A 55,969-nucleotide genomic window follows, 5' to 3' on the forward strand; every position below is an offset into this window, starting at 1 on the left:
CTGGAAGAGAAGAAAGACCAGCTAAGGGGAAAGATCGTTTTTTATAACTATAAATTTAACCCCGCTTTATCCGCACTTTTGAAGCCTATGGGGATGCTGCCAAATACCGTTCGCAGGGACCTTCCCGTGCGGCTAAATACGGCGCTATAGGTGTAGTAGTGCGTAGCATGAGCCATAGCGTAGATAATATACCGCATACGGGCGGCACGCGCTATGATTCGATGTATGCTAAAATTCCGGCAGTGGCAGTAGGCCTGCGTGATGCTGACTGGCTGGCGGCTGAATTAGGGAAAAATACGCCGGTAAAAATCTCGTTAAAAACCAATGGACATTTTCTGCCTGATGCGGAAGGCCATAATATTATTGGCGAATTGAAAGGGACCGAATTCCCGGATCAATACATCACTATTGGCGGTCACCTGGATAGCTGGGATAATTGTGAGGGCGCGCATGACGATGGCGCGGGCATTACCCAAACTATAGAAGTTTTAAGAACCTTGAAGGCATTGGGTTATAAACCCCGGCATACCATAAGATTTGTATTATTTGCTAACGAAGAAAATGGAGCAAGAGGCGGAGATCAGTATGCCGAAGTAGCGAAAGCCCGTAATGAAAAACATGTACTGGCTATAGAAAGTGATGCCGGCGGCTTTACACCAAGAGCATTCAGCTTTAATAGCAGTGATGCGGTATTTGAAAAAGTAAAAAGCTGGTTGCCGCTTATTGCTCCCTATGGTTGTAGCGAATTTACCCGTGGTGGCGGTGGTACCGATATTGCACCATTGAAGGAACAACTGGGTACACCTTTATGTGGCTTTTTGCCAGATTCCCAGCGATACTTTGATATTCACCACGCCAGCACCGATACTTTTGAATCGGTTAATAAAAGAGAGCTGGAACTGGGCGCTGTAAACATGGCTGCATTAGTATACCTCGTAGATAAATATGGATTGTAAACGAATTGGATTATGAGCTTAAATGTTTTAATGAAAAAGGTGTTCAAAAGTCGAAGACAATCTTTTTATTTTGGAAGGTATGAAGTGTGTTATCAAATAATCGATTCTCAGAGCCTTCAAGAATCTTTGACACGCTCTCTTTTGGTTTACGGCCTAATTTCAGGGATACAAAAAATTCCAGCCTAAACTCGAGACCTGCTACATTTTTGGCAAAATAACTATTAAACAAATATTTAATTAAATATTTGTTTAATGTATTAAATATGCCTATTTTTAACTAAACGACCTTATTTTAAAACACGCGCACAAATTTACTGTCAGAAAAAAATGTGAAACACCTGTTAGTACTTACACTGCGCCTTAAATTAATTTATGAGAAAGAACACTAAAGGCACAACTGCTATTGCGATTTTTCTTTTATTTCTTATAACTATTTTTCATTCCTGCAAAAGGCAAGATAGCCTTATTAAGTCTGAGCCCATTAACCAGTTTGAAGCTAAAGCCTGGCTTCAAAAAAACGGTTTGGCTTACAAAAATGAAACAATCTCGATAAAGGGCAAGTTAACAGGCAAACTCAATTGGGAAAAGTCTAGTCAATATAATTGGCGAGGGAGAGATTATATAGATATACCGTATGACTTTTATGGCCAACCTTTCATTGGAGGTAACACTGACCTTCTAACAAATTCTTTCAATCTTGTTATTAGAAAAATGCCGATAATAACTATGAAGCAGCCTTAAGAACTACAACTTATGGAGTCTCCATTAACAATGAAAGTGACGATAGTGAGGTGCTTCAGAGTTATATGCTAATAAACGGAACTAAGTCAAATGCCTGGTATAGCGATATGCAGCTCCAAAATCCAAAACTCTCCAAAGACATTACTAAGGATGAACTTCTCCAAATAACGTCAAATCAAAAAACGATCAGTAGATATGTAGAGGGAGATGACTGTAGTTATACCCCTGTCTATACTTATACAAATTGTAATTATTCTATGGGTGACACGGTAGTTGTAGTGCTGTGTCCGACAATTACATATTTAAAAATTTGTTCTGACCTTCCTCCAAGCACTGTACCTGGCACAGTATTCCCTCCAATAGGAGTAGGTGGAACTCCTTCTGGAACTATCCCACCAGGTACAAATACCTCAACTGATCCATGTGCAAGCGCAGCAGTTGCAATGGCAAAGCTTAACAACACTTACCAAACAGCAGGCATTCATGATTCAATTAAAAACTTCAATAATTTATATACTAATGCTTTTGAACAAGGATTCTATATAATTGAAAAACGAACATACGATTCGCAAGATAATACTAAATATACTTCTATCTATTACACTTCGCCAGTAGAGCAATCACCATTTACAAATTCTATTACTTTAGGGTATGCTACAAAAATAAATGAATATATTGTTGGTTTTGTACATACGCATCCTCTAGCTGGAGCTGCTGGTCCATCTGCTGTCGATATATATACCTTGGCTAAGAAAGGTGTCGATTTTATAAATAGTGCATGGGATCCCAAAAGAATAAATTATTTAGGGAACTTTATAATGGCAGCAGATAGCAGTATATATGGTTTAGCTGTAACCAATAATGCATTCGCATTAAATTTTTATAATAATACAAAAAGTACTTATTTAGATGAAAGTACAGCATCTTGGAAAAAAGGTTCTCAAGCTGAAAGTATATTTAGTGAGGCCTTTAACACATTTTATAAAGCTTATGAAGGCAACAGTAACAGACACAATCTCGCCTTTGAGGCAGCCCAAGTTGAAACATTAAACAAGCTTAATACGGGTGTGACGATGGTCAAATACAATAAAAACACAGGCAATTTTGAGCCTGCTGTTCAAAACATTGTCCCCAGAAGGAAGGACAATGGGCACATTGTTGTAGAGACTCAACTGGAGCTCCGATGACCACGACCTCTAAACGTTGTTAAATTCTTATTACCTTTAAAAAATTCATCATGAAAAAAATATCATACTAATTATTATAAGTCTAAGCTTTTTTAATTTCATAAATGCTCAACCCTCCCGCGTTGTTCAGGACACGGTTGGTCATTTGAAAAAAATCGAAGCTTTAAAAGCCAACTATATAGGTCAGCCATTTTCCAAGTTACTAAGTGAAATGCCAATGACTTTTGTAACTTTTGGTCCTATAATGTCCAATTCTAGTGATGTGTCACAAGAACCTACAACTATTTTCATGTTTTTAAACCCCACTACGGCTGAAGATTATCGATACCCTTATATGAGAATTATTTGGCAGACACCTTTAGATTTTAATGCATCTGACGCAGTTGCAAGGTTATCCAGCCCTTTTGGAAGCTGGAACAGTACAGCAATAGCACACTATCAGAATGCTATCGTAGAAAATATACTTATTGGCGGCCGGGGATCCAACAGACCTGCACCTCCAGGCGGATGGGCTAATTGGACGGGAGGATGGTATGCTGCTGGTAAAAAGGTGATTAAAACTAAAAGTAATGGAAAATAAAGATTGGTATTGTTGAATACATGATGTACCTTTTTCTCTCAAAACCAATTTTTTTAAATCGAAGCCAATGCGAACCTTTACACATTTGTATGGGAAAGAACTAATAATAAAATAGCTCTGGTAAATTGCTTACACAAAGACGCAAAACAATAAAGCCGCTTCAAATACTTTTGAGACGGCTTTATTGAGAAGGCAAAGTTTAAGGTGTCGGCACCCTTACTGCATCCGGCAATTGATACTCTATTATAAATGTTCCCTCCATTTTAATAGTAAACGCAAACCGAAGATTCGCATTCAAAAGCCCGACAGTTGACCCGTCAAACACAATATTTTTTCGGGGATACGATAATAGATCAGGTGCCCCCAATCGGTGCCGCCTGCAATATATTTGGCTAAAGGAAAAGGAGCCACTTCGAAGTCGCATACCAAAGCCGTGTCGGTAAATACAACCGGGTTGAATTTGGCGTAGCTCAAAAATGTAGGCCGGTCGCCTCTTGCAATTACCTCTCCCTTGCTTGGATTAAACGGTGATCCATTTTTATCTGAAATCTTTAAGATGATTCTTGCACCGTCTGCCGACACTCTTGTAAACTTTAGTATGGGATTTCTTTTGGCGAAAGTAGTGCCCGCCAGGTCAAATGCATTGTCTACATTATCCTCAATCAGGAACATATCTTCCTGTGTAGGGTCTACTACATGAATTCTTCCAAATGAGGGATAGAGTCTTGAGCCGGCGCTATTGGTTGCCTTGATATCGAAATTATAAATTCCCAGGGGAAGATTTAAAGCGGCTTTGTTAAACGATAGCTGCCCGCTTGCTGTATTAAAATCCATGGGAAGAACCGAAACGGTTTCTCTTTTAGCATTCAACAAAGCAACGGTGGTATCCGTTTCTGCATTAAATGACATGCCGGGTTTAAAAACGGTTACGTCGTATTTAGTGTTAAATGCTTCCGATAAAGGTTTCCCCGAGCTGTCTCTCAGGTTGAGGAGTTCGAAGGTAATGGGAGGGGTCGATCCATCGGCAAATATTTTTGCCGATTGAACGAGCGCCAGCCCTCGCTGTGCGTAAAGATCGGGGGATGTATATCTGAGCGTTTCGCTTAAAAACCCTGTTGAATCTTTTTACAATTGATAGCGCCAAAAACAAGCAGGGTAAAAGCGGGTATTAAATATTTTCTCATTATTTACCTGTTTAAAATTTGATTTGAAAATAAATGCGTCTAATTCGCATTGTTGGCATTAAAAAATAACCGGTGAAAGCCGTCTAACACATGTACCACGCCATTGGTTGTCATGATGCCGGACGATTGTACCCATACTACTTTATCCACCTCGGGAGTTGGAATAGTGGAGGGGTCAAGCACTTCGCTGTCATCTCCACCAATAACCTTAGTATAGGTTATGTAGTCCACGTAATCAACATAAGCGCCATAATTGTAGGTTCTGGCAAGACCCAGTTTAATACGGGTATTGGTCATGCTTCCGAAATTAGATTGGTAGAAATTGCCCTTGGTCGTCAATACGGTTCTGCCCAATTTCTCCGGGAATATATAGGTCTTTAAAGAATCGAGCCGCCATAAAGGAATACTATCAAGCGTGTAGGTGATGTTCTCATCGCCCAGTTCTATGGCCCTGATATTCTTCATGGCTTTTAAATACTCATCCACTCCATAATTGGTGGTAGCAAAAAAGTGGTTTGCTGGTTTACCGCATCTTTCAAGCCGGCACGGTCAATGAGGCGTACCAGCGACGAAAATACAGGCTTTGACTTCAGGTAGTCATAAGTGGTCATATTTACATTTTCGTCAGACTTACCGCCATCCACCGCATAGTCTTTTTACAGGACGCGGCTATGAAAACAACGCCGATCATAATGACTGTCAGAATTTTATTTTTCATGTGTATATTTTTTATTGATTCTGGCCACATGGAATTCCACATAAAAATTTTTACCGCATCGGGTATAAAGTTTATTCGAAAATTTTTACGCTTCATTTCATTATTACAGTTTATGTGAATGAATGATAATTATACTTTACCGCGCCAGTATAGTGTTTGGGTAAGGAATTTGTTATCGTTGAACAGGAGCGGGTAAATGGGCCAGTAAAAACCTTCGCCTCTAAACCGGGCAGTGCTCATCCAGCCAATAAACTCCGTATACATCCTGGTGCGTAAGAGGTCGAAGTAAACATGCCCCTCCATATATAATTCCTTACCTCTTTCGAGCATATACTCCCTGGTCAGGTCGAACTTAGTATCGGTTGCGCTAACCCTTATCGATCCGGAATGGTTCCTGTCCCGGAAGAAGTTAATGATCTGGGCAGCAGTGCTGAGGTCATTTTTGTATAAGGCCACTTCGGCTTGCAATAGGCGCATATCACTTAATCTGAAAACAGGGATATTATTGCTCAGGTAGCCATTGGTTCTGTTGCCCGGGTTGCGGTAAATAATATTCCTGTATTTAATAAGATTGGTTCCCTGTGTGCCCGATTTGGCAAAATTGTTTCGATACCTTACTTCTCCCTCGTCCGGACCGTTGCCTCCAACGAGTACCAGGTCGTCACCAACATAAGCGTAACCCGGACCCATTCCTGCATCGACAACACTGGTAACATCTGTCTCCACGCCACCTAAGGTGGTATAATACCTTGTGCCAATTACTTTTAAAGGAAGGAACTGCCAGTTTCCGGAAAGATAAACAAAGCCTTCCCCATACCCGGTTCTTTCCACACCGTAGTGGTTATCGATGTATTGGTCGGGTACCCAGAATCTCGGAGTAGAGCTATAGCCTTGCACATAAGTTCCTGTTAGAAAGCCCAGGCCAATATGATAATAAGCGCCTTCCTGGTTATTCTCGCTCATGGCAACTTCAAAAATGCTTTCAGTGGAAGGGTTGATAAACTGGTCGCCATACTTAGCCGTATCTACCAGTGAATAGCCGCCACGTGCAATTAATGTATTTAGCGTGGTATCGGCGCTGTTAACGTCGCTCATGATGGGATTATCGGTGTTGACATTGGTCATCGTAGCCCGCCACAGGTATAAGTGAGCCAAAAGTGCATAAACAGAACCCCTGTTCGCAATCACCCCTTTTTCCTGTATGGCTTCATTACCCCAGTTAAGCATATTGATAGCGGCATGGCAGTCGTTTTCAATTTGTTTCATAACGTCTGCCTTTGGAGAACGTGGTAATTGCGGTGCGCTCAAAACATCATCGTACGCTTCGGTAACCAGAGGCACATCTCCCCAAACCTTAACCAGCTGAAAGTAGCTTAAGGCCCTTATGAAAAGGGCTTGACCCATAATTTTGTTTTTAAAGGATGCTACATTAATCACGTCTTTAGCCAGTTTATCATCTGCTATCAGTGGGATCTTTTTAAGGATGATATTACTGTAGGCAATGGTTTTGTAAAAAACGGTCCAGTCGCCCAATGTTTGTATATTATACTGGAATGTAAAATCGCCTCCCTGTATGCCTTCCAGCCCATCGCCATTGTAATTGATAGTAAGATAGCTGGTCGATGTAGTTTGCGCGTCGCCATACATATTGTAGCGGAAGGCATTTTCTTCGTAAGATGAGGTGGCTGTAAAAGATGCCCTGAGCAAGGAGTAGTTGCCTGCAATAGCAAACTCGCAATCCCTGGCAGTTTGCCAGAATACCTCGTCATAGGTAGAGTTTTGCGGCTGTTGTTCTAATATTTTTTGCAGGAGCTCATGCTGATAAGCCAGCATAGCGTTAGCAGGAGTAAAAGATATCGGTATTTAATATTGTATTGCATTTTTTTAATTATTTGGAATTAAAAAATCTGATTGAAAATGCCTGTACTAAAACAGCACCTGCAGACCTAATGTGTATTTTTAGGAATGGGGTATCCATCTCCCGCATACTCTCCATAAGAGTTTACATTCTCTGCATCGGGTAGTAGTTTTGAAGCCTGCCAACGGGCTGCGTTATCAAGTGTTCGAATATTTTGAAACTGCCCAGTCCCCATTTTTTTATTATAGGTGCGGGTATATTGTATTGGAGGTTAATATTTTTAAGCCTCACAAAATCACCTTTGGTTAAGAAAAAGCTTTGAGCGGACGTATAGTAATACAGGTAAGTACCCAGATCATATTTAGCGTAGGTGGCATTGTCTCCCGGCTGTCGCCAGATATTGATCGCATCCAGGTTAGGTGTTGAGTATTGTGCAAAATTGTTTTGCGGGTCTCCGGAAGTAGAATTGCTGAATTGATCTGCCAGGAACAGGTTCAGGATATCGCGTTTAAATACAAAATTGAAGAACAGCCCAACCGTGAAATTATTCCAGGTAAAATTATTCGTCCAGCCTCCTGTGATCCTGGGGTTCGGGTCACCCATCGGGATTTTGTCGGGGTTGATCCCGCTGTTAAATACATCGGTAAAGTAATCGCCGTCTACATCCTGGATGTAAAAGGAACCAGCAGTAAAGGTCCCGTTTGAGTTCCTGTATTTAGCACCTGTGAAGGGATTTACAGGTATATCATCTTCTGTGGCAAAAACACCTAATGTGCGATACAGGTAGAAAGCATTGATAGGACTTCCTACTGAAAGAATATGGGATTTGTCAAAACGATCTCCATCCATTACAAGATCCCTGTTGCCATTAGGCAGGTTCATGATCGCATTTTTATTGTAGCTGATGTTTAGCCGGCTAAACCATTTAACCGGGCTGCTTTGTGGTAAAGGATTTGCAGCCAGCGTTAATTCCACCCCCGCGTTTCTAACACCAATGGCATTGGTTAAAGCTTTGGAGTAGCCGGTGGTTACCGGCAGGTTTACGGAGAACAATTGTAAAGAGCTTTCTTTATTATAAACATCAATGGAGCCGGAATACTTTCCTTTTTCTACTTCAAAGTCCAACCCAATATTCCATTGTTTTGATTTTTCCCAGGACAGGCTGGACTGTGCTGCACCATCTCTCAGGTTGGGGGTAATGGCGGTTACGCCGTTGTAAGAGCTGGAGCCCTCATTCCCGGGGTAAGCTCCTGCGTTAACCGTGTAAAGATTGTATTGCAGGTAGTTCCTTGAAGGCAGGCTTCCCGAGGTGCCCAGCGAACCTCTTATTTTAAAAAGATTGATGGCCGAAGAAAAATCCTGGAAGAACTTTTCTTCAGACAAGATCCAGGCGGCAGAAGCTGAAGGGAAGAAGCCCCATTTATTACCGGCACCAAACCTCGACGAGCCGTCCCATCTTCCCGCAAACGAGAACAGGTAACGATCTTTGAAATCATAAGACAGGCGACTGTAGTAAGATAATAATCCATAGGCCTGGTAGTCAGAATAAGCTCCCAGGTTTTTAAGTAAAACACCCTGCACCACTTTTATATTATCAGATGCTCCAAAGGATCCTGAAGCAGAAGTGTTTTCAAAAACATTGAACTGGATATCCTGGCCTACAACGCCGCTAAAATTATGTTCGCCCCATTTATTGGTATAGGATAAATAATTAGAAGTAAGCATATCCTCGATCTGGTCGCTATAGGTATAAGAATAGTTACCCAGGAAACTTTCCATGGCACTGGTACGGTTATAGTTTCTTCTCGATGTGGAATATTTATATGAACTAAGCGAATTGAGTTTCAAATGCTCATTAAAAGCATAAGAGAGGTTCAGGTTCATATTAAAAACATTGGAAAGGTTTTTATCGAGGCTTTCATCATAAGATGCCAGTATCGATTCCTTTTTGGCTTCACTTAAATTAAAAAGAGAAGATGGCATATTGCCTGCGCCTAAACTAAACGGGTTGATATTCAGATTTTCCAATCTTGGATCAGCGCCTAGTCCCCGGCTCCTGGTGGTACGGGTGAAAAACAGTATAGGATTTATTTCCAGCTTGCCCTTCATTGCTTTGGACAGCATGTTGAGCCTGGCAGAATATCTTTTAAATCCGGTAGCCTTAATAATGCCCTGCTCGTCATAGTACCCTGTACTAAAGCGGTAGGTAGACCCGTTTTCACTTCCACCTGAAATACCCAGGTCTACATTATTGATAGAACCTGATTGGTAAAAAGGTCTTGCCAGTCTGTATTACCGTTAAATGCCGGATTTAAACTGTCTGTTAAGAGGTAGGGCAACTGTTGCTGCTGTGCATAGGTAAGCTGATCCTGGAGTACTCTCAACTTCTGTTGTCTTTCTGTGGTTCCAAGGGTAACTTCACGAAGCTTTGGGCGTTCGGTGTACCCGGTGAATCCCGACAAGGTGACTCTGGGAGCGCCGCTTCTGCCTTTCCTGGTAGTTATGAGTATTACGCCATTGGCTGCTCTGGATCCGTAAATGGCGGCGGCAGATGCATCTTTCAGAACATCTATCGATTCAATATCATTGGGATTGATGCCGGCCAGGTAGTTGATGCCTGTGCCCGATCCGGGTGTTACATATTCCTCATTAGATTGTGGTACACCGTCCACTACATACAGGGGTGAACTTATTACATTGTTTTGATCCCACTGGGAACTGACTAATGAACTACCCCGAACGCTTACGGCTGCTCTTGCTCCGGGGTCACCACTAAAGTTCTGAACGTTTACCCCGGAGAGGCGTCCCTGCATTAACTGGTCAAAACTCGACATAGGCAGATTTTCTATTTCCTTACCGGAAATGCTGGCAATAGATGCAGTAGACTTTTTACGGGTTACTTTTTGATAACCAATAAGCACTACTTCCTCCATATTGCCCTGGTCAGCATCTAGCGGGATATCTACCTGAGTTTTACTCTCAATAGGAATGACTTTCCTGGAAAAGCCAACTGCAGAAACTTCCAGAACGGGCTTGGCTCCCGTGACGTTCATTGAAAATGAACCATCTTCGCCGGTTGGTACACCCTGGCTGGTTCCTTGTTGCATAACTGTAGCGCCGGGAATTGGATTTCCTTTTGCCATCATGTACCTTTCCGGTAATGGGCGTGGTTTGCGCTAAAACCGCGTGCATGCTCGCAAACAGGCATAACATGCACAGAAAAAATTGCTTTTTTTTCATTCGCAGGTTTTTGTGTTTAGTAAATTGAAATGTTACAAGTGTGGCAGATATCTCTCTGTAAAACGTTTTCTCTCTACCAAAATATTAACATTATTTTAATAAAGCAACACACATTTTAATTATTTTAAAAAGTGGGTAAGATCGTGCTACTGGAAGTTAAAATGCGGTTAACCCTTAGTTAGAATTGGATTAGAAAACCGCGAAAACATACAGAAGTTGGAGCTTGTTGCTGGTTTTACACGGAAAAAAGCCGAAAGCAAACACTCAATGGTTGAAAAGGATCAAGGGCATTAAAGAAAGAGGAGGTGAGTTTGGTTGGAATTGTTGGGGTTAGCAAAGGTGTAAAGAACAGAAAGGGTGGAGGTTCAAAGGAGCTATCTTAAAAAATCAGGCTTCATGTCATGAAGTGCATAAAGCCTGAATCATATTTTTGTATCCTGCGCAGGGCCGGAATGAATGCTAATGAGCGGTTACATTTTCACATCTACCGAACCTCCTGATGTAGAGGCTTCTACAACAAGATTGCCTTTACCCAGCGAGCCTTTTACACGATCTTTTTAACAGTACCGCTAAAATTACGGAGCTCCGAAATGCGCACCTTATCCCCTTTTAAGTCCAGCTGCGCATCTTTTGTTTCCGGCATATTCAAGTGAATGCTGCCGCCGGAGGTATGCAGCTTAACAAAATCGCGGGTAGCTTTAAGATCTGCCGTAATTTGGCCGCCGCTGGTTCTGGCATTAAGGTTACCATCTATTTCTTTTAGATGAATACTGCCCCCAGAAGTTGCCGTGCTGAAGTCACCATTAACATTCCTGGCTGAGATGGAGCCGCCGCTTGTATGGGCGCTTACTGTTCCGGAGAGATTAGACAAATGCAGGGAACCTCCTGATGTATTGAGTTTAACGGTACCGGCTAAATCGTCAGCAGTGATCTGGCCTCCACTAGTGGTAAGATCTATATTCTTTGAAAGATTTTTACGGTAATACTGCCTCCGCTGGTTCTGCCGGTTACCTCACCTTCAATATTCTGTACGTTCAGGCTGCCTCCACTGGTCCGGATATCGGCATTAACCTGGTTGCTGCTGTAAACAATAAAAGAAATGCTTAGTGAGGTTTTATTCGACCATTTTACATTTTTTCTTTTGGCGGTTGCGGTTAAAATACCCGCCTGCGAACGAAGATCTATATCGTAATATTCGTTGAGTATCTGCTGAATTTCAGATTTTGTTTTGCGATCCCCCCAATTATTAGGAGTAACGTACATTTCTACCTTGCCCTCATGCTCACCACCTTTTACCTGTATCGATCCCCGCTGGTTTCTACTTTCAGGGTTTTAATAGTGGCAACATTAAATGACTCGGTTCGATAGGGAGATTCTCTATCGGACTTCTGGGCTATAAGCGCCATTCCAAAACAAAGAAAGATCGCAAGCAGGAGGGTTCTCTTCATAAAACAATTTTTTTAATTTGATAGATGATGGCTAATCAGTATCCTGACGACCAATACCTATTAATCGTATAAAGCTTTAAAATGTTACACTTGTTTTGTACCGCCGCTGATTACTCCTCTTCTTCCTCAGTTATTTCGTCCAGCTTCACGTATAAATAATTGTCTTTTACAAAATTACACCAGTGGCAATCGGCCTTGCCGCAACCTTTGTAAAAATCTTTCGCCTGTATTTTGTCCCATACCGTCTTTATCTGGCCTTTTACGGTAGCCACATCTGTCGGTTCAATAACTACCTTCAGTTTCTGGAAATTATTGTTACTGTCGGGTTCAATAAAATCAAACTCGGTGCTCACTACCCGCCAGTCTTTTAGTTCATAGTTGTCCAGCAAAATTTTATAGAATACTGCCTGTCTCCAGTAGTCGCCGCCATCCGGGTTCTTTTCTCCCGGCGCTTTTAGTTTCGGCAATGCATTATCTACATTACCGGTTTTATAATCCACCACATTTACTTCTTTGCCGTTAAATTCAAGCTTATCCAGCTTTCCTTTAAGCGGCACCCCATCTACCACTACACCTTTAATATTGGTTTCCACCGACACCACTTTATTCCAGCTATTGACATACTTTTTGTAGTAGGCCGGAATGATGATGGAACCCTGTTCCATTCGCCTGGCATAGGCTTCCCGGGTGAAGTTCTGGCGATGGCGCATCATATACCAGCTGAAATCATCGATCATGGTTTCTACAGGTGGGAAGCTTTCCGTTTCCCGCAACTTGCGGAATAATCTTTCCAGCGCAAAGTGTATGGCGCTCCCGAATTCCGTTGCTTCATTTTTACCGGAAGGTATTCGTAATAGATTCTGGTAATAAAATCTTAAAGGACAATTGAGATAGGCGCTTAATGCTGTTACATTCATTACAAACCTCGATAGCAATCCATCGATAAAATCATCTTCCAGGCTATCTATAACCGGTTGTTGCCCGGTGAAAAGGAGGTGCTGAAACTCGATCATTTGTTCGGCGCTGATCTGCGGCTTCTGAACGGTTAAAGCATGCTGCTCCATAATCTCGGCGATAAACATCGATGGTTCCAACTCTTTACCATCAGCATTCAACCGGGCATAAGAGATATATAAATACTTTTCGGCGCGGGTAAGCGCTACATAAAAACCCGGCGTAATTCTTCTTCATCGCTTGAACCGGATTGGGAAGAGAAGATGGTAGCAGGCAGCTTGTAGCCCCGGTTCATTTTTCTTTTCTTTTCCCAGAAGGAGGCGTTAGCGCCTGCCAGGAATACATATTCGAATTCCAGCCCTTTACTTCCGTGCGAGGTAAGCAGGTTAACACCTTTGTCATTCCCGGTTGTTTTAACCAATGGCAGCGGAATTTTTTCATGCTCCATTAACTGCAATAGTTGCACCAGGCTTGCCAGGTTCATAGCTGGTTTACGGCGATGTTCCTCTTTAATGAAATCGTAAAATGCCGAGAGCGATTGCATCAGCTCTACCTTGAACGGGCTGTTCATAACATAGGTAAGCACACCACCATTGCGAATAATATTGTCGATCAATTGCTGAATGGTAAGATTAGGAACATCGGCAATTAATTGCTCTATTACCATGGAGCTGCGCTTTAAGCTGGCATTCAAACCTTCATCAAACAGATCCTTTGCAGGTGCATTGGCTTTCTCAGATAGCAGCTGCCTGAGTGATGTGCTTTCTCCCTTAAATCGTTTCTGGTTAACTTCTACGTTAATCTTCGCAATTTCCAGCGGCGGATTTTTATAGAAATCAAAATGCAGTATTTCAAATAACAGCTCATCACCCCCAAAAGAAATATCATGTTCAGCTTCCAGGTAATATAATAAGGTAATGATCTTCCTGATGAACGGACTTTGTAAAAGATTTGTACTGCGTTTGCTGTAAAAGGGAATGGCTTTTTGCCTTAGGTAGTCGGATAACTCTTCCCCGTATTTATTTTCTTTATAAATGATAGCGATTCGCCCCGGTTGTACCCCTTGCCCCATCAGGGCTTCTATTTTAAAAACAATACCGGCCATCTCATCGGCCATGGTATTATACTCCCATATTTCAGGTGCATGCTGCAACTGATTGATAGATGTGTTGGCTGCCAGCAGCTCTTTACTGAGTCCGGGTATTTGTTTAATAAGCCGTTCTTCGTTGCGATTGATCAATGTTTTGGAAACATCCAGTATAGGCTGAATGCTACGATAGTTGTTAGTGAGTACGATCTTTTTAATGTCATTCTCATACTGTTTTGCAAAGTCCAGCATGTTCTGCACATTCGCGCCCTGGAAGCGATAGATACTCTGGTCATCGTCACCTACAACAAAAACGTTAGGCTGTTGCCAGTAACTGATCAGCAACTGAACAATTTTATTTTGTGTACCGCTGGTATCCTGAATTCATCGACCAGTATATACTGGTATTTTTCCTGGTAATCGAGCAGCAGGTTTTCGTTTTCTTCAAATGCGTTGATCACCCAGTTGATCATGTCATCAAAATCATATCGCTTGTTCGCGCGCATGATCTCCTGGTAGTTTTCAAACTCGCCAATGGCGGCACGTAGTTTATCCATGCGCTTCAGCTCATCGAAATAAGCCGGTTTTCGGTCTCCTTTCTGCCATTTTCCTGCGCGGGATGTTTTATATACATAGGCTTCATCTTCTGCCATTTCCTGAATATAGGCGTCGATACGGTCTCCGATATACGCGGGTGTCCATCCTTCGCGCTTCATAGCGGAAAATAAATTGCTTAAGGGATCGGCTTCAAAGTAAACATCGCCCCGGTATCTTTTAAGCGGGTGTTCTTTAGAAAATTTATCAATTAACTGCTTAAAATATTCTACCTTCTCCAGGTCAGAAACGGGGTCCAGGGAAGTTTTTTCAAACAGCGAAAGATTATCCTGTATTACATCATTACAAAAGGCATGGAAAGTGTAAATGTTTACCTTGTAAGCATCGGCGCCTATAAACTGCTGCAGCCTTTTGCGCATGGCTACCACACCCGCGTCGGTATAAGTTAAACAAAGAATATTTTCAGGTAATGCATCCGAATCCAGCAATATTTTCCCGATACGTGCTGCCAGTATCTGTGTTTTACCGGTGCCTGGTCCGGCAATTACCATTACCGGTCCTTCCAGCGCATCCACCGCTGTTTTTTGTTCTGCATTCAGGTTTTTGTAAACTTCGTTAAACTGCTTTTCCAGTTTTTCTTTAATGATAGGCATGCGGCAATTTAGTGGAAAAGCCGGAGAATTAAGGCAGGGTATCCTCAATAGGGAGAAATAGGGTTGCCGATAATCAGCAATGGGAAAATGAGTGCTTTTAAAAAAGTGCCTCTTACCCGGTATAGCAGATGAGAGGCATTTTTAAAATGAAATGGTTTTAATATTGAGGCGCTTTATCCGTAAGCGTGTGAATAAATGCGATCAACAATTTTTTTCTTGCGGGGTTAAGTTGAGCGGTTCATCAGAGAGGGTTTGGTTATCTACCTGCAATCCAAGACCAATGCCACCGCCACGGTCGTAGAAATCAATCACTTCGTCCAGTGTTTTATAAACGCCATTGTGCATATAGGGACCCGTTTTGCCTGTATTTCGAACCGTCGTGGTTTTAAAAGCGTACAGGTAAGGTGCTACATTAATGATCTTGTATCTGCCCGTATCCGTGTCTATGTTTTTACCATCTGCAGTTAAGGGAACACCCAGCACTTCACTTTCGGTTTTGGTAAAGGCAGGAGGCACAACGCCATTGAACAGGGGAATAAAATGACAGCTGGCGCATTTGGCTTTTCCTGCGAATAAATTAAAGCCGGCAATTTCTTCCTTGTTCATAGCTTCATTATTACCCCTCATATATTCATCAAACCGGCTGTTGAGGCCGATAAGGCTCTTAACATAGCTGGCTATAGCAGCCAGGATATTTTCTTTAGTGATCGTATTGGCATCGTAGGCGCCTTCGAACAGTTGAACATAAGCTGTATCGGTTGACAGCTGTTGTATAGCCAGTTCAAAGTCACCATGCATTTCGTCACTGTTGCTGATTACATCACTTGCCTGGTGTTCTAAAGAGGGTGAGCGAAGATCATAAAACATGGATGTTTGTAAGGCTGCATTTAGTAGCGTAGGAGTGTTTCTCAGAAGCGTTCTACTAACATCTAGTGCTGTGTTTTTGGCTAACCCGTCAGTAAAATACAGGCCTGGGTTATGGCAGGTAGCGCAGCTCCTTTTTTAGATGCTGATAATATATTGTCGTAGAATAGTTTTTTGCCGAGTAGTACCTTTTCACTCAGTTGGGGATCTGCGGAATCTGATTCCTGGAAATTGGGATCAAAAATGTCTTTATCAAATAAAGTAGCCGCATTGGTTTTTAAAAGACCCTGCAAACGTATTGGCGCAATACCTGCCTGTTCCTGCTGAGCTGTAAGGGTACGCGTTACTGGATTAGCATAGTCTTTTATAAACACCATTCTATCGAAAGCATCAAAATCGCTGTTCGTATCCAGGTAGCTGACCGCGGCATTTATTTTTTCGTTCAGATCACTTTTTCCTTCCAGGAAGGGGATGATTGCCGCCAGTTCATTGAGTGATACCGCAGCTTCTGCGAGGCCTGTTTTAACAGCAGGGGCATCGAAGCCGGTAATGCCGAGAGTAATGATCCTGAACACCTGCTTTTTAATAGCATCATATAATTGCTCCTGGGTAAAAGCCGTGGCTTCGATATTTTCTTTTATAGAAATACAGTAGCTTTTTAGTAATACCGTTTCATGTTTCAAAGTGGCATAGTCAATAGAGTCTGCCAGGATTAATTCTTCCATTACCTGTAAGCCATGTGGCTCTCGCACCACTACTTCCGGTTGTTCTATTTCGGGTAGGGGGCACCGTTTACAAAGCGTGCGATTGATGGCATATAGTACTCAACGGCCCATTCGAATTTTTTATATTGAGCTCTAAGGGTTTTAAAAGCCATTACCAGTTTTTGCTTTTCAGCGGGATGCTCCAACAAGGTTTGTATACTGTCGGTCAGATGGCTTTCAAAATCATCAACCTGGCGGGTAAGATGTTTTCGGAGTTCGGCTACAGAATGCTCTTTTGTACCACAGCTCAAAAACTGGATAGACAGCAGCGCGGAAATACCAGCAATTACAAAAAAATCTTCTTCATTATAAATACATAAACCTTGCCCGGTTAAGGGCAAGGTTTATTCTATTGATTCAATAAATTTTATCTCGGAACGTTGGTCAGAATCACTGTTTGGCCGCCTTCTTTATTGGTGCTGCCACCACCATCAGGATTCACAAACTTATCTTTCTGCCAGGTGTGCGGGTGAATATTCAGGATGAAGGTATTCGGTACGCCGATTTCGTTAGAAATATCTACCATCGCCCCAAACTCCCAGCATCCCAGTCTTCTTTCTGTATTTTGTAAAAACGGCTTACCCATGCTGCATCCTCTCTTTTATGATCCATGTTAAGGAAAGGCTTATAGGTTTTATTGGCAATGCTGTACTGCCAGATATAAGAGTCGTGCTTAGCTGCAGTATAATAAGAGTCACCATCTTCCTGTATGTAAACATAATTTTCTGTTACACAAAGATTATCCGGGTTGATCAGGTCATTGCCTGGGTTAGAGTCGCCTTCAGCAATTACTTCTATTTTGCCTTTGGTAGGGTCAGCGCTGTCCAAAGAAATTTTATAAACCCGTCCCCACATGGTATAACCCGCCTGCGGATTGATCTTATCCGGAGATTGACCAGTGGCAGTGAAATATACCTCGCGGTTATTTTGAGCATTTCCTTTTCTGTAATCTATGTCTTCTACGCGGGAAAAGCGAATGGCTTTTAAATCATTTACGGTAGTGTTGATTTGTGCGCCGGTTAAGCCTACTGCATTCGGTATTTCAACAAACTCCACATCGTAGCTTTGGCCTTTTACTATATCCGTTTCTACCTGGTTGTTGTCTTTTCTTTTAACGGCATACAGTTTACCATTTTTCAGGTCTCCAACAGTGTTAGAAACATACATCACCAGCTGTCCTGCGCTAACATGGCCGGTTTCCCAGCTTTGATCTTCTCCCATGAAAATAACCGTTTTGCCAGGATAGGCGCCTTTAGGTAAGGGGACTGCATTTTCCATCGATGCTTTTCCCAGGGCTGGTAAAGTTCTGTCTGTTCTTCCTTTTTCGGCTGCAGAGCCTAATGGGTTAATCCCTATGATCATACTTTCAACACCAGACTCCTGTGCTGTTAAGAACATCGGGCCAAAACCATGCTCTTCTGTTGTAGCCAGTGTTGCTGAGCAAAGTCTTTTGGCGCCGCCGGTATAATCGATGATATAATCACCTTTTACAGGTTTTAAGTTTCTGTCGAGGTAAACTCTCGAAACGGATTGATTGATCTCATGGTTATTCAACATGATATAACCTTCGCCATCAGGGTTTCTCATAAAACCAGCACCATCGGGCTGCGCACCATAAATGAAACTTGGACTTTGTTCCAGTACGTCCTCACTGCTAATCAAAGGAAATATGTTCACGCTTTTGAAAGCATCCTGCATATAAACCAGGGAAGGTGTGATGGATTGAGCTTTGATGGTTTCGGGTGGTGTAACAACAGGTGTATCATTTTTGTCTTTCCTGCACGCCACAAATGCCGTAATAGCAGCGGCTGTTACCGCAGTAGGCATAATAAATTTTTTCATTTTCGAGTTGTTTTGACAAAAAAATGACATTAAAAACCGAAAACGATTAAGGCAATTTGAACAAAAGGTTAGGTAATTGTTAAGGAGGGTAATGCAGGCAAGGAGATACAACTAAATGTAGTTCCTGTTTTTGAGTTCGAGATACTTATTAATGGTGTTTACGGTTAATTGCTCCGGAGTTGTTAGAATACTCAATATGCCATTTTGATGAAGCTCTTTTACCATTTGCTTTTTTCAAATGCAAATTTTTCTGCAATGGTTTTTACATACACTTGTTCCAGGTCTTCCGCATTGGAGTGAATCAACTCCTTAATAGCCGTGTTTTCAAAAAAACAACCAGGAGCAAGTGATAATGCGAGATCTTTTTAAATGCCGGCATTTCGCGTTTCAGTCCTTCCAGCGATTCAAAATTAGTAAACAGCACTACAAGGCCGCGGTTAGTAACCCTGTTACGAATGGCCGCGTATAATTTTTCGTAATCAGCTTCCAGGAACTGTGTCTGTTGTTTGTACAGAGATTCCAGGATCAGGTTCATGTGGCCTGGCTTTTTATCCGCTGTAATAAAGCTATCCACTTTTTCAGCAAAAGTGACCAGCCCGGCTTTGTCCTGCTTTACCATTGCTACATTAGACAGTACCAGGGAGGCATTAATGGCATAGTCCAGCAGGGTCATACCGTCAAAGGGCATTTTCATCACCCGTCCTTTATTAATGATGCAATAGATCTGCTGGCTTTTTCATCCGTATAGTTATTGATCATCAGGCTACCCTTGCGTCCGGTGGCTTTCCAGTTGATCGTGCGGTAATCATCACCCCGCACATATTCTTTAATTTGCTCAAACTCCGAACTATGTCCTAGCCTTCTTACTTTTTTATACCAGCCTCCTGCAGACGGTTGCTTATTGCCAGCAATTGGAAACGGCGCATTTGCACAAACGAAGGATACACTTTTACCGTATGTTTTGCACTAATCGCATAACGGCGCCTGGTGAGTTTTAAAGGACCGGTTACTATAATATTAATATCATCAAATGTATACTCACCACGGGTAAATGGCTTGACCTGGTAGGCGAGGGTTTCCGATGTTAGTGCTGGAATTGTAAGCGTTCGCTCCCAGTCGCGTATCTGTAGCTGAACGGGTAGCTCATCTATAATCAAAGTGTTGACCGGGAAATTGTACCGGTTGGAAATAAATAAGGAGACAGGATTGTCATCACCAATGCTGAGTCTTTCGGGCAATTGCCGGGTAGCTATCATACCGCTTTTTTTGAATACAGTAATGCCAGGTCAGCAAAAACGGCAATCAAAAGCAGTAGCAACAGCAGCGAGGCAATGCTATAGAAGGGATGAAAAAAATACCCCGCCATATAAAGCACGGAGCAGGCCCCGCCGATGTAATAAACAATTTTATTTAGATAGAAAGATTTCAAATCAGTGAATAGTGAGTAGTGAATGGTGAGTAGGAAATAAATTCTGCTTTTTTCTCTAAACTACCTCGGGATTTCCAGCCCGTTAATGATCTGTTTAATAATTTCATTTTCATTCACCCCTTCCATTTCTTTTTCGGGAGAAAGAATAATACGATGACGAAGTACTGGTGGCGCTACCCTGATAATGTCTTCCGGTGTTACAAAGTCACGGCCCTGTATAGCGGCTGTTGCTTTTGCCGCATTCATGATCGCCAGTGAAGCCCGTGGCGATGCGCCCAGGTAAATGGCTTTGTTATTACGTGTCTGATGTACCAGTTTGGCGATAAAGGCCAGTAATTTGTCTTCGATCAATATCTCTTTTACCTGTTGTCTGAGCTGGTTGATCTGTGTGCCGTTCAATGCTGCGTTTACATTGTCCAGTGGATTGTTATTACCCATTTTGTGAAATAGTGAAAGTATTTTCAATTCCTCTTCTTCCTGCGGGTAAGGTACTTCGATCTTGAATAAGAAGCGATCCAGCTGGGCTTCAGGTAAACGATACGTTCCTTCCTGCTCCACGGGGTTTTGGGTGGCCAACACCATAAATGGGGCATCCATTTTATAGGTTATCCCATCAATCGATATTTGTCGCTCCTCCATCACTTCCAACAAAGCCGCCTGTGTTTTAGCCGGAGCACGGTTGATCTCATCTACCAAAACAATATTGCCAAATACCGGTCCTTTTTTAAATTCAAACCGGGCATCAGACGGATTGAATACAGGTGTTCCAATTACATCCGACGGCATCAGGTCGGGCGTAAACTGGATACGGGCAAACGCGGCATCGACCGATTTGGCTACCAGTTTGGCCGTTTGCGTTTTAGCAACACCCGGCACCCCTTCAATCAACACATGACCATCTGCCAGCAATGCGGTAATGATGAGCTGAACCATTTCATCCTGGCCCACAATTACTTTGCGTATTTCATCCGTAATATTTAAAACTGCCTGGTTAAGCGCAGTTAAATCGATACGGTTCTCAAAAATCGGTTCTTCCATAATCTGTTTTTTATTCGTTGTTATGAAACGCTTCAATGTTTTTTTGTAAGGCGATCAGCTCTGTATCACTAAAAAGAGCAGCCTTGTTAATACGGTTTATCTGTGTGACAATATCGTTAATTAATGATTCAGATACCCCCGATTTATAGCTCAGTTCTTTTACAAAATCCTGGTCGGTGGTTTGTGCAAATATCTTGTATCGGGTTCTGATATGCTCCATAAAATAAGCGCTCATTTTTTGAGCAAGATTGCTGTGATCTCCGCTCATAATACAATAATCCCATTGTTTTTACAAACTCCAGGGAGTCATTAGTGGGGCTATCGATAACCGGAATGACCCGTTGCCTGCGACGCAGCTCGGTAAGTGTATAAACAAGCAGTAATGCCAGTGCGGTTAAAATACCCGCTCTGAAATAATTATTTTTCATAATGGCTGTAAACCAGCCTTTGTCGTTTTTGCGGGAGCGGGAACGGCTAAAATATTCATCCCATATTACCAGCGGGGTAGAAGCCGGGAAGAGGGAGCATATTTTTTCAAGGTATTGACTATTGTTGCCATACAAAAGAAAATAGTTACTAAACGCTAACGGCGATAAGTGGATATATAAATTTCCCTTGCCCTTTTTAAGGTGTATCAGGTTGGGTTCGCCGTTATCCCCCAACCTAAAATACTTGAAATGCTGCTGTCTGTTTTTTCAAAGAAGCTCTCCATTAATAAGCCTGGATAGGCGTAAGTGTTCGAGCCGGTAAAAAAGGATGGGTTCAATAATGCACGCATCGTATCACTTTCATGACTTCCAAAAAGGGTAATAGCTGTAATTTCTCGATTTGGCAAAGGCCCTGGTGAAACGTGTTACCTGCTCGTTATAAACAAAAGTGCTTACGAAAATATTGTTACCCCGGTCAACAAGTGCAATCAGGTCATCTATCTCATAATCCTGCGGATAGAACTGCGGTTGAAGGATCACGTATAACCGGTTAGACAGGTTGTCCCCAAAAACCTTACTTTCTCCCGGGTAGTCGTAGTTGATCTTAAATGTGGCTTTTGGAAAAAATTGTTTCAGGCTTTCATGAAAAACAAAAGCGCCATAAGGATTTTTATCCCTCTTGTTGAGTGTTATATAAGTGCTTACCTCCTTATTCTTTTTCCCGCTGTTTACTACAAACAGGTAAATGATCAGCGCCAGTACCAACAGCCCTATTATATATGGTAATGCCTTTTTCACTATTGTCCGATCTTTTTATGAAAATTAGTAAATAGCTGATCCACTTGTTCATACTGAGCAGGGCTAATAGGGAAGAGGCCATACCAGCTGTACTCGTATTGCCGGGTTAAACCCGAAAAGTCGGAATAATGAGGTGTTGACCTGGTTTGTAGCAGGTAGTCGAAATTGGTTTTATCGGGTTGATAATGAATAATATCTTTTTCCGATAGTTTTTTCAATACCTGGAGATAGTGAAGCCTTATAGCCAGCCGGTAATTTTGGTTGTCCAATGCTTGTTGTATGGCTGCTGTATAGTCAATAGAAAAAATATCTTCCGGTAATGCTTCCGAAGCAACAGCACGAATAGCCGCTGGTTTTTTCTGAAGAACAACAGGTTGTTGGCCGACAAATACCAGGCTAAAAGAACGAGCAATACTATTACGGCAACGTATATCCATAGATCGGTCAGTAAAAAATCTATCTCGGGAAATTTAATAGCACCCGGTTTAGGAATACCATCGGTTACATAATCAAACTTGCTATCTTTTTCAGATTGTCGATATAATGGGCCGGTAGTTTTCGCCAGGGCTTCTGCGCATTGTCCGGCTGTAACCTATCAAATGCATTTGTTTCAGCACGTTGCAGGAGTCTTCATAAGTTTCTTCGCTTTCGTACTCATCATCATATTCCCCGTCTGTTTGATCAATCGTGTCAGCAGGTTCTATAAGCGCGATGGAATCAATGACGTTATCTTGCGCCTGGCAGGTATGGTGTAGTAATATACCGGTCAGCAACAAAACAAACAACAGATGATACCTTTTAAAACGCATAAGATTTACCTGCCGGACAGGTTTTGTACTTTTTCTTTTTATTGAGGCGGATGGGATAAATAATAAAATACCATACTACAAAAACAGTGGAAGCAGCAGTGATCAATGAGGTTAGCCAGGAAGCATCATTGTACAGCCTGGTGATAAGACCTTCAAAAAGGCTGCCACCACAAAAACAGGAACGATGCCTATCATGATTTTTACACCATCTTTAGCCCCTTTCTAAAGGCTTCTATTCTTTTTTAGTACCGGGAAACAGGAAACTCTTGCCCAGTACAAATCCGGCCATGCCTGCAATAATAATTGCGGTAATCTCCAGCATCCCATGTACAAACACTACCAGCCAGAACTGGATGCCATAGCCATGTGATGAAAATAGCTCGTCAAAAACGCCTACCATCGCGCCTGTTTCAGCCAGCTTGTACATGGTAGGTATACCGCAAAAAATACCCGAAACAAAAAAGAGAAAAGCCACTTTAATATTATTGATCATAATACCCAGCCAGCTGAGCAGGGGATTCCCCCTTCATATATACCAAAAGGATTGCCTTTCTCAATGTTTTCGATGGTTTGATCTACATAGCTACTTCCGAAGAAATTACGCGCTACTTCTATATCCTGGCGGGAAACAGAAAAACCTAACAGGAAGAAAATGGTGAAAAGCACAAATGAGAATAATAAAGTTATGTGATGTTTCCGGATGGTAAGCGGTAATTCATACATCCAGAACTTTTTCAAGCGACTGCTTTCTTCTTTCCGGTTGCGATAAATATCGAGGTACATCCGGGCCGCCAGCTTATTCAGGTAACTGGTAGTTTTACTGTTGGTATAAAAAGTTTTGGCGTAAGCAAGGTCATCCACCGTTTGGGTAAAGGCACTGGCCATTTCATCAGGCGATGTGGGTGGTTCAGCTTCATCCTTTTGCCAACGGTCTTTGTTCTTCTTGATAAATAACGCCTCTCTCAAATCAATGCGGTTAAAAATCTAAAATACAAAATTTATAGAGGCCGCAAAGGTTTTTTATGTAAAGAACTGGTTGTAGTTGCAATTAAACGAAAGGCAAGCAGGGGTTAAGACGTAAAATTGGTTTTGAAGTACTCCACACTTTCAGCAATCGCATGCCTGATATCCTGGTAGCGCATTCCCAATTCTTTAACAGAGGTAGCGTTGCTGTAGTAGTTTTTAACGCATAAGATCTGCATATTATTGGTGCATAAGCTGGTGCGTATGTTGAACCGCCTGAGAATGTCTCCCATATAACCGGCCAATCGTAATAAGAAGGCCGGGAGCGGGATCAGCCATTGTTTTTGACCGGTATGCTTTTGTAGCAATTTAAAAAAATGACGGTAACTCATATTGTCGGCTCCGGCCAACAGGTAGCGTTTACCATTTTCAGCAGTATGGATCATTCTTTCAATTCCAGCGGCAACGTCTTTTACCGCGACGAAATTTTTACCGCCGGGGGATAGAAGAGCAGACGTCTGCGCATGCCCATCAGTATAATGGCTCCGCTGCTGGGTTTGCTATCATACGGACCTAGCATAAAAGTTGGATTGGCAATATGCACTTTTATTCTTTCCGTTTGTTGTAGCAGGTAGGTTTCGGCCTCCGCCTTACTTTGCGCATAGAAAGAGGCGGTAAAAGGCTTTCGCATGGGCTGATCTTCCGGTACTGTTATGTCTTCTTCTTTAATCCCGTATCCAATGGTGTTGGCAGTACTTACATAAATGAATTGCTTCACGCCGGCGGCGATAGCCCCCTCTGCAAGTAACGCCGTAGCTGCATGGTTAACACGGAGGTAGTCGTTATAACGGATGATGTTTTGCTGCGTAAGTGCAGCTACATGTATTACACAATCTGTCTCCTTTAAATGAGCTGACAAGTCGGCGGTAAGCTCACTTTGTATCAGTGCCAGCCTGGGATGCGCTCCAAAAGGCAGGTTGCGGATATTACGGGCAACCCCTTTACATGATACCCCATCTCCAGTAAGAGCAATACCAGGTTAGTGCCGAGCAGACCGCTGATACCCGTAACCAATACCGTCATTGAATTTCCTTTTTTATATTATGCGTGAGTAAAGGTAGCTTTATCCATATAGGCAGTAAAGCCATTGCCAGCCAGCTCCAGGGATTTACCATGATCACCCGGTCTTTTTAAATAGTTGTCGTATGCAGCGGCCTGCTACTTTTTCCGGTTTCAGCAACGTGAGGCGTCCAATAAATCCCAACTTTTTAATACGGCTGGTAACCTCATCGTTGGTAGCCATGGCACCCGGATTTACTACGCTTACCACCACACCGGTATTTTTTAATTCTTCGCTCAATCCCCTGGAGAAAGAATGGATAAAAGTTTTTGATGCAGGGTATACCGTCTTATATCCAATCGGGGAGAAAGCCGCCATACTCGATACATTTAAAATGTAGGCTTCTTTTTGCTGTAATAAATTAGGCAACAACTGGTGGGTGAGTAGCGAAGTAGCAACCACGTTTACCTGCATAATGGTATCGATATACTGCATCGACGCTTCGGTGAATTTTTTGGTACCACCCATGCCTGCATTGTTAATCAGTACCTGAACGTTAAAGTTTTGGTTAATCCAATTGCAAAGCGTCGACACATTTTCTTTTACCGACAGGTCTGTTTCATAATGATGCACCTGGACCTGGTACGTATTACTGATATACCTCGCAAATGCAGCAAGATTTTGATGCGGCAGGCTTATGAGCACCAGGTTGAGCTTCTGCGCCGCCAGTTCCCGGGCGAAGGCGCTTCCCAGGCCCTGGCTGGCACCGGTTATAACGGCGTATTTTTCTTTAGAGTATGACATGATGTACTAAGCTGAGTTTAACGAATATTGTTGGCAATGCGGTTGCTAAACAGACAGACCGGCAACAGGAGTATGGGCTTTTCTTTTTTATACTTCCTGATAAAGTATAGTAGGATACTTGCAATGAGCATGGCTGATATTTTAAAAGCTTATAATTTTCTCACTTTACCCGATCCGGAGATGCTGGTGTTAATGGATGGGTTGCCCGAATACCATACATCGCCGCTACCAGATATCTGCACATCCAGCTTATTGTCGGCCCACAGTTTGGCTTCACCGGAACCCGAAACCTTAACCTTGGCCTTTTCGCTACGCATGGGCTGGGTATGGTAGTCTCCGTTACCGGTGATGCGGATATCCTGGGTGGTCACCGTTCCGCCGTTTATTGAAATGTCGCCGCTGCCGGTGATCTCAGCGCCTACGCTGGAGGCGGTTAATTGGGGGATGGAGATATTGCCGCTGCCACTTACTCTTAGATCCAGCGAACTGGTGTTAATGTCAGAATTAAAACTAAAATTACCCGAACCCGAAATGGTGGCGCGGTTATAGCCGGGTTAGAGACATAGATCGTAACACTGCCTCCCCTGATATTGACATTGGGCTTGGTTTTTAATACCAGTGTATTGCCTTTTATTTCAGTAATAATATAGCCCTGTAAATTATCTGCAGCTTTTACGATAACAGACTTTGAGGCGTTCTGAATAAATTCTACATTGCCGCTGAAGGCTGCCTCCACTTTGGAGAAATCTCCTACAGTCCTTGTTTCTTCTACAGCAGGGCCATCAGGGAAGACTTTTTACATCCCGTGGTAAAAGTGATCAACGCAATTAGGAATATGGATAATAACTGTTTCATCTGATTTATTTTATTTGTTTTATGGTTTGATTATAAATTGAAATGTAAACCTGCTGTTGCGCCCAGGGTTAATGCGAATGAGTAATCATCGTCCCGGTACTTCCAGATATAATTATCGGAAAAGATCTTGGAGTCTGAGTATTTATATGTATTGACCGAAGGGCCTAATGTTATCTCCATTGCGGGCGTTATTTTATACCCCAATAAAGCTCTCAGCGATTCTGTATGTTTATAAAAGGTGAAGTCTGTTTTAGCAATACTTACCGCTTCGGCATTGATCCTTAGTTTTTGAGAAAGTGGTATCCGGTAGCCTATTCCCGCTTCCATTTGCAATACGGTTTTCTTAAGTTCAGATCCGGCCCCAACCCCTAATATACCATAAGTTTTACGGCCACCCGTGCGTAATACAATATTGGCCGATGCATCATCGTAAACCTGTATGCCTATTTGCTTTTCACCGTTCTTTATGATATTCAAAAAGCCGATCGGGTAATCGGAGCTATCCGCGATATTGATCAATCCGGCTATTTGTACACCTTTGACAGACCGTGCTACGTTGATCAGTCCTGCAATTTGTACATCGGCATTTTGGGCGATATTAACTAATCCTGCAACCTGCAATACCTCGTAGCTGCTGTAATTACTTAGTCCGCCAATCTGTATAAACCCGTTACCCTGTTTCTGATTATGCAGGCCGGCAATTTGTATTCCCAATCCATTTTCAGCGCCATTATATAAACCAGCAATGGAAACACCTTTGTTAGAGCCGTTTACCTGGTTTACTAATCCGCTGATCAAAACACCCTTATTGCTGCCGTATAGTTTAGTGCAAAGCCCGGCAATGGCCGCACCTTTATTGTTGTAATTGACACCTTGTAAAGCGTGTAAGGCAAAGGAGGGGCTGATATTGCGGGCATGCTTTCCTGGGTGCTGACAGGCGTTACAAAACCCAAATGAACATTGTTGGCTACGGGCTCCTGGGCGAAGCAGTAAGAAGTAGCAACAGATAAAAAAGAGAGTAATAGTTTGTTTTTAAAAAGCATAATTAATGTATATACTTCTAATACACATTAATAGGTGGTTACCCCTATGCCGTCTTAAAAATATTTACGCCCACCGAAAAGCCCAGGTGTAAAGCATCTTTTTACCTTCCATCAAAGGCAGCATATTCCTGCTGAAATTTTTGTAGTAAGCGCTGTTTTCCTTTTCAACAGGCAATTGGTATTGCAATCTCGGGCCCGCATATAATTGGATGTTTTTATGCAGCTGGTATATCAGCAAAGGTTGAAGAATGATATTACTGTAGTCTGTGTCAAAATTGTCCGTAGGCGTATAATGAAGATTAATCAATTCCGTGGACATTTTAAGTTGGTTCTTTAGTCTCCATTCGCTTCCCAAACCATAACCAAAAAAGTAATGACCTCCTTTAATATCGCTGTTGAGCCACCCCACCTGTACAATATTATATAGTTGATAACTGCCCGATTTGTAGGCTATGTTTACCTGCTGGTTTTCCTGAACAGATATGGATAAAAATGTTTCCCATTACGACTATAATTGAATGGTCCCAGCGAAATGCCATTTAAAGTATCAGCCAGGTTTAGGAAGCCCAGCTGGAAACCGTTGATCTTTTTGGCGTAATTCACCAATCCGCTTACCTGCGCGCCCTTACCCAATTGCGTGGCAATATTGGATAAACCTGAAAGCTGCATTCCTTTTTTGAAGTCACGGGTATAATTTACCAGCCCGCTCAATTGCAAGGCCATTCCTACATTTTGAGAATTATTCATCAATCCTCCAATCTGCAAGCCGTTGAATAGTTGTGTCCGGTTGTACAATCCGGCGATCTGTAATCCTGTTGTATTGCTTTTATTAATATTGGAAAGTCCGCCGATCTGGAGCGCCTGTACGTCTCCTGTAACATAGTTGTGTAGTCCGCCCAGCTGCACACCATTTACCGTACCACCTACCACATTAAACAGGCCACCTATTTGTACCGATCGCACATGCTTTTGTACAATATTGAATAAACCACCCAGTTCAAAAGCATCTACCTGTGCGGCATATCCCCGAAAACATTAAACGAGATCTTATTTTCCTGTTGTCCCTTTAAAGCGCTTTTAGTGCCAATGCCCGGCCAGAACCCGAGTTGAAATTTACGTTCGTAGAAATAGTTTTTAAGGTTAAGGCTGTTGAATTTTTGTTTAGTGCTGATGACACTTCGCGCCAGCCAATGCCGCTCAATAGACTGAACGGTAAAGGTTTCTTCCGTAGTTATATTGGGTGTTAACCCGATCTTTAAAGGAGTATTGCTTTTTCCTTCAATTATGAAGCTGGTATCATAGTAAGATACCCGGTTGGCAATAAGTTTTACATCGCTGTTTACAGGTACCTTAATAGAGAAATGCCCCTGGTCGTTAGACATGGTACCGAGCTTCAGATTCGGTTCGTAAACCGTCACATATTCAACAGGTTTTTGATCGGTATGATCAAAGAACTGTCCCTGTATGGTAATATATTCCGTTTCTTTTTTGCGGATAACTATTTTATTGTTGTTTACAATATAATAGTACTCTTTGTCCAGTAGCCGGTCTAACACTTCTTTCACCGGTGCATCCGTCGCCGTAAAGGAAATTTTCTTCTGGTTTTTAATAAACTGGTTATCGTAAGAAAAATAAAATCCCGCCTTCTTCTCTATTTGCATTAAAGCGTCATACATGGTGGTGTTCCGGAAATCAACTGATACTTTTTGCTCTAATATTTTTTCCTGGGCGAAAAGCGAGTAACTAAAAAACAGCAGTAGTAAAGAGGCGCAATATTTTCTCAAAAGGGCTTATTTAGAAATGAAGTATTGGTTATGATCTTTTTAGTCCAGGTGGCATTGATCATCAATGCAATATTCTCGATGATCTGGTCGGGCGATTCCGAATGAATCAGGTAAGTGCTGGTTACCTTTTTATTTTCAATGCCTGGCGCTAACTGCAGCTCAATATTGTAAAGATTTTCCAGCATCTGTGCGAGACTATCCACCCGCATATCTTTTATTTTAATGATCTGGGTGCGCAGCGCATCATTAATGGTGCTATTAAATGGCAACACACGGAGCTGGTTAGTGCGGTTATCTTTTACAATTTTCTGATCAGCAATAGCTACAACGCTTTGGTTACCGAACGATGCCTTCACTTTACCGCTATGTACAAATACCGTATTAAAATCTTTTCCCTGCTGTATGGTGAACGAAGTACCCAGCACCTCTACATCCATATCATTAATATGAATAATAAAGGGCTTTGCCGCGTTTTTAGCAATATCAAAATAAGCATTGCCTTTAAGGGTAACCGTTCTGTTTTTTTATTGAAATCCCCGGCCACTAATAAATCAGCTTCTTCGTAAAGTGTCACCTTACTTTCATCCTTCAGCTCAATGATACGATGTTCCTTCTGAGCGGTAAACTGCTCGGGTTTAGGATTGTTGATCAATAAAAACATAATCACCAAAGCGGCAACCGAAGCTGCTACTGCCAGACCTTTGCGCCAGTTGAAATGAACAACTCTTCCTTTATTAACCGAAGCTGCAGGCTTTTCTTCTAACTGTTGCTGGAGTTTTTTCCAGGCCAGTTCTTTATTGTATAGGGTATAGGCAGGGTTCACACGGGAGCTTTCCCATATCCTAACCGTATCCTCGTATATTTTTTATGTTCAGTGCTTTCAGCAATCCATTGCTCCACCTCTTTCTGTTCCGAAGTGTCCAGCGTCTGCTCAAAGTAAGCTATCAATTTATGCTCCATATATTATAAATTGATGAGTTGAAGAATGAATAAAGGCACAATAGAAACAAGGTATTCTGTTAAGCCGCTGCGTAAAAATTTTAATGCTTTCGACATCTGGTTTTCCACTGTTTTAACAGAAATGCCCAGGGCATCTGCTACTTCCCGGTAGCTCAGTCCTAATTGCCGGCACATATAAAAAACAGTTGCACATTTTTCCGGAAGCTGGTTAACAAGGTCCTGTATCTTCTCATGTAATTCTTTTTGTTCTGTATGAATGTTATTGTCAGCTCCCGCACCTCCCGCCATTTGATGTTGCGCATAACCAGCCTTTACTCCTTTGTGCTTTAATTGGTTCAGGCACTCGTTTCGAACTGCTGTATACAGGTAGGCCTTTACCGTTTCCGGGTTCACCGATTCCCTGTTTTGCCAGAGTTTGATAAAAACATTCTGCAATAGATCGTCCGTATAGGTTTCCTCCCTTAAAATAGAGAAGGCGTACCCATATAGCGCTTCATAATGAAGGTCAAAAACATTTTTATATTGAACACTGTCCAAAGCCATCAGCGCTACAAAAATAGCATCCTATCTATACTACAACCTAATATTCGTTTACCCCTACGCCTTGCCCGAAATTTTTTAGTTTTTTTAACGCACTGGCGATCATCGGGGTTTTTTTGTTTTGAAGGGCCTATTTTTACATGAAAGCAGCCTACATGCCTATTATAAGTGTACCCACAAGTTTTAATATAAGCCTTGAGTTTGATGCGCCGGGTCTGGGCAGGCGTTGGGTAGCCTTGCTGCTCGATATGGCGGTGCAGGTATTGTATATTATATTGGCTAGTTACCTACTCAATAAGGTCTCATTTGGTTTTGGATCTGATGCTGGCTTTAATCAATGGGCAATAGGGCTAATAGTGATGTCTCCCGTTTTTTTATATCATATTATCTTCGAGTCCCTCACTAACGGACAAAGCATCGGTAAAAAAATAATGAAATTACGGGTGGTGAGCATTAATGGGGGAGGCCTTCCATCAGCCAGTTACTGATACGATGGCTGTTGCGCATATCCGACCTGTGGATCGTGATTCTTTTATTTATGCTATTCTATATTCTGGGCGGCGGGGGAGATACAGAGGGACTGTTAGCCTTTTTATTTGGAATGGGATTTTTGGTTACGGATATTATTCTGGTAGCCAACTCAAAAAAAGCGCAGCGGATAGGAGATGTCCTGGCGCAAACGATAGTTATCAAAACATCGGTTAAAGAGAGCCTGCATAATACTATTTTCAGAGAAGTGGAAGAGGGGTATGTGCCTAAATTCCCTGAGGTGATGCGCATCAGCGATAAAGACCTGAATATTATCAAAACCCTGCTGAGCAATGCTAAAAATTCAAAGCACCACGAGGAATTAGATCTTGCAGCTGCCAAAGTAAAGAGCTACCTGAAAATAGAAACAGATATGTACCCGTACGAGTTCCTCGAAAAATTGCTGAAAGACTATAATTATTTGTCGGTGAAATAGCGGTTATTTACCACCAAAAGCTATTCCCAACATGCTGCCAAGTGACGACAATACAAATAGGGCGATAATCAGGAACATAATAATACCCCATATTTTGAAATAACGTCCCAGGCTTTGTAAGCCCATGGTGAGTTTTGCCGGATTTGCATTGCCAATGCCGGTTTTTGCTAATGAAGAAAAACGGAATAAAAAGTAGAATGCCAGTATACTGATCACCAGGGAAATAAATGCTGAGACATAGGTGCTGCCCTGCATGAGTTGCTGCATATCATCTTTGCTAAATCCCTCTTGGGCGGCTGGTACCGGTGGTAAGGGGCGGGTGAGTGTTGCTACTATGCCTGCCAGGGAGCCAGCTAAAGATATGACAGCGGCTATGCCAGCTATTTTTGCGGCAGATAAAATATGTTGATGCCATAAAGGTCTTTCGTTCGAAAATTGTTGATCAGGCAGCATGAGTTAAAAAAATTAGAAAGGTTAATGATCAATCGTAAACCGACGAAGATGATAACTGCAATGAAGAAGTTTTTCAGGTAAACAAAGGCTTGCGATAATAATGCGTCATTCTGCTGCTGAATACCTTGCAATAGCAGCTGAGATGCTTTATATAAATAATATAATACGACAGCTGCAATAAAAAAGGCAACAAAAAAAACGGCAACCAATACCCCGTACATACCTTTTAATGAGGGAATGGAAGTTACCGCTGTTTGTAAGATTTGTGATCCGCTAAATAACATTAATACGACAACAAATGCACCTATTGCAAATCCGATAACGGATATTAACCTGATCCATTTGCTGATTTCCAGCAAAGCAGTTTTATCCGCATCTGATAGATCGTTGTCAAAAATGTCCTCCTGCGGCTCCTCTTCATGTATCATCCGGCAAAGATACTGGTTTCATCCAGAGCATGAGAAGGCTCCAATGACTATTGTATATTGTTTATTGAAAATTGCTTGTTGAATATTTCCCCCACTCGCTTTTCTATTTCTCACGAAGTACGCAAACAAACTGTGTATCGAACATTGAACATTCCTTTCACTCGCTGCCAAACATCTCCAACTTGCTTTTGTTTCACACGGAGCGCACAGAGAAAAAGAGGTGCGGAAGCTTTTTGGATGTTCTAAATTTCAAACCTTGAATCCGGAACTTTAAACCCCCTCACTATTAACTATTCCCTGCTAGCTTTTCTATTTCTCACGAAGTGCGCAAACTGTGTATTGAATATCGAACATTGAACATTCCTCCGACTCACTACTCGCTACACCCCACTCGCTTCCCCCATCAACCCCTCCACAAACGGAATAATTGTTGGTTTCCCCGCATCCACCCAATGCAGATCCGCCTGTCTTTTAAACCAGGTCATCTGGCGTTTAGCATATCTGCGGGTATTTTGTTTGATCTGTTCTATCGCCTCCTGGCGGGAAAGAATTCCGTCAAAATGATCAAACAACTCACGGTAGCCTACCGTTTGCAAGGCATTCAGGTGCTTATAGGGTATTAGTTGTCTCGCTTCTTCTTCCTGTCCGGCCTGCATCATCAGATCTACCCGCATATTAATTCTTTCGTACAACTTTTCCCGGGGTAATTCGAGTCCCACCTGGATGATCTGAAACGGACGAGGCTGTTTGCCCGAATGGCGGAAACTTATAATGGATTGGCCGGTACCCAACACTACTTCCAATGCCCGCATCAGGCGTTGCGGATTTTGCATTTCACCTGTTGATGAAAAGAGCGGGTCGTACAACCGGATCTGTTCCTGCAGCCAGCTTATACCGTTTGTTTCATATTGCTGAATAACCTGCTCCCGGATCGATGCGGGTACTTCCGGTATGACGTCCAGACCTTCCACTAATGCCTTAATGTACAAACCCGTGCCACCGGTAACAACAACAGTATCATGCCGGGAAAAAAGCTCCTGCAAAAGGTTTAAGGCATAATTTTCATACCAGGCTGCATTAATATCCTTCTGTATATGATGGGATGCAATAAAATAATGGGGTACCTGGTTCAGCTCTTCAACAGAAGGACGGGCAACGCCGATATTCATTTCTTTAAAGCACTGGCGACTATCAGCCGATAGAATAACCGTATTAAAATGCCGGGCAACCTCAATGGCATGCGCTGTTTTGCCCACAGCCGTTGGGCCCGCAATAACAATAAGTGATTTAGAATTTAACATTCATATTGCCGGCTAGTCTTCTTCGTCCTGGTACTCATCAGAGGCTTCTACACTCAGGTCTTCACCGTCTTCGCTCTTCTCATTAAATCCTTCCGCACCCCGGGTAAGATCATATTTCTCCTCAATATCGGCAAATTTGTCGCCCAATAGCCCTTTTGTGCCATATTGTTTGGGCCCAATGCCCTCGCTGCGTACTACGGCTGGATACTCCTGGCGGCTATCCGCCTCTTTAGATACGTTGATCAGCTCGATCAAAAAGTTCCAAAACTTATGAAAATCGTAGGTATAAGTAAAACGCTGATTGGTGTTTTTACTTCAGAGCCGATGGTCGTTTCGCTCATGATCAAAGGGTCTACCCTGTACTGTTTATTATATTTTTCCAGCGAGATTTCACGGCCCTGCTGCCAGCTGTCGTTGCTGCGATAAAAAGTAGCCTGGTGTTTATTATCAAACTCGTAGGCTTTCAAAATCGTCTCATGCAACTGCAAAAAGTTTTGCGTATGCTTAATCACTACATCACGGTAAATACTGTCGTCCTCCTCAAAATATACTCTGAATTTTAGAATTGCCATACGGCGAATTTACGGAAATGTGTGGAGATGGGCAGCTCGCTCAATTCAAAATTAATTACATGAAATATTTTTAGTATATAATGAAAAGATGTACCCGGGGACAAGCGCAAATCGTAACCCAATTCCGATACCCGAATAAAACTAGCGCCCGCTAATTACGGGAAACCGTAAGCCGTCGTTAAATGATCCTGTTAAATTGTACTACTGGCGGATTGTATTTAAAAAGTATATAAATTACCTGCCTGTATCCACATCATTTTCATAAAATTTAGTAGAGCGCTGTACCATGACTGATAGTAATACCATTCAACTAAAAAAGAGGTTTTCCCGTTTCTGAATATTTCACTTTACCTCAATAATATACCATTGATACGTGAGCTGGTGATCTGTAATGAGGGAGCGGAAGATAGCATTGGTTTACAGGTGCAGGTGCAATCGGATATACCCTGTATCCAGCCATTCAGCTATGCTGTTGCACAGGTGCCGCCGGGTAAGGAGATAAAGATACCGGTAGAAGGGCTGATGATCAACCGCGATTTTATAAGCCATCTGTCAGAAACAGAGAAAGCGGTTATAACCATAAGCGTTCTACAGCAGGATACGGTATTAGTAAGTGAAACGGTAATGATAGAAGTTTATCCACTGGAATATTTTGGAGGATTCCAGGTTTTGCCGGAGCTCATTGCGGCTTATGTTACGCCCAATCATCCTTATGTATACCATGTCAAACGGAAAGCGATAGAAGTGTTGGACAGGCTTCGGTTAAAAGCTGCATTCGATGGGTACCAGCAAAATAGCCCGGAGAGTGTTATGCAAACCATGTCAGCCATTTACACCGCTATTCAAAGTGAGGAAATTGTATATAGCTCGCTGCCTCCCGGCTATGAAACTACCGGGCAGCGGCTTCGGCTGTTAAATACCCTTCAACAGGAAAAGTTTGGTAATTGTATCGACATCAGTTTATTGTTTATCGCCTGCCTGGAAGCGGCAGATCTGAATCCCCTGCTGATCGTTACACAGGGACATGCTTTTATAGGATGCTGGCTGCAAGATGATAAGTTTGCTGAAGTCATCAATGACGATAAAGCCGCTATCACCAAACGGCTGAGTAAAGGGATACGGGAACTGGCAGCTGTTGAAGCTACTACAGTTTGTAAAGGCAATAAGGTTAGCTTTCTCGAAGCCTTAAATATGGGAGAGGCACAATTGGTAGAGAAGGAGGATTTTATATTATCAGTAGATATCAGGCGTGCCCGTACGGCACGTATTCGTCCACTGCCATTATTGCACCAGGGAACAACCGCGCAGTTGGATGAGGCCGCGGCAGAGGAGGCTCGGGCGGTTACTATTCAGCATAACTTCGACCTGGGAACTATTTACCAGGATGAGCTTGTGGGCGGAGCTAAAGCAACTACCAAACAAAAGCTATGGGAACGCAAGCTCCTTGATCTTTCTTTACGCAATAACCTGTTAAACCTGCGCATGACGCGCAATATGCTGCAGCTGGTAGATATTGATATCAGCCATTTGGAAGATACGCTTAGCGATGGCAAAAGCTTTTCTATTCTGCCACATGCTACCGCTGAGCCTTTGCGACGATATAATCTTTTTGCGCAGCCGCTTCATCATTCTTCTCCGCTTTACCAGATGGCGAATGAGGAGCTCAAATATAACCGCCTGTTGACGCATTATCACCAGCAGGATCTGGAAAACATACTGGCTTACATGCATAAGAACGCAAAGCAAGCTGTAGAAGAGAATGGCTCCAGTACTTTGTTTTTAGCGGTGGGGCTTTTAAAATGGTACGATATAAAAACACCGGAGCAGCCAAGATTCGCTCCTATATTATTGTTGCCGGTGGAGTTAAGCCGGCGTTCGGTTAACAGCCGGTTTAACCTCAAAAGCAGGGAAGAAGATACCATGATCAATATTACCCTGCTGGAGTTTTTGAGGCAGGAGTACCAGTTGAATCTGAGTGGGCTGGAACAATTGCCCTATGACGATAAAGGTGTGGATGTGGCCAGGGTAATGGGCATTCTGCGTCGGGCGATTATGCAGCTGAAGGGCTGGGATGTAGAAGAACAGCTGGTATTAGGTAATTTTTCTTTTAACAAGCTGATACTATGGAAAGATATGGTGCAGCACCCAGAGGCCTTGCTGAATAGTGATATGGTGCGCAGCCTGGTAGAAGGTAAGCTGGTATCAACGGAAAGCCATACAGCAATTGATGAGACTGATTTTGATGCGGTAGCATCTCGGTCGCTGGCATTACCTATTGCTACCGATGTATCGCAAATGGAGGCGGTGATCACAGCGCAAAAGGGGCAGAGTTATATTTTACATGGGCCTCCGGGAACAGGTAAGTCGCAAACCATTACCAATATTATTGCCGATGCTTTATACCGTGGTAAGCGCGTTTTATTTGTAGCTGCCAAAAAAGCTGCGTTGGACGTCGTTCATAAGCGTTTGGAACAAATAGGACTTGCGCCATTTTCATTGGAGCTGCACTCTAATAAATCAAAAAATCGGATGTACTGGCGCAGCTTGCAGCAACATTGGAAACTGCCCGGCAGGGCGTAGCCGCCGATTTTGAGCAGGAAGCCAAAAGGCTGGATGTAGCCAGAGAGCAGATCAGCCAATATGTAAACCTCCTGCATCGGAAACAACCATGGGGCTGGAGCCTGTACGAAGGGATTACCGCATTGGAGCAATTCCGGGATCGGGTAGTACAGCCCAAATCCATGCCCGAACAGGTTTTAAAGGAGCTGGATGCGCAACGCTGGCAACAGTGGCAGGATTGGTTGCCGGCTTTCCAGTCCATTGCACAAATGATCATACATCCTGCTGATAATCCATTGGCAACGCTGCAACTCCCGGCTTACACTGCTGCGTTACAAGACGAAATGGAAGCGTCCATAAAAAAGTTAGCTGGCTTATTGCCTGCTTATCAGCAAACACTTCATTCGGCCGCATCAGCACTACAGTTTCCTTTACGTTATCAAACAAAAATACCCAGCAACAATTTGTAACGGCAGTACAGAGCCTGAATAGCCTGCCCGATATGCCCCTGTCTTTAGCCACCTACCTGGCCGACCGGGAAAATTACAGCACTTACGAAGACTGGAAGCAGCATTTTCAACAACATCAATCCCTGTTAAAAGCGATCACTGATAACTATAATCGTAGTATTTTATCGGCGGACATAGCGGGTATTGAAATGGCGTGGAAGCAGGCAGAGCAGTCCTGGTTTCTTCCTAAATGGTGGAATAAACGGAAGCTAAAGAAGCAGCTATCCATCTATAAACACCAGGCTATTGAAAATGAGAACGAGATAGTGCAACTCTTTCAGCAGCACCGGCAACTGAAAGAAGAAGCAGCGCTGCTGCAGCAGGTACGCTACCAGGGGGTGCAGCAAGCGTTAAAGAATTTATACAAAGAAGAGCAAACCAATATTGCTGATATTGATGACAAAGCCGGGAGAATACAGCAACTCAATATACTGCTTCAACCTTTTGGGAGAACAGCCTTGCTGCAATGGCTGGGGCGGTTGCAACAACAGTCATTATTGTATACGGATGACGTAAAAGGTATACAGCCCGCTTTGCAACAGGACATACAGCAAAAGGCAGCGCAAACATCCGGGGCTGTTCAGCAGTTTGAAACGTTAACAGGAACGGCTTTGCCAACAGGCGAGGGCTGGACACAGGCTGCGCAGGAACAAATTGGGGTATTGCAAACGCATTTACCGCATTTAAAAAACTGGATGAACTATGTGCAGCAATCCAATACCGGTAAAAGGCTGCAGCTGGATTGGCTGATTGCGGCCTTCGAAAATAAAGATTGCATGGCTGCTGATATTACTACTTATTGTCATCATGCTGTACATCGCGGCACAGTTCAAAAAGTGATCGGTCAACACGAAGCATTGAGCTTGTTTAACGCAGGTCTGTTTGAAACAAAAATCGAACAGTATAAAAAAATAGCAGAAGAATTTCAACAGTTAACCATACAAACATTGCGTACCAAACTCGCGGCTCAATTGCCCAATACCGGGGTGGAAGCGATACAAAGCTCAGAACCCGGTATCCTTCAACGGGCCATCCGCAGCCGGGGACGCGGCATAAGTATCCGTCGCCTGTTTGATCAATTACCCACCTTGTTACCTCGCCTGGCGCCCTGCATGCTCATGAGCCCTATTTCAGCAGCTCAGTATTTTGATGTGGATGCGAATCATTTCGACCTGGTGATCTTTGATGAAGCTTCCCAGCTGCCTACCTGTGAGGCCATTAGCGCACTGGCAAGGGCGAAGCAGGCTGTTATCGTGGGCGATCCCAAACAGATGCCACCCACTTCTTTTTCACAACTCAGAAAACAGACGAGGAGGATATAGAAATAGAAGACCTGGAAAGTATACTAGATGATTGTTTGTCTCTATCGGTTCCTTCCAAATATTTATTGCGGCATTACCGCAGCAAGCACGAAAGCCTGATTGCTTTTAGTAATGCGAATTACTACGAGAACAAGTTACTTACTTTCCCTTCGGCAGATGATCTCAACCGTAAAGTGCAGTATCACTATGTACCTGGTTTTTATGATAAAGGAAAGACCCGTACCAATAGTTTTGAAGCCGATGCGATTGTACAATACATCCGGGAGCATTATACCGATCCTCAAAGGCGCTTACGCAGTCTGGGCGTTGTTACCTTTAGCCAGACCCAGCAAAGCCTGGTGGAGGATAAACTGCAGGCCCTGTTTATGAAAGATGCGGCGCTGGAACAATTGGCCAATGAAACAGCAGAACCTTTATTTATTAAAAACCTGGAAAACGTGCAAGGTGATGAAAGGGATATCATATTGTTCTCAGTGGGTTATGCGCCCGATGAACAGGGGAAGATGTTTATGAATTTTGGTCCGCTTAACCGCAATGGTGGCTGGCGCCGGCTGAATGTAGCGGTAACCAGAGCTCGTTATGAAATGCATGTGTTTGCTACTTTAAGTGCCGACCAGGTTGATTTGAGCCGCACTTCAGCCGAAGGCGTTGCAGGACTAAAAGCTTTTTTACAGTTTGCACAAAATGGTCAGCTGGCTTTACGTGTACAGGATATGCAGCAGGAGCAAGCTGGCTTGGCCAGGACGATTGCCCAACGCTTACGGAACAGAGGGTTGCAGGTGAAATGCGATATCGGTACATCCGGATTTAAGGTGGACATAGGAATTATGCATCCCGTTAAAAAGCAACAATACCTGTTAGGTATTTTGATCGATGGGGATTACTATTATAATGCCCGCACGGCTAACGACAGGGAACGTGTAATGCCGGTTGTATTACAATCGCTGGGCTGGAACCTGCACCGGGTATGGACGATGGATTGGTATGAGAACAGTGAAAAGGTTGTTGATGCTATTATTCAAAAAGTAGAATGGCTGTCGCAACAGCCCGATATAGTTGAAGAAGGGCAGCCGGAAGAAACCTTACCGGCTTTGACTCCAATAAAACAACAGATCGAGACTGAAACATCCAGCGTGCCTTTGAGTGCAGTAACCCAGCGAAGACCCTACCAGTCGCAGCCAATAGCCCAGGCGCCTCATGCCAGCAGTGAAACCATTTATGAGCCGGATAACCGCATACGCATTCAACAACAAATAAAAACGCTGGTAAATGCTGAAGCGCCCATTAGCAAAAGTCTGCTGTATAAAAAGGTGTTGGCTGCATGGAATACCACCCGCACCGGGGCCAGGCTGGAAGCCTACTTGCAGGAGATCATCAACGGGACAGGTGTAACTACTACATTGCATCATCAGGCTTTTTATTGGAGCAATGCTGATCGTACTATTGACTATTACCGGGATAATAGTATAGAAAAACGTTCCATCGAGGACATTGCGCCGGAAGAAATAGTAGTGGCCATACAGGAAGCCGTGACGCACAATCTCAGCATCGAAGAGGAAGAGCTCATCCGTTATCTCTGCCGTGTTTTTGGCTTTGCCAAAGTGGGTAAACAGATTGATAATTTGCTGCGCTATGCCATTGATGAGGCGGAGAGGGGAGGAGTGGTGAAGAGAGAAGGCGGAAGGGTGAAGATCGGTTAGTAATTATTGGAGAACAGACCAGGGTCAAATCTTGTTGGAAAAGAAGTAATACAAATTGAACTTACAAGGTAGTGGTCGGGGATTAATCTCCCGGGATAGACGCTCCGGGAACGGGGCGTTTCGCGTTATTACAGGGCACAAAAAAGGCGAGTTGCCCCACCTTGAATGTTTTTACAACACTAACGGGAACCTCGTTCTCTTTTCAGTATAGCCCGGATTGCTTTTTTATAGCTTCTATCATAACTCCCGTTGTCGGTTTGATCATCATAAATAACAATATCAAAATCTTTAATGGCATCGCCTTCTATTTTGTAGAAGCTGGTCCATATTTTACCGGACATTACATAATTGGATATAAGATCGTATTGCGGTAAATAGACTGGGTTTTTAATTTCTTCAAACCCTTGACTTTTTCAGCCTGTTATTGACTGTATCGACCAGGTATAAATAGTAAGTGTGGTTGCTTCTTACATCTGAGCCATTTTGTATCAAAATGTCTGGAACATGATCATTATTAAAATCGTCGAACTTAACGATCCTCATGGTAGTGGAAATGGAATCAGAAAGGATGGGAGTATATGCTCCGCGGAACAGCCTGCTTAAAGTGAACAGCGTATTAGGATGGTCATTGTTTTTATCGACCGGATCAAAAGCAACAAAAGTGATTTTATAGTTTTTGTTCGGATAAATTGAATCGCAGGCAATCGCTGTTATTTTAAAAGAGGTGTCAATTATACTGTTTTTTGAAGAAAATTGGATTGTTTGCGGCCGGCCAGCACAGCATGCCATCAGGATCGATAAGGTGAAAATAAATTTTGTCATAAACAGGGTTCTTCCATAACCGATCAAATTTTGCCAATCAATTTCAAAGTTTTAAGATCATAAATCCCGATTTCGTTTTTGTCTGTTTTGTCATACTTGCCATTGCCATTGGTGTCATAATGCCCCGCAATCACAATAGTGCCAGCTTTTTTATTAACCACCCAGGTTCGCACAAATAGTTTGCTGCCAGTAAGCTGGACTTTTTCTTTGCCATCTACAGATAGAACTATTACTTGCTTAGGTCACTCCAGTCGATACCTTTTTTCCCGTCCAGGTCAATCGTCTGAGCTGATACAATTATCCTGTTGATTCCTAGTTCGTCAATTTTTACCTGTTCTATTTTTTCAAAGTATCCTTCGTTGGGAAAGTTAACCTGATTCGTTTGTGCTGTTTTGGTATCTATGAAAAGCAGGTAGCGGTTTTTAATCCCATCCATTTTCCCCCAATGCTCAACAGTGGCAATTACGTAACTCGATCCTTCAATTTCTGTGAGTTTATTAAAATTGGTATAGTTGTATTTGTCCTGCCCATGTATGGTTAATGTGAGCATGGTTAAGAAACAAACAAAAAATTCTCTCATTTCTGATATTTTAAATCTAAGTTATATCGAAAAGTGTAAGATTGAAGTTATAATTGTCGGGGGCAATGTTAGCAACAGCAATAATTATAAGGCTATTTCGAGAATTCCTTTCCAGCCAGATCTGTTTACTGGTAATAATGCTCACCTCCTATCCCAATAGCCCAGAAATTTTTTGCCCTTGCCAGATCCTTTTCAACGTCAGCCCGGGTTTGTCCTGGCAAAATCGTTCCAATACCTTCAACAATGATACCTTTTAATGGCAGAAGCGTGATTTTCCTCATCTGAATGTATTTGTAATCATACTTTACCTAATCTGCCACCTGGCCTGTCTTTACTTCCCCGGATCGTATATAACGTGCAATGATCACTCCTGTTGAAGTTACAATATGCTCAGCTAAAGTATAAGATTTTGGAACTGCAGCGGTATCAAAAAGCCTTTTGCCTCTGCCCAGTAATATGGGATGGATTTTAAGCCTCAGCTCATCCACCATATCATTGCTTAGCAACAGATGAACCAATTCGCTGCTGCCCCATACCTGTATTTCCGGTCCGGCTGATTCTTTAAGTTGCTGAATATCTGCAAGCATTGTTATAAAATGAGTATTATTCCAATCAGATTGATTTCTGGTTGTAGAAAGCACATATTTGTTTCCTTCGTTAATGCCCGGCCAATAATCTTTATGATGCGGCCAGTATTGCTCCCATATTTCAAATGTCTTCCTTCCTAAAAGATAAGAGGCGGGTTTTAGTTCTTCCTGTACAACCTGGTTGTACGACTCATCACCATAGGGCTCTGTCCACCCACCATACTTAAATCCGTCAGATTTATCTTCTTTCGGGCCGCCCGGCGACTGAATGACACCATCAAGGGTAATCATGGACAATACAATGATCTTTCGCATGATTGCTGAATTTATTAAGACATGAAGATCGGCAATAAAACAAGATTGATATAGTTAATTCGCGACAAAGATCAGGTGTCAAAACGACGTCTTAAAATAAGTCAATAGACTAGCTACAGAGGAATTGATAATTATTAACTAAGATCCTGTTCAAAATTTATCCAATAGTTTTATTGTGTCTCTTTTTGGCTGCAACTTCGTTGAATTTTTCGCCTTAGGCGTTTTAGACTATGGCTGCAAAACCCGCCTCGTTTCGCTCAAAAATACCCTGTAATAAATTCTATAATACAAATTTAAACAGGCTCTAAGCAGCAGCTCTTTTCTTTACAAGCAGTTTTAGCAACAAAGCCTTGGCCAGAATATACCTGATCCTGACTTTTTCAGCAAGGGTTACCTGGCTTTTACCCAGTAAAACAGGATCCTTTCCGTTGATATTGGTGGCGTTGTTTTCATGTCTTCGGTACAAAATAAGCGGATCGTCTATAATTACCGTGCTGGCATAAATACAGGCTAGCGCCCATATCCACCTGTCGTGCATATACATATTCCCGGGGAAAGGATGTATCTTTTTTAGCAAGCTTCTTTTAAAGGCCATACAGCATCCTGAAGTGGGCGCCCTGAATATCTTCCACATCACATTTTTGCGATTCATATCAGAGGACGCATATTGATAAAAAGGGAATAGTACATCGCCGTATTTATTTGTTACCAGGGCATTGCTGGCAACCAGGTCGAAATTTTGAAGATGATACAAGGTGACCGATATTTTATTATCAAGCCATATATCATCCTGGTCCGACAAAAAATATAAGAACCTTCGCTCTTGCTCAGCACAAACTCAAAATTCTTTACCAAAGAGTTGAAGCGCACACGATAGAAACGGATCCTGGGGTCATCGAAAGATTGTATGACACTTACCGTATCATCGGTTGAGTCATCATCAGAAATAATCAATTCATCTTCCCATGTCAATTGTTGAAGGATGGATGATATTTGTTCAGCCACAAATGCTTCGCCATTACATGTAGCCATGCAGACGGAAATTCTTTTGTTTACAGGCACCTACTGGTATTAAATGATCAATTAGTTGGAGTATCCCTGTTGATATTTTAATAGCCGTTCAACGGGTTAAACGACTTTTGTTTGAAGTACTAAATATTAAATATATTAATAAGTTGAGTAAAAGTATATATATTTTTTGAACATAAAAATAAAAGAGAATGAGTAATTAATGCAATTGAGAATCTATTTTTATTTATTATTGTAATCCCTTACTCCTATTAGAATAATTAGCGTTGGATTTTTCTTTTTGAGTCCGCATGGCGATGTAGCATCACTTTAGGGAGCATTAAGAGTAACTGTGTACATAATGAGAAAACTATCTTCTATACAGGTCACTAAGTCCTTTCTTCCTCCAATGGAAGAATATATAAAACTGCTTCATCCGGCCTGGAGCAGCAACCAGTTGACCAACGGAGGTTCATTGTTGTTACAGCTGATGGACGCACTAAAGGCCTATTTAAACGTTTCGCAGGTTTTGGTAACAGCAAATGGAACCCTTGCATTACAAATTGCTATAAAAGCTTTAGCGCTAAGGGGAGAAATCATTACCACGCCGTTTAGCTACATTGCTACAAGTGCCGCAATAGCCTGGCAGGGTTGCGTGCCTGTATTTGTAGATATAGAGGAAGATCATTGGTGCATAGATGCTGATAAAATTGAACAAGCTATCACGCCGAATACCAGCGCTATTTTGGCTACACATGTTTTTGGTAATCCCTGCAATGTGGAAGTGATTGAAGAGATAGCCTTAAGGCATGGTCTTAAAGTGATCTATGACGGAGCCCACTGTTTTGGTGTCAATTACCTCGGCCAGAGCATTTTTAATTATGGAGATATCAGCGTATGCAGCTTTCATGCAACCAAATTATTTCATACCGCTGAAGGAGGCTGTTTGATCACTCCTGATGAAAAGCTGCTTGAAAAGATAATGTGGCTTCATAATCTGGGGCACAATGGTCCGGTAGATTTTCATGGGTTGGGTATAAATGGAAAAGCCAGTGAGCTTCATGCTGCAATGGGACTTGCCGTATTGCCACATGTCAAACCTCTGGTGGAAAGCAGAAAACAACGGGCGGCAATTTACGATGGGCTTCTTCAACCTGGATTACAAAAAATACAATTGCGAAAGGGAACGGATTGGAACTATGGATACTATCCTGTTCTGTTCGATACAGCGGCCAAAATGTTCGAAATAAAGGCTGCCCTGAATGAAGAGCAGATTTTCCCCGCCGCTATTTTTATCCGGCGCTTAATAAGGTTGAATATCTGCGTGGACTGGAAATGCCCATCGCAGAAGATGTCGCCTCACGGATTTTATGCTTACCGTTGTATCATGATCTGGAGATAGAAGATATCGAATGCATTACATCAATTATCAATAAGGTTGTATAAAGAAAGCAGAACCTGGACTTTCAAATGAACTTGAATGAAGACAAAGAAATTAATTGTATACGGGATTGGAGCTCAGGCTGAATTGGCTTACGCTTATTTTGAAAAAGATTCTGAATATAAGGTTGTAGCATTTACAGTCGAGCAGTCTTACTTATATAAAAATGAGATGTTCGGCCTTTCTGTGATCCCTTTTGAAAGTATTGAGCGGCATATAAAATCAAATGAAGCCGATATGTTCGTTGCCATTGGCCCTATAAAGCTGAGCACTGTTTTAGAAGCCGTATGTGATAAAGCAAGAGAAAAGGGATATGCACTGGCAAGCTTTTGCTCTTCTGTGATAAAGCATAGCTTCGAGCCATCTTATGGCTATAATTGTTTCTTCGACAACGGATGCCGGCTTCATCCATTTATAAAAATTGGCAACGGCGTTACTTTAGGTGGTACGGGAATTGGTCATCATGTTGAAATTGGGGATTTTAGCTTTTTATCCGCTGCTACACTTGGCGGAAATATTATCATAGAGGATCATGTTTTTATAGGTATGGGTGCTGTAATAAAAGAAGGCGTTCGTATCGGTAGGGGAAGTTTGATTGGAATGGGCTGCCTTATTACGAAAGACGTAGCACCCTATTCTGTTTACGGTGTTTCGGGCACCAAAGTCAGGAGAGGAGTGGATTCCAGAACAATACAACTGTTTAAAGAGAATAAATCATCGTTTAAAGCACTGTGAGATCAGGGAAAAGGAATATCTTATTTATTACATTAGGCGATCACACAGGAGCTGATCTCGCTGTATTAAAGTTAGCCGATGCTTTGCGTTTGCAAGGGCATAATATCCAGGTTTTAGTAAAGAATAAAAAAGCATTTAATCCTGCAGTAACTGAACTTCCCGCAAAAATAATCATAATCCGGATACTAGCATAATCTCGGATAAAAATGGTAATAGCAGGGTATTGATACGTGATCCCAAGTATCTTTTTAATTCTATAAGTGAAGCGCATTCGTACCAGGATGCAGAAACTATTATCAAGCACCTGAGATTCAATCCCCATATTGTTTTTGTGGGTCTTAGCTTTAATTTCCTGACTTCCTCCGATATTTTGAAACTTTCGGAGGCTACTAAAGCCATAGTGTATAATCTGGCGGTAGATATGAACCACTTTACCGGTGGTTGTCATTTTGCCTGGGATTGTGAAGGGTACAAAGTCGGGTGCCATAACATTAACTGTCCTGCCATCCTGGATCAGAAATATAAATACGTTGCTGGCAGCAATTTCTTGACAAAGCAGGAAAATGCAAAAAGAGGGAATTTCAGAATGCTGGCGGGCACGTTGTGGACGAAAAGGCAGGCCAAGGAATCGCTTATATATCAAAACCAGGATCCGGTTTTTAATATTTCAAGTGTGGTAGATACCGGCATTTATAATACACGGCAGCGGCCTGTTGCTAAACAAATTTTTGATCTCGATCCCGATAAATTCTACATACTTGCAGGCTCAGAAAATACAAAGGACGAGCGTAAGGGATATGCTTATTTTGTTGAAGCCATCAACCTTTTCTGGCAACAGCTCTCACCCGATCAAAGGCAGAAAGTAGCCATACTTTCTGTAACAAGAATGCTGGATGAAGAAGCGCACCGTTCTATTAAATTCAGCAAAAAAAGCATACCCTATATAAAAGATGAAAGATTGTTGGCATTGTTGTACCAGGCCGCCGATGTGTATGTGAACTGTTCTGTTGAAGATTCGGGGCCGTCTATGCTAATTGAAGCTGCCGCTTGTGGCACCCCCATTGTTTCTTTTGATATGGGGGCTGCAAGGGAGTTTGTACTGCCGGGAAAAACCGGTTGGATGGTAAAGAACAAAGATGTGCAGTCTCTGGCAGAAGCACTGGCTAATGCCTACCTGATGTCGCCTGATTCGCGTTTAAAAATGGGAACCGCCGGGCATCATTTGGTTTTGGAGACGGGGTCTTTACAGCAAGCCGTTAGTACAATAGAAGATATTCTCACCTATCATCAGAACGATTTTCAAAACTTCGAAAAATCGATTTCAGTCGCACTATGTACTTACAACGGAGCCGCGTTCCTGCAGGAACAATTAGATAGTATTTTAGGTCAGGACCTCCCACCCAACGAAATTATTATTTGCGATGACGGCTCTACCGATGATACATTAAGCATCCTGGAGCGATATCGGCAAAAGTATCCTGCTATAATCAAAGTCATCTATAATAAGCAACAACTGGGATCTGTAAAGAATTTTGAAAAGGCCATTAATCTTTGTTCCGGCGACATTATTTTTTTATGTGATCAGGATGATATTTGGTTTCCTCATAAAACAATATCAGTGGTCAATATCTTCAATCGTCGTCCCGATATTAAGGCGGTTAGCCACAATCTTCAAATTTGCCTGGCTGATAAAGAACTTACCAATCTCACTATTTGGGACACTACAGGTTTTCTGCATTACTTAAGGAGTGATTATCAGGATAAGAATTACTTGTCACACACTGTTTTTTTGGCAATATAGTAACCGGTTGTGCCTTGTGCATCAGGAAGCCGGCAACACCCGTATCATTCAAGCAGGATGTTGAACATGTAATTCATGATTATCAGCTGGGCATCCAGTATTTAATACAGGATGATATTCACTTTCAGGATGAATGCCTGGGTTTGTACCGGCAACACGCTGGTCAGCAAATAGGAGCGGTAATGGATAAAGTTGTTTTGCATACAAGAGCGGTTAAAATGTATTACGAGCTAGGCAACCCGCTTTGGAATTTACTTTACCTTAAAAAAGAATGAAGCGTGAAGGGATTTTTAAATATTTAGAGAAATATCACCAGCCTTTATTGAAGCCACTGTATCAGAAAGCTTGGAATAACAATATCAATAATTCTATGCGTCCGCAAAACTGGGCCAGGCAATCTGCTTTCCTGCTTAATATGGTATTAGGAAGGGTGATGCGCTTTTTAAAACATCGTTAATCTATGGGCTGCAATAAATCTATTGCAGTAACTTGCTCTGCTCTTCTGCTGGCCTAAATGATTATTGTATCCTGCTCTGGTTACGGTAGATCCACTCTTCATGCGAGATAATACCCCATTCAGGGTGAGCATCACCTTCCAACACAGATATGAACTCCAGCTGGTGCCCGTCCGGATCATTAAAATAAATCGCAATGGCGGCATCCAGGCAAATACCATGGGTTGTTGGGTGCCGTTCTTTAAAAAATTGTACGGAAGTAAGTCCCGTTCAAGTAGAAAATCAGTAGCATTATTTACAATAAAGTGTTCGTCGCATCTAAAAGCAAAATGCTGCGGATAGATCTGTGATTGGGGTTTTTCCCAAAGCCCCAGCATAGCTTCACGTGGCTTTCCCACCCAAAAGAACGCAGTGCGCCTTTCTTCCTCATAATAACAGGGAGTAAGGCCTAAAATGTTTTTATAAAAATTGACGGAATTTTCCAGGTTTTCAACGAATAAATGTGTTTCGTACAGTCCTTGTATCATGGCTGAATGTTTAGTATGATGCACTTCTGTTTGCAAAGTAGCTTTTGATAGTTAATCATCAATAACACAACAACCCTGGATGCAATTGGTTGAGCAAAGGCACCAATGTATATACAATAAGACAGCTAACAATACCTACCTCACGCTTACCAGCGGGCTGTTGAAATTTTCATTCAACCATTTCAACTGGTTGTAGCTATTAACAAACTTTAGCCTCAATTCAATAAGCTTTTGTTCTGCTTCCAATAATTTATTTTCCTGGAGTTAATTAAAAAAAGTGAGCTTTCACCATTGCCGAAACGGCTTTCTTCTGCACTAAGCAAACGCCGGTAATTACTGATATTTTGCTCCGCAATAGTGATCTGGTTACGATAATTAATCACTTCATTTCGATAGGCAATAACTTTAGTATTAAGTTCCTGCTGTTTATAATCAGTATCCAGCTGGTTCTGCTCAATTTTCGATTTAGCGATCCTGTAGTCGGCTCTTGCTTCTCTTAATAAAAGAGGGATCTCCAGCTTTAAACCGTATTGATAGTTGTTTTGAAATAACGGAAAATAGTCTGCTTTATATTGTTCCTTATTAAAAAAGTTGTAGGTGAAGTCAAGCTTGGGAAGCAAGCTTTGTTGTTTTAACCGGCGCTCACTTTCCAGTACCCGTTGCTTCCGGGTATAATATTGAACGGCAGCGTGCTGGTTCAGCGGCTGAGTTTCCAAAGCAGCCAATAAAGTGCTGTAATTTTGGTAAGCGTTGTTTTCAATGAGATTTTCAGCCGGCGCTACTGCTGCATTCAACTCATAAGGCTCTCTGTCTTTGGTCCACATAAAAAGCGAAAGTTGCTGGGTAGCTTTTACAAATTTCAGGTAGGCATCCTGTAGCTGCAACTCAAAACTTTGAAGCTGAGATAAGGCTTCAGTTGTATCAATAGCCGCACGTTCGCCATATTCAAGTGTTTTTGGGTGAGCCTCAACCGGTCGCGGTTCACTATTACTGTTTGAATCTGTAGTTGATATATTTCATAGTGCTTTACCCAATCCCAGTAAATATTTTCTGCATCGAGCATTAGCTGGTTGGTCAATATCTGCTGCTCTGCCTGTGTCATCTGCAGCCCGATACGGGCCTGATCTAATAAAGCCCTTCGCTTGTCGTATAGCAGGTTTTTAGCGAGTGGTACAGTAATGCCAAATTGAAACAACCCTCCTTTGGTTACACTATTGTTGAGTTTCTGCCCGTCAATATAATTATAATTCCCATTCAGCTCTATGCCATACCAGGTGGGAATGCCCAGCTCTACATTTGTTTCTTTATAGTAGTTCAATCCATCAATGGTTTTAGCACCGTTTTTGCCATTCACCAGCGGATCAAAGTTGCTACGGGCTTTTTGTATTTCGTCGCCGGCAATCCGGTTTTGCAATTGATAACGAAATGCCAACGGGTGATAGTTTCTTACTATAGCCAGAAACTCATTGTGGGCCAGGCGTAATGTGTCCTGCCCAAAACAGTAGCCGGACAAGCACATTGAGACGATCAGTAAAAATATTCTATTTAGATTTGTCATTACTGCTCGAAGTTTTTTCATTTTTCACCGTGTAGTAGTCTGGCGGGAACCCGTTAATATTTCGCCACAGTTCATACCAAACCGGTACATCATTTAATATAGCTATACCTTGCACACCAGCGCCCATTTTTAACTGAGGTGGCCAGGGCTTCCTCCCTTTATCTTCAACCGCTAGTGCTCTAAAAAGCCCGTTAGTGCTAATATTGCTTTCTACCGCTATCACTTTTCCCCTGAATATTCCATAGCTGGTATTAGGCCAGCCTGAGAAGACAATGGCGGGAAATCCATCGAAAACAAACATCACCGATTGTCCTGCTTTAACCAGTGGCAGGTCTACTGGTTTGATGTAAATCTCAACTGCGTAATCTACATTGCCAGGCACAATCGAGCCAATGCTTTCACCATCTTTTAATATCTCACCTATACCGGATTTGTTAAGTTGTACTATCTGCCCGTCCTGAGTCGCAATAACGGCATAAAGACCGCGGCGTATTTTATAATTAGATACCTGGTTTTGAAGCTTGGCTATATCTCCTTCGCTACTTTCAATCAGGCCCTTGCTTTGAAATAGTTCTCCCTGCGTTTTGTTTAGCTTTTCCGAGTAATCCTGCACAGTAGCACTTTGCTCCAGGTTTACCGTAATAATTTCCTGCCGGGTTTGTGCCAGTTTATTTTGAGCAGCCGTTTTTTTGGCAGTGGCATTCTGGTAGGCAATGCTTCTTTGCTGTAGCTGCGTTAAAGAAACCAGGCCATCATCATACATTTTTTTCTGCCGTTGAAATTGGTCTGTAGTTAACTCAAACTCATTGTTGGCGGCTTCCAACTCTGCTTCCTCTGCCGCCAGCTTGTTGTTGAGCTGACCCAGCTTTACTTTCAGTTGTTCAAGTTTCAGGTCTCGTCCGCTTGCCAGGGCATTTAATTGCGCGTCAGTGGTGTTTACCTTGGCTTCGTAGTAGTCTCTTACGCCCTGCTTTGCTTTCACCTGCTCCTCTGTACGGTCTATCAGCAGCGGGTCCATGTAATCTTCTTTAATCTCTGTGAGTTGCAGTATTGTATCTCCCTTCTTCACAAAATCGCCATTTTTTACATGCCATTTGGCAATACGCCCGGGTATGGGCGAGTTCAATTGCTGAGGTCGCTGCTCCTGTAGTAAAGAAGTTACATTGCCTTTCACTTTGATATTTTGTGTCCAGGGAAGAAATAAAATAATCACACATAAAACCAGGAAAATGTAAAACCAGCGCTTTACCCTCGACTTGCGGTTGTAATGATAGATCTTATTAAATGATGCTAACTTCATGTTGTACAATTTTAGGTATCCACCGGGCATCCGTTGCTCAGATTAATTTACAGTACTTATTCTACCTTTATTAAGAAACAGGGTCTGGTCTGCAATCCCAATCAGCTCTTTGTTTTGCGAAACAATAACGATAGTTGTATGCTTTTTAATCTCCTGCAGATAGACGATCATTTTTGCTGAAAAATGCTGGTCCATGCCGGCCACCGGGTCTTCCAGCAATAACAGTCTTTTCCTGCCTATTGAAGCCCTCAGCAATAAAATCTTTTTCCTCGCGCTGAAGGATAGCTCGGTATCGGTTTCACTGAGCCTGGTGAGCAAACCTTCGGTGAACTGGCTCGACAGGTTTTCTATGCCCCATTCCCTTGTGAGAGCTACAATGTCATCAGTGCCTACATCTTCACGTCCCAGCAGTATATTGTCGAGCAGCGAACCCTTGATGATCGCCATATCTTCGAGGTAGATGCCCGATGCGTCCCTGAAAGAATCCTTTTTAAGGTTCTTGAGCGGGATCTTGTCAAATAAGATGGTGCCGGCGGTAGGTTCGTAAAAACCAATGATGATGTTGAGTAGTAAAGACTTCCCGGCTCCCAATACACCATTGATCACAGTAATACTATTGGCCGGTATACTGAAATTGAGATTTTGAAAAATGGGTTTCTGGTCGCTGAAATGAAATGAAACATCGTTAAAGCTTATTTCCATGCCGCTGCCGGTTTTCTCCACCTCAATGTCAGATGATGGTTCTTCCTCCAGGTCTGTTACCTTGCTTAGCTTGGTAAGTGAGGTGATTACATCATAATAGCTTTCCAGGCTTTTTATCAGTTTCTCTACTGCTGTTAAGATCATGAGCACCACAATTTCCGTAGCTACAAAGGCGCCGATATTCAACTCCTGGTTTACCAGCAGGTAAGTGCCTATGGCGAGCATCAGCAGCGTGATCAGTACTTTGAAACCTATGATGGTCCAGTATTGAAATAGCAGCACTTTGAAGTGAGCCGTCCGGTGTTCAAGGTAATGCGTTACCCTTTCGTCGGTGCCCTTTAGATGGGTATGTGCTTTTGAATTTACTTTAAACGTTTTTACGGAGTTGGCAATATCTTCCAGCCATGAAGCCACTTCGTATTTTTTGTCGCTCTCCTGCAGGCTCGATTGAATACCCGAGCTCATGGTTAACCTGAAAATGACGATAACGATGATTATTACCAGGGCTCCGAATACCAAAAACCACGGATGGTAAAACGAAAGCAGTACGATGCCAAACAATATTTGTATCAGGGCAGTGGGTATTTCGAGCAGCAGTTTGGATATACCTTTCTGCAAATTGGGGGCATCGAAAAAGCGGTTGAGCAGCTCTGGGAGATAGTATTTTCTGGAAGCTTTTAAATTGATCTTCGGGAGCTTTTCAGCAAATGCCAGTGAGTATTCAACAAATATTTTCTGCTGAATTTTTTCGATGATCTGCATAACTCTTATCCTGAAGAAGCCGGCCATAAAAGTGCCAGCCACCACAAAGCCTATAAGCAGGTATAGGGAGGTCACCATCGTGGCTCCCATTACAAAGCTTACAATGGCCTGTACGCCCAGCGGAATGCTGAGCTGTACCAGGCCGCTAAGGACTGCATAAAAATAAATGCTGGCTACATCCGCCTTTTCCTTGGTGATGTATTGAAAAAGTTTTCGGGTCGTAAAATTAGTGTTTATTGGCTCTGCCATTGGCTGATTTATTTTAGGGCGGAAAACGCCAGTTGATTCAAATAATGGAGCACATATTCTTTGTGCTGCTGCCCTGAAAGATTATCAGTAAGGGAAGGGAGGTGCTCACTGAAAAACTGCTGATCGTGTGCGGTCTCAAGCAAAGTGCTGGCCAGCGACCTGGCATAGGGGTAGCCTGGCCGGATCTCGAGGATAATGAGGCTGATTCGTTTGCAAAGACTTTTAAGTGGGTTGAACGCCATTTCTTTATTGATGGTATCCACCTCTTTAACCAGGTATGATTTGCTGCTCTCCGATATTACGATACTATGTAGATGCCCGAGGTTATAGTCCATCAGCTGGCGTTGCTCTTTCTGACAATGCGTTATGATGTTAAGGATCAGTTTTAATTTATCATAAGGCGCCGTTTCTGCCGGAATCAACATCTCGCTCAGGAATTCGAGATAACACCAATACCAGTTTAAAATATAGATCAGCAGGCGGTGCTTCGAGGTAAAATAACGATAAATAGTGGCCTCGGTGGTGTGAATTTTCGCGCTGAGCTTTTTAAAAGTGAATTGCTCAAACCCCAATTCGTAAATAAGGTCTATTGAGTGCTCAACAATGGTTTTCCCCAGATCACTGCTTTCCGGATCCTTCACATACAGGTGTTGATTCAGCTTGAACTTTAATAAAAACTCCATATAAATACCCCGGATTAGCGTAAAAATGAATAACAAGAATACAGTACGGGTACAATATTAAATAATAGTAATACTATTTTTAGTGGATAAGAAATATTCTAATTTGATAGTAAGGTTTCTAATATTTTTTGCCATCGGCGGCGAGGTCATTTGTGAGATTTCCGAAGCTTGAAATGACTTTCGGAAGCGCGTTTCAGCGTATTGCGGCAAACAGGAGCTATCCGGAAAAGCAGCTTTTACGGCTTTATATTCTAATGGTATTCTAATCTTTATTAGCTTTTTTTAATCTGTAGATAGAGATCAGCGGTACTAAAAAAACCCCTCGTGGAAACGTGGGGTTTTAAACCAAAACTAACTGCTTATGAGAAAAAGTTTATTTGTGTATTTATATATAGTAAGACGCTCCTCTTCTTGTATTCCTTCGCTCTTAAATTTCGTTTAACATTTTTTTAAGTTATCATCTTAACGGACGATTGATACTTCTGACCTGTACGACAACAAACAATCATTATTGTTGAGTGATCCGTCAATTTTTTAAATAGCAGATGTACTAATTATGAGTTGCTGATATATTCATCTTCGAGAGGCGGTAGTTTTTTGATAAAACTATTATTGAGCGAAACCACCGAGGAGGCCGAGTATAAGCCTATGAAGTTGTTATTGTAATTGTAGTCGATCAAGGTCAACTTTACCAGTCCGTCAATAGCCAGTTCTATATAGTTCCCAAAACGGATCAGTTTAAAATGATAGGTATAGTTGGGATTAATAGTAAACTGACTGTCCTGCAAAACTTTAAAATGAAAGTTCGACCGGATATCAGCTTCATTGAAGCCCCAGGCGCGCACTTCTATATGCCCGTTTACAACATCAAAGGAGTAGTAGTAACCAGAACCGTCTTGATCCATATCTGTTACCAGTCCCAGCTTTCCCATACCTTCTACAGAGAGAACACCCTCCCAGATAAAGTCATCTGCAGGTTTTTCTACCACGAACAATTCATAGCCACTCCTTGAACCAACAACCCAACGGTTATCCTCAACCTTACAGGTCGCCGTGGGGTTGTTAAATAAGCATCGCACCGTATTAAAATGATTCTGATCAAGAACATCATAAGCCACATCTTCCCAATGATCAAAACTTTTCAACAGCAAGCGTCCTTTTTCATCAGTATCTAATTGTTTGGGAGGCAGAAAAACGCGATGAGAGTTAATCAGCCCCGAAGTATAAAAGAAGGAGTAAATCAGTGTTTTGCCGTTAATACTTTCAACAACCCTTGCTGCATAATTACCTTGTGGTAACAGCACATTGGCATGAAAGGCGTGATATTCTCCCAGAAAAGTTTCACTAAACCAGTAACGTACTTTTACGTCTTCCGGATAGAGGCAATAGCATAAGAGCGTCCGTTTAATTCGAATACACAGGGGCATTCAAGGTCATCGTATACCATGGGCATATGCAAAGGCTTCAGGTACTCAACCTGATCTCCATCCTGCT

78 protein-coding genes and 1 pseudogene (2 of these 79 cut by a window edge) are annotated in these 55,969 nt (G+C 42.4%); 16 read left to right on the plus strand and 63 right to left on the minus strand.

Annotated features, from left to right (window positions below; all coding sequences use genetic code 11):
- From MKP07_RS11370 to MKP07_RS11390, 5 genes are all read left to right on the plus strand, one after another.
- Positions 1–150: the 3' portion of a hypothetical protein gene (locus tag MKP07_RS11370; RefSeq protein ID WP_240847302.1), read on the plus strand. 21 nt of this gene lie to the left of the window's left edge; 150 of the gene's 171 nt are visible here — the last part of the coding sequence; its start codon lies beyond the left edge, outside the window; the stop codon is at positions 148–150.
- 17 nt (positions 151–167) lie between these two features.
- Positions 168–956, plus strand: a complete 789-nt coding sequence (locus tag MKP07_RS11375) for a M20/M25/M40 family metallo-hydrolase (RefSeq protein ID WP_240847303.1) — start codon at positions 168–170, stop codon at positions 954–956.
- A 372-nt stretch (positions 957–1,328) separates the two neighbouring features.
- On the plus strand, positions 1,329–1,697 hold the full coding sequence (locus tag MKP07_RS11380) for a hypothetical protein (protein ID WP_240847304.1): 369 nt from the start codon (positions 1,329–1,331) through the stop codon (positions 1,695–1,697).
- A gap of 107 nt (positions 1,698–1,804) precedes the next feature.
- Entirely contained in the window at positions 1,805–2,884 is a 1,080-nt protein-coding gene (locus tag MKP07_RS11385; RefSeq protein ID WP_240847305.1) for a hypothetical protein, read from the plus strand.
- Positions 2,885–3,029: 145 nt separating this feature from the next.
- Positions 3,030–3,464 (plus strand): hypothetical protein, encoded by a 435-nt coding sequence (locus MKP07_RS11390; RefSeq protein ID WP_240847306.1) that lies wholly within the window; start codon positions 3,030–3,032, stop codon positions 3,462–3,464.
- 294 nt (positions 3,465–3,758) lie between these two features.
- On the opposite strand, the gene MKP07_RS11395 is transcribed toward MKP07_RS11390, so the two are convergent.
- The 42 genes and pseudogenes from MKP07_RS11395 to MKP07_RS11595 form a co-directional block, all read right to left on the minus strand.
- Positions 3,759–4,373 (minus strand): hypothetical protein, encoded by a 615-nt coding sequence (locus MKP07_RS11395; protein WP_394803562.1) that lies wholly within the window; start codon positions 4,371–4,373, stop codon positions 3,759–3,761.
- A 314-nt stretch (positions 4,374–4,687) separates the two neighbouring features.
- Positions 4,688–5,134: a hypothetical protein gene (locus MKP07_RS11400; protein ID WP_240847307.1), complete on the minus strand. Its 447-nt coding sequence runs from the start codon at positions 5,132–5,134 to the stop codon at positions 4,688–4,690.
- Positions 5,119–5,292, minus strand: coding sequence for a hypothetical protein (locus MKP07_RS11405; RefSeq protein ID WP_240847308.1), 174 nt, complete (start codon positions 5,290–5,292; stop codon positions 5,119–5,121). The genes MKP07_RS11400 and MKP07_RS11405 overlap by 16 nt, the downstream gene beginning before the upstream one ends.
- A 203-nt stretch (positions 5,293–5,495) precedes the next feature.
- Positions 5,496–7,199: a RagB/SusD family nutrient uptake outer membrane protein gene (locus tag MKP07_RS11410; RefSeq protein WP_240847309.1), complete on the minus strand. Its 1,704-nt coding sequence runs from the start codon at positions 7,197–7,199 to the stop codon at positions 5,496–5,498.
- Positions 7,200–7,368: 169 nt separating this feature from the next.
- The gene (locus tag MKP07_RS11415) at positions 7,369–9,510 is read right to left on the minus strand and encodes a SusC/RagA family TonB-linked outer membrane protein (RefSeq protein ID WP_317235998.1); all 2,142 of its coding nucleotides are present in this window, start codon (positions 9,508–9,510) and stop codon (positions 7,369–7,371) included.
- Entirely contained in the window at positions 9,468–10,370 is a 903-nt protein-coding gene (locus tag MKP07_RS11420; protein WP_240847310.1) for a TonB-dependent receptor plug domain-containing protein, read from the minus strand. Before MKP07_RS11420 ends, MKP07_RS11415 begins: the two co-directional genes overlap by 43 nt.
- A 638-nt stretch (positions 10,371–11,008) precedes the next feature.
- Positions 11,009–11,422, minus strand: coding sequence for a DUF4097 family beta strand repeat-containing protein (locus MKP07_RS11425; RefSeq protein ID WP_317235999.1), 414 nt, complete (start codon positions 11,420–11,422; stop codon positions 11,009–11,011).
- Positions 11,419–11,727: a hypothetical protein gene (locus MKP07_RS11430; RefSeq protein ID WP_240847311.1), complete on the minus strand. Its 309-nt coding sequence runs from the start codon at positions 11,725–11,727 to the stop codon at positions 11,419–11,421. The genes MKP07_RS11425 and MKP07_RS11430 overlap by 4 nt, the downstream gene beginning before the upstream one ends.
- 29 nt (positions 11,728–11,756) lie before the next feature.
- On the minus strand, positions 11,757–11,912 hold the full coding sequence (locus tag MKP07_RS11435; RefSeq protein WP_240847312.1) for a hypothetical protein: 156 nt from the start codon (positions 11,910–11,912) through the stop codon (positions 11,757–11,759).
- Between the two features lie 110 nt (positions 11,913–12,022).
- On the minus strand, positions 12,023–13,027 hold the full coding sequence (locus tag MKP07_RS11440; RefSeq protein WP_240847313.1) for a RecB family exonuclease: 1,005 nt from the start codon (positions 13,025–13,027) through the stop codon (positions 12,023–12,025).
- A 44-nt stretch (positions 13,028–13,071) separates the two neighbouring features.
- A complete protein-coding gene (locus MKP07_RS11445) occupies positions 13,072–14,205 on the minus strand; it encodes a 3'-5' exonuclease (protein ID WP_240850782.1) in 1,134 nt (377 codons plus the stop codon).
- Positions 14,206–14,241: 36 nt separating this feature from the next.
- A pseudogene (locus tag MKP07_RS11450) lies at positions 14,242–15,161 on the minus strand (UvrD-helicase domain-containing protein); the annotation flags it as partial.
- A gap of 201 nt (positions 15,162–15,362) precedes the next feature.
- The gene (locus MKP07_RS11455; protein WP_240850784.1) at positions 15,363–16,130 is read right to left on the minus strand and encodes a cytochrome-c peroxidase; all 768 of its coding nucleotides are present in this window, start codon (positions 16,128–16,130) and stop codon (positions 15,363–15,365) included.
- The gene (locus MKP07_RS11460; RefSeq protein ID WP_240847314.1) at positions 16,109–16,780 is read right to left on the minus strand and encodes a cytochrome-c peroxidase; all 672 of its coding nucleotides are present in this window, start codon (positions 16,778–16,780) and stop codon (positions 16,109–16,111) included. Before MKP07_RS11460 ends, MKP07_RS11455 begins: the two co-directional genes overlap by 22 nt.
- A 14-nt stretch (positions 16,781–16,794) precedes the next feature.
- Positions 16,795–17,130 (minus strand): hypothetical protein, encoded by a 336-nt coding sequence (locus MKP07_RS11465; RefSeq protein ID WP_240847315.1) that lies wholly within the window; start codon positions 17,128–17,130, stop codon positions 16,795–16,797.
- 26 nt (positions 17,131–17,156) lie between these two features.
- Entirely contained in the window at positions 17,157–17,375 is a 219-nt protein-coding gene (locus MKP07_RS11470) for a hypothetical protein (RefSeq protein WP_240847316.1), read from the minus strand.
- On the minus strand, positions 17,309–18,631 hold the full coding sequence (locus MKP07_RS11475; protein ID WP_240847317.1) for a PhoX family protein: 1,323 nt from the start codon (positions 18,629–18,631) through the stop codon (positions 17,309–17,311). The genes MKP07_RS11470 and MKP07_RS11475 overlap by 67 nt, the downstream gene beginning before the upstream one ends.
- A gap of 301 nt (positions 18,632–18,932) precedes the next feature.
- Positions 18,933–19,325 carry a DUF58 domain-containing protein gene (locus tag MKP07_RS11480; RefSeq protein ID WP_240847318.1) on the minus strand — a complete coding sequence of 131 codons (393 nt, stop codon included), beginning with the start codon at positions 19,323–19,325 and terminating at the stop codon, positions 18,933–18,935.
- Complete coding sequence (locus MKP07_RS11485; protein WP_240847319.1) at positions 19,325–19,450, minus strand: DUF58 domain-containing protein; 126 nt, start codon at positions 19,448–19,450, stop codon at positions 19,325–19,327. Before MKP07_RS11485 ends, MKP07_RS11480 begins: the two co-directional genes overlap by 1 nt.
- A 44-nt stretch (positions 19,451–19,494) precedes the next feature.
- The gene (locus MKP07_RS11490) at positions 19,495–19,887 is read right to left on the minus strand and encodes a DUF58 domain-containing protein (protein ID WP_240847320.1); all 393 of its coding nucleotides are present in this window, start codon (positions 19,885–19,887) and stop codon (positions 19,495–19,497) included.
- 233 nt (positions 19,888–20,120) lie between these two features.
- Positions 20,121–21,098, minus strand: coding sequence for an AAA family ATPase (locus tag MKP07_RS11495; protein ID WP_240847321.1), 978 nt, complete (start codon positions 21,096–21,098; stop codon positions 20,121–20,123).
- 10 nt (positions 21,099–21,108) lie between these two features.
- Complete coding sequence (locus MKP07_RS11500) at positions 21,109–21,366, minus strand: hypothetical protein (RefSeq protein WP_240847322.1); 258 nt, start codon at positions 21,364–21,366, stop codon at positions 21,109–21,111.
- Positions 21,367–21,886: 520 nt separating this feature from the next.
- Complete coding sequence (locus MKP07_RS11505; protein ID WP_240847323.1) at positions 21,887–22,324, minus strand: hypothetical protein; 438 nt, start codon at positions 22,322–22,324, stop codon at positions 21,887–21,889.
- Complete coding sequence (locus MKP07_RS11510) at positions 22,324–22,761, minus strand: DUF4129 domain-containing protein (RefSeq protein WP_240847324.1); 438 nt, start codon at positions 22,759–22,761, stop codon at positions 22,324–22,326. Before MKP07_RS11510 ends, MKP07_RS11505 begins: the two co-directional genes overlap by 1 nt.
- A gap of 90 nt (positions 22,762–22,851) precedes the next feature.
- On the minus strand, positions 22,852–23,133 hold the full coding sequence (locus MKP07_RS11515) for a hypothetical protein (RefSeq protein WP_240847325.1): 282 nt from the start codon (positions 23,131–23,133) through the stop codon (positions 22,852–22,854).
- A 232-nt stretch (positions 23,134–23,365) separates the two neighbouring features.
- Complete coding sequence (locus MKP07_RS11520) at positions 23,366–23,626, minus strand: stage II sporulation protein M (protein WP_240847326.1); 261 nt, start codon at positions 23,624–23,626, stop codon at positions 23,366–23,368.
- On the minus strand, positions 23,623–24,099 hold the full coding sequence (locus tag MKP07_RS11525; RefSeq protein ID WP_240847327.1) for a stage II sporulation protein M: 477 nt from the start codon (positions 24,097–24,099) through the stop codon (positions 23,623–23,625). Before MKP07_RS11525 ends, MKP07_RS11520 begins: the two co-directional genes overlap by 4 nt.
- Positions 24,100–24,203: 104 nt before the next feature.
- Entirely contained in the window at positions 24,204–24,542 is a 339-nt protein-coding gene (locus tag MKP07_RS11530) for a Rossmann-fold NAD(P)-binding domain-containing protein (protein WP_240847328.1), read from the minus strand.
- Positions 24,543–24,568: 26 nt separating this feature from the next.
- A complete protein-coding gene (locus MKP07_RS11535; RefSeq protein WP_317236000.1) occupies positions 24,569–25,081 on the minus strand; it encodes an NAD-dependent epimerase/dehydratase family protein in 513 nt (170 codons plus the stop codon).
- Entirely contained in the window at positions 25,039–25,179 is a 141-nt protein-coding gene (locus MKP07_RS11540) for a hypothetical protein (protein ID WP_240847329.1), read from the minus strand. Before MKP07_RS11540 ends, MKP07_RS11535 begins: the two co-directional genes overlap by 43 nt.
- Before the next feature lie 94 nt (positions 25,180–25,273).
- On the minus strand, positions 25,274–25,960 hold the full coding sequence (locus tag MKP07_RS11545; protein ID WP_240847330.1) for an SDR family NAD(P)-dependent oxidoreductase: 687 nt from the start codon (positions 25,958–25,960) through the stop codon (positions 25,274–25,276).
- Between the two features lie 149 nt (positions 25,961–26,109).
- Positions 26,110–26,493 carry a GIN domain-containing protein gene (locus MKP07_RS38385; protein ID WP_317236001.1) on the minus strand — a complete coding sequence of 128 codons (384 nt, stop codon included), beginning with the start codon at positions 26,491–26,493 and terminating at the stop codon, positions 26,110–26,112.
- Complete coding sequence (locus MKP07_RS38390) at positions 26,433–26,696, minus strand: GIN domain-containing protein (RefSeq protein ID WP_317235804.1); 264 nt, start codon at positions 26,694–26,696, stop codon at positions 26,433–26,435. The genes MKP07_RS38385 and MKP07_RS38390 overlap by 61 nt, the downstream gene beginning before the upstream one ends.
- Before the next feature lie 149 nt (positions 26,697–26,845).
- The gene (locus tag MKP07_RS11555; protein WP_240847331.1) at positions 26,846–27,613 is read right to left on the minus strand and encodes a hypothetical protein; all 768 of its coding nucleotides are present in this window, start codon (positions 27,611–27,613) and stop codon (positions 26,846–26,848) included.
- Entirely contained in the window at positions 27,610–27,858 is a 249-nt protein-coding gene (locus tag MKP07_RS11560; RefSeq protein WP_240847332.1) for a hypothetical protein, read from the minus strand. Before MKP07_RS11560 ends, MKP07_RS11555 begins: the two co-directional genes overlap by 4 nt.
- A 64-nt stretch (positions 27,859–27,922) precedes the next feature.
- The gene (locus tag MKP07_RS11565) at positions 27,923–28,267 is read right to left on the minus strand and encodes a hypothetical protein (RefSeq protein WP_240847333.1); all 345 of its coding nucleotides are present in this window, start codon (positions 28,265–28,267) and stop codon (positions 27,923–27,925) included.
- 47 nt (positions 28,268–28,314) lie between these two features.
- On the minus strand, positions 28,315–28,821 hold the full coding sequence (locus tag MKP07_RS11570) for a hypothetical protein (RefSeq protein ID WP_240847334.1): 507 nt from the start codon (positions 28,819–28,821) through the stop codon (positions 28,315–28,317).
- A gap of 44 nt (positions 28,822–28,865) precedes the next feature.
- Complete coding sequence (locus MKP07_RS11575; protein ID WP_240847335.1) at positions 28,866–29,642, minus strand: STN and carboxypeptidase regulatory-like domain-containing protein; 777 nt, start codon at positions 29,640–29,642, stop codon at positions 28,866–28,868.
- Positions 29,639–30,124 carry a FecR family protein gene (locus MKP07_RS11580; protein ID WP_317236002.1) on the minus strand — a complete coding sequence of 162 codons (486 nt, stop codon included), beginning with the start codon at positions 30,122–30,124 and terminating at the stop codon, positions 29,639–29,641. The genes MKP07_RS11575 and MKP07_RS11580 overlap by 4 nt, the downstream gene beginning before the upstream one ends.
- Positions 30,070–30,465, minus strand: coding sequence for a hypothetical protein (locus MKP07_RS11585; protein ID WP_240847336.1), 396 nt, complete (start codon positions 30,463–30,465; stop codon positions 30,070–30,072). The genes MKP07_RS11580 and MKP07_RS11585 overlap by 55 nt, the downstream gene beginning before the upstream one ends.
- Positions 30,462–30,602: a hypothetical protein gene (locus tag MKP07_RS11590; protein WP_240847337.1), complete on the minus strand. Its 141-nt coding sequence runs from the start codon at positions 30,600–30,602 to the stop codon at positions 30,462–30,464. The genes MKP07_RS11585 and MKP07_RS11590 overlap by 4 nt, the downstream gene beginning before the upstream one ends.
- 3 nt (positions 30,603–30,605) lie before the next feature.
- Positions 30,606–31,145: an RNA polymerase sigma-70 factor gene (locus tag MKP07_RS11595; protein WP_240847338.1), complete on the minus strand. Its 540-nt coding sequence runs from the start codon at positions 31,143–31,145 to the stop codon at positions 30,606–30,608.
- A 137-nt stretch (positions 31,146–31,282) separates the two neighbouring features.
- Between MKP07_RS11595 and MKP07_RS11600 the strand changes: the two genes are divergently transcribed.
- Both MKP07_RS11600 and MKP07_RS11605 read left to right on the plus strand, forming a co-directional pair.
- Complete coding sequence (locus MKP07_RS11600) at positions 31,283–31,630, plus strand: RDD family protein (protein ID WP_240847339.1); 348 nt, start codon at positions 31,283–31,285, stop codon at positions 31,628–31,630.
- Positions 31,631–31,641: 11 nt separating this feature from the next.
- Complete coding sequence (locus MKP07_RS11605; RefSeq protein WP_240847340.1) at positions 31,642–32,106, plus strand: RDD family protein; 465 nt, start codon at positions 31,642–31,644, stop codon at positions 32,104–32,106.
- A 3-nt stretch (positions 32,107–32,109) separates the two neighbouring features.
- Here the strand turns inward: MKP07_RS11605 and MKP07_RS11610 are convergent, their stop codons facing one another.
- From MKP07_RS11610 to MKP07_RS11630, 5 genes are all read right to left on the minus strand, one after another.
- Entirely contained in the window at positions 32,110–32,559 is a 450-nt protein-coding gene (locus tag MKP07_RS11610; protein ID WP_240847341.1) for a cytochrome c oxidase subunit II, read from the minus strand.
- The gene (locus MKP07_RS11615) at positions 32,487–32,987 is read right to left on the minus strand and encodes a hypothetical protein (RefSeq protein ID WP_240847342.1); all 501 of its coding nucleotides are present in this window, start codon (positions 32,985–32,987) and stop codon (positions 32,487–32,489) included. The genes MKP07_RS11610 and MKP07_RS11615 overlap by 73 nt, the downstream gene beginning before the upstream one ends.
- A gap of 380 nt (positions 32,988–33,367) precedes the next feature.
- The gene (gene miaA / locus MKP07_RS11620) at positions 33,368–34,288 is read right to left on the minus strand and encodes a tRNA (adenosine(37)-N6)-dimethylallyltransferase MiaA (protein ID WP_240847343.1); all 921 of its coding nucleotides are present in this window, start codon (positions 34,286–34,288) and stop codon (positions 33,368–33,370) included.
- Between the two features lie 12 nt (positions 34,289–34,300).
- Complete coding sequence (locus MKP07_RS11625; protein WP_240847344.1) at positions 34,301–34,543, minus strand: hypothetical protein; 243 nt, start codon at positions 34,541–34,543, stop codon at positions 34,301–34,303.
- Entirely contained in the window at positions 34,540–34,860 is a 321-nt protein-coding gene (locus tag MKP07_RS11630) for a hypothetical protein (protein WP_240847345.1), read from the minus strand. The genes MKP07_RS11625 and MKP07_RS11630 overlap by 4 nt, the downstream gene beginning before the upstream one ends.
- 366 nt (positions 34,861–35,226) lie before the next feature.
- Between MKP07_RS11630 and MKP07_RS11635 the strand changes: the two genes are divergently transcribed.
- The 4 genes from MKP07_RS11635 to MKP07_RS11650 are packed head-to-tail and all read left to right on the plus strand — an operon-like array spanning position 35,227 to position 40,950.
- Positions 35,227–37,440: a DUF4011 domain-containing protein gene (locus MKP07_RS11635; RefSeq protein WP_240847346.1), complete on the plus strand. Its 2,214-nt coding sequence runs from the start codon at positions 35,227–35,229 to the stop codon at positions 37,438–37,440.
- Positions 37,416–37,889, plus strand: coding sequence for a hypothetical protein (locus tag MKP07_RS11640; protein WP_240847347.1), 474 nt, complete (start codon positions 37,416–37,418; stop codon positions 37,887–37,889). Before MKP07_RS11635 ends, MKP07_RS11640 begins: the two co-directional genes overlap by 25 nt.
- 32 nt (positions 37,890–37,921) lie before the next feature.
- Positions 37,922–39,250: an AAA domain-containing protein gene (locus MKP07_RS11645; protein WP_240847348.1), complete on the plus strand. Its 1,329-nt coding sequence runs from the start codon at positions 37,922–37,924 to the stop codon at positions 39,248–39,250.
- A gap of 35 nt (positions 39,251–39,285) precedes the next feature.
- On the plus strand, positions 39,286–40,950 hold the full coding sequence (locus MKP07_RS11650; protein WP_240847349.1) for a DUF3320 domain-containing protein: 1,665 nt from the start codon (positions 39,286–39,288) through the stop codon (positions 40,948–40,950).
- A gap of 179 nt (positions 40,951–41,129) precedes the next feature.
- Here the strand turns inward: MKP07_RS11650 and MKP07_RS11655 are convergent, their stop codons facing one another.
- The 8 genes from MKP07_RS11655 to MKP07_RS11690 all read right to left on the minus strand — a co-directional run bounded on the left by MKP07_RS11655 (position 41,130) and on the right by MKP07_RS11690 (position 44,286).
- On the minus strand, positions 41,130–41,291 hold the full coding sequence (locus MKP07_RS11655; protein WP_240847350.1) for a hypothetical protein: 162 nt from the start codon (positions 41,289–41,291) through the stop codon (positions 41,130–41,132).
- 55 nt (positions 41,292–41,346) lie between these two features.
- Positions 41,347–41,772 (minus strand): hypothetical protein, encoded by a 426-nt coding sequence (locus MKP07_RS11660; RefSeq protein ID WP_240847351.1) that lies wholly within the window; start codon positions 41,770–41,772, stop codon positions 41,347–41,349.
- Positions 41,773–41,795: 23 nt separating this feature from the next.
- Positions 41,796–41,945, minus strand: coding sequence for a hypothetical protein (locus MKP07_RS11665; protein ID WP_240847352.1), 150 nt, complete (start codon positions 41,943–41,945; stop codon positions 41,796–41,798).
- A gap of 56 nt (positions 41,946–42,001) precedes the next feature.
- Positions 42,002–42,352, minus strand: a complete 351-nt coding sequence (locus MKP07_RS11670) for a hypothetical protein (RefSeq protein ID WP_240847353.1) — start codon at positions 42,350–42,352, stop codon at positions 42,002–42,004.
- A 125-nt stretch (positions 42,353–42,477) separates the two neighbouring features.
- Positions 42,478–42,633, minus strand: coding sequence for a hypothetical protein (locus MKP07_RS11675; protein WP_240847354.1), 156 nt, complete (start codon positions 42,631–42,633; stop codon positions 42,478–42,480).
- A gap of 27 nt (positions 42,634–42,660) precedes the next feature.
- Positions 42,661–43,254: a dihydrofolate reductase family protein gene (locus MKP07_RS11680; protein WP_240847355.1), complete on the minus strand. Its 594-nt coding sequence runs from the start codon at positions 43,252–43,254 to the stop codon at positions 42,661–42,663.
- Between the two features lie 304 nt (positions 43,255–43,558).
- Positions 43,559–44,008 carry a glycosyltransferase family protein gene (locus tag MKP07_RS11685; RefSeq protein ID WP_240847356.1) on the minus strand — a complete coding sequence of 150 codons (450 nt, stop codon included), beginning with the start codon at positions 44,006–44,008 and terminating at the stop codon, positions 43,559–43,561.
- A complete protein-coding gene (locus tag MKP07_RS11690; RefSeq protein ID WP_240847357.1) occupies positions 43,960–44,286 on the minus strand; it encodes a glycosyltransferase in 327 nt (108 codons plus the stop codon). Before MKP07_RS11690 ends, MKP07_RS11685 begins: the two co-directional genes overlap by 49 nt.
- A 337-nt stretch (positions 44,287–44,623) precedes the next feature.
- Here MKP07_RS11690 and MKP07_RS11695 point away from each other — a divergent pair, with 337 nt between their 5' ends.
- The 5 genes from MKP07_RS11695 (at position 44,624) to MKP07_RS11715 (ending at position 48,696) form a co-directional block, all read left to right on the plus strand.
- Positions 44,624–45,664, plus strand: coding sequence for a DegT/DnrJ/EryC1/StrS family aminotransferase (locus tag MKP07_RS11695; RefSeq protein WP_240847358.1), 1,041 nt, complete (start codon positions 44,624–44,626; stop codon positions 45,662–45,664).
- Between the two features lie 78 nt (positions 45,665–45,742).
- Positions 45,743–46,438 carry an acetyltransferase gene (locus tag MKP07_RS11700; protein ID WP_240847359.1) on the plus strand — a complete coding sequence of 232 codons (696 nt, stop codon included), beginning with the start codon at positions 45,743–45,745 and terminating at the stop codon, positions 46,436–46,438.
- 223 nt (positions 46,439–46,661) lie between these two features.
- Positions 46,662–48,239: a glycosyltransferase gene (locus MKP07_RS11705; RefSeq protein WP_240847360.1), complete on the plus strand. Its 1,578-nt coding sequence runs from the start codon at positions 46,662–46,664 to the stop codon at positions 48,237–48,239.
- 14 nt (positions 48,240–48,253) lie between these two features.
- Positions 48,254–48,514 (plus strand): glycosyltransferase family protein, encoded by a 261-nt coding sequence (locus MKP07_RS11710; protein ID WP_240847361.1) that lies wholly within the window; start codon positions 48,254–48,256, stop codon positions 48,512–48,514.
- Positions 48,511–48,696: a hypothetical protein gene (locus tag MKP07_RS11715; RefSeq protein ID WP_240847362.1), complete on the plus strand. Its 186-nt coding sequence runs from the start codon at positions 48,511–48,513 to the stop codon at positions 48,694–48,696. Before MKP07_RS11710 ends, MKP07_RS11715 begins: the two co-directional genes overlap by 4 nt.
- Here MKP07_RS11715 and MKP07_RS11720 read toward each other — a convergent pair.
- The 8 genes from MKP07_RS11720 to MKP07_RS11755 all read right to left on the minus strand — a co-directional run.
- Positions 48,682–49,221, minus strand: coding sequence for a VOC family protein (locus MKP07_RS11720; RefSeq protein WP_240847363.1), 540 nt, complete (start codon positions 49,219–49,221; stop codon positions 48,682–48,684). The genes MKP07_RS11715 and MKP07_RS11720 overlap by 15 nt on opposite strands.
- Before the next feature lie 215 nt (positions 49,222–49,436).
- Positions 49,437–50,105 carry a TolC family protein gene (locus tag MKP07_RS11725; RefSeq protein ID WP_240847364.1) on the minus strand — a complete coding sequence of 223 codons (669 nt, stop codon included), beginning with the start codon at positions 50,103–50,105 and terminating at the stop codon, positions 49,437–49,439.
- A complete protein-coding gene (locus tag MKP07_RS11730; RefSeq protein WP_240847365.1) occupies positions 50,081–50,779 on the minus strand; it encodes a TolC family protein in 699 nt (232 codons plus the stop codon). The genes MKP07_RS11725 and MKP07_RS11730 overlap by 25 nt, the downstream gene beginning before the upstream one ends.
- Positions 50,763–52,079, minus strand: coding sequence for an HlyD family secretion protein (locus MKP07_RS11735; protein ID WP_240847366.1), 1,317 nt, complete (start codon positions 52,077–52,079; stop codon positions 50,763–50,765). Before MKP07_RS11735 ends, MKP07_RS11730 begins: the two co-directional genes overlap by 17 nt.
- Positions 52,080–52,121: 42 nt before the next feature.
- Positions 52,122–53,792: a peptidase domain-containing ABC transporter gene (locus tag MKP07_RS11740; RefSeq protein ID WP_240847367.1), complete on the minus strand. Its 1,671-nt coding sequence runs from the start codon at positions 53,790–53,792 to the stop codon at positions 52,122–52,124.
- An 8-nt stretch (positions 53,793–53,800) separates the two neighbouring features.
- Entirely contained in the window at positions 53,801–54,475 is a 675-nt protein-coding gene (locus tag MKP07_RS11745; RefSeq protein WP_240847368.1) for a TetR/AcrR family transcriptional regulator, read from the minus strand.
- Positions 54,476–55,029: 554 nt separating this feature from the next.
- On the minus strand, positions 55,030–55,779 hold the full coding sequence (locus MKP07_RS11750) for a hypothetical protein (RefSeq protein ID WP_240847369.1): 750 nt from the start codon (positions 55,777–55,779) through the stop codon (positions 55,030–55,032).
- A 59-nt stretch (positions 55,780–55,838) separates the two neighbouring features.
- Positions 55,839–55,969: the 3' portion of a glycoside hydrolase family protein gene (locus tag MKP07_RS11755; RefSeq protein WP_240847370.1), read on the minus strand. The gene runs 541 nt beyond the window's last position; the window shows 131 of its 672 coding nt (coding positions 542–672); the start codon falls outside the window, past its right edge — the gene reads right to left on this strand; it ends in the stop codon at positions 55,839–55,841.

The organism is Paraniabella hibiscisoli (assembly GCF_022512515.1).
In the GTDB taxonomy this organism is placed as follows: Bacteria; Bacteroidota; Bacteroidia; order Chitinophagales; family Chitinophagaceae; genus Niabella; species Niabella hibiscisoli.

Bases quoted from the DNA above. Each gene is read 5' to 3' on its own strand.
- MKP07_RS11530 (WP_240847328.1), bottom strand. From the start codon at position 24,542: ATGATCCATACTGCTGAAAATGGTAAACGCTACCTGTTGGCCGGAGCC.
- MKP07_RS11545 (WP_240847330.1), bottom strand. From the start codon at position 25,960: ATGTCATACTCTAAAGAAAAATACGCCGTTATAACCGGTGCCAGCCAG.
- MKP07_RS11645 (WP_240847348.1), top strand. From the start codon at position 37,922: ATGCCCCTGTCTTTAGCCACCTACCTGGCCGACCGGGAAAATTACAGC.
- MKP07_RS11410 (WP_240847309.1), bottom strand. From the start codon at position 7,199: ATGCTGGCTTATCAGCATGAGCTCCTGCAAAAAATATTAGAACAACAG.
- MKP07_RS11540 (WP_240847329.1), bottom strand. From the start codon at position 25,179: ATGACGGTATTGGTTACGGGTATCAGCGGTCTGCTCGGCACTAACCTG.
- MKP07_RS11735 (WP_240847366.1), bottom strand. From the start codon at position 52,079: ATGAAGTTAGCATCATTTAATAAGATCTATCATTACAACCGCAAGTCG.
- MKP07_RS11380 (WP_240847304.1), top strand. From the start codon at position 1,329: ATGAGAAAGAACACTAAAGGCACAACTGCTATTGCGATTTTTCTTTTA.
- MKP07_RS11385 (WP_240847305.1), top strand. From the start codon at position 1,805: ATGCAGCTCCAAAATCCAAAACTCTCCAAAGACATTACTAAGGATGAA.
- MKP07_RS11500 (WP_240847322.1), bottom strand. From the start codon at position 21,366: ATGAGCGGAGATCACAGCAATCTTGCTCAAAAAATGAGCGCTTATTTT.
- MKP07_RS11590 (WP_240847337.1), bottom strand. From the start codon at position 30,602: ATGGAGCATAAATTGATAGCTTACTTTGAGCAGACGCTGGACACTTCG.
- MKP07_RS11690 (WP_240847357.1), bottom strand. From the start codon at position 44,286: ATGGCTACATGTAATGGCGAAGCATTTGTGGCTGAACAAATATCATCC.
- MKP07_RS11395 (WP_394803562.1), bottom strand. From the start codon at position 4,373: ATGTCATTTAATGCAGAAACGGATACCACCGTTGCTTTGTTGAATGCT.
- MKP07_RS11670 (WP_240847353.1), bottom strand. From the start codon at position 42,352: ATGAGAGAATTTTTTGTTTGTTTCTTAACCATGCTCACATTAACCATA.
- MKP07_RS11655 (WP_240847350.1), bottom strand. From the start codon at position 41,291: ATGTCCGGTAAAATATGGACCAGCTTCTACAAAATAGAAGGCGATGCC.
- MKP07_RS11600 (WP_240847339.1), top strand. From the start codon at position 31,283: ATGAAAGCAGCCTACATGCCTATTATAAGTGTACCCACAAGTTTTAAT.
- MKP07_RS11610 (WP_240847341.1), bottom strand. From the start codon at position 32,559: ATGCTGCCTGATCAACAATTTTCGAACGAAAGACCTTTATGGCATCAA.
- MKP07_RS11715 (WP_240847362.1), top strand. From the start codon at position 48,511: ATGAAGCGTGAAGGGATTTTTAAATATTTAGAGAAATATCACCAGCCT.
- MKP07_RS11480 (WP_240847318.1), bottom strand. From the start codon at position 19,325: ATGAAAATGCCCTTTGACGGTATGACCCTGCTGGACTATGCCATTAAT.
- MKP07_RS11615 (WP_240847342.1), bottom strand. From the start codon at position 32,987: ATGATACATGAAGAGGAGCCGCAGGAGGACATTTTTGACAACGATCTA.
- MKP07_RS11520 (WP_240847326.1), bottom strand. From the start codon at position 23,626: ATGATCAATAATATTAAAGTGGCTTTTCTCTTTTTTGTTTCGGGTATT.
- MKP07_RS11510 (WP_240847324.1), bottom strand. From the start codon at position 22,761: ATGGATATACGTTGCCGTAATAGTATTGCTCGTTCTTTTAGCCTGGTA.
- MKP07_RS11435 (WP_240847312.1), bottom strand. From the start codon at position 11,912: ATGAAGAGAACCCTCCTGCTTGCGATCTTTCTTTGTTTTGGAATGGCG.
- MKP07_RS11430 (WP_240847311.1), bottom strand. From the start codon at position 11,727: ATGTACGTTACTCCTAATAATTGGGGGGATCGCAAAACAAAATCTGAA.
- MKP07_RS11630 (WP_240847345.1), bottom strand. From the start codon at position 34,860: ATGGCAATTCTAAAATTCAGAGTATATTTTGAGGAGGACGACAGTATT.
- miaA (WP_240847343.1), bottom strand. From the start codon at position 34,288: ATGTTAAATTCTAAATCACTTATTGTTATTGCGGGCCCAACGGCTGTG.
- MKP07_RS11730 (WP_240847365.1), bottom strand. From the start codon at position 50,779: ATGACAAATCTAAATAGAATATTTTTACTGATCGTCTCAATGTGCTTG.
- MKP07_RS11680 (WP_240847355.1), bottom strand. From the start codon at position 43,254: ATGCGAAAGATCATTGTATTGTCCATGATTACCCTTGATGGTGTCATT.
- MKP07_RS11675 (WP_240847354.1), bottom strand. From the start codon at position 42,633: ATGAGGAAAATCACGCTTCTGCCATTAAAAGGTATCATTGTTGAAGGT.
- MKP07_RS11490 (WP_240847320.1), bottom strand. From the start codon at position 19,887: ATGATAGCTACCCGGCAATTGCCCGAAAGACTCAGCATTGGTGATGAC.
- MKP07_RS11445 (WP_240850782.1), bottom strand. From the start codon at position 14,205: ATGCTGGACTTTGCAAAACAGTATGAGAATGACATTAAAAAGATCGTA.
- MKP07_RS11660 (WP_240847351.1), bottom strand. From the start codon at position 41,772: ATGACAAAATTTATTTTCACCTTATCGATCCTGATGGCATGCTGTGCT.
- MKP07_RS11495 (WP_240847321.1), bottom strand. From the start codon at position 21,098: ATGGAAGAACCGATTTTTGAGAACCGTATCGATTTAACTGCGCTTAAC.
- MKP07_RS11560 (WP_240847332.1), bottom strand. From the start codon at position 27,858: ATGCTTTTTAAAAACAAACTATTACTCTCTTTTTTATCTGTTGCTACT.
- MKP07_RS11470 (WP_240847316.1), bottom strand. From the start codon at position 17,375: ATGGGTAAGCCGTTTTTACAAAATACAGAAAGAAGACTGGGATGCTGG.
- MKP07_RS11720 (WP_240847363.1), bottom strand. From the start codon at position 49,221: ATGATACAAGGACTGTACGAAACACATTTATTCGTTGAAAACCTGGAA.
- MKP07_RS11595 (WP_240847338.1), bottom strand. From the start codon at position 31,145: ATGGCTTTGGACAGTGTTCAATATAAAAATGTTTTTGACCTTCATTAT.
- MKP07_RS11475 (WP_240847317.1), bottom strand. From the start codon at position 18,631: ATGAAAAAATTTATTATGCCTACTGCGGTAACAGCCGCTGCTATTACG.
- MKP07_RS11740 (WP_240847367.1), bottom strand. From the start codon at position 53,792: ATGGCAGAGCCAATAAACACTAATTTTACGACCCGAAAACTTTTTCAA.
- MKP07_RS11375 (WP_240847303.1), top strand. From the start codon at position 168: ATGAGCCATAGCGTAGATAATATACCGCATACGGGCGGCACGCGCTAT.
- MKP07_RS11515 (WP_240847325.1), bottom strand. From the start codon at position 23,133: ATGCGTTTTAAAAGGTATCATCTGTTGTTTGTTTTGTTGCTGACCGGT.
- MKP07_RS11420 (WP_240847310.1), bottom strand. From the start codon at position 10,370: ATGATGGCAAAAGGAAATCCAATTCCCGGCGCTACAGTTATGCAACAA.
- MKP07_RS11700 (WP_240847359.1), top strand. From the start codon at position 45,743: ATGAAGACAAAGAAATTAATTGTATACGGGATTGGAGCTCAGGCTGAA.
- MKP07_RS11745 (WP_240847368.1), bottom strand. From the start codon at position 54,475: ATGGAGTTTTTATTAAAGTTCAAGCTGAATCAACACCTGTATGTGAAG.
- MKP07_RS11695 (WP_240847358.1), top strand. From the start codon at position 44,624: ATGAGAAAACTATCTTCTATACAGGTCACTAAGTCCTTTCTTCCTCCA.